The organism is Stenotrophomonas sp. IS26, from assembly GCF_054188265.1.
This window is the reverse complement of sequence record NZ_JBSZJV010000026.1, coordinates 1-47,187: the sequence shown is the minus strand read 5'-3', so window position 1 is coordinate 47,187 and position 47,187 is coordinate 1. Positions and strand designations below refer to the sequence as shown.

At 67.0% G+C, this 47,187-nt stretch carries 39 protein-coding genes and 1 pseudogene; 13 read left to right on the top strand and 27 right to left on the bottom strand.

The features are described from left to right. The 21 genes and pseudogenes from ACW6W5_RS16565 to ACW6W5_RS16465 all read right to left on the bottom strand — a co-directional run. Positions 1-537: ribonuclease HII (locus ACW6W5_RS16565; protein WP_458233664.1), on the bottom strand; the 537-nt coding region annotated here is incomplete at its 3' end. After that, positions 534-1,706, bottom strand: a pseudogene (gene lpxB / locus ACW6W5_RS16560) (lipid-A-disaccharide synthase); the annotation flags it as partial. The pseudogene lpxB and the gene ACW6W5_RS16565, both read right to left, overlap by 4 nt. Positions 1,707-1,810: 104 nt before the next feature. Beyond that, positions 1,811-2,602: an acyl-ACP--UDP-N-acetylglucosamine O-acyltransferase gene (gene lpxA / locus ACW6W5_RS16555; RefSeq protein ID WP_152151754.1), complete on the bottom strand. Its 792-nt coding sequence runs from the start codon at positions 2,600-2,602 to the stop codon at positions 1,811-1,813. A 19-nt stretch (positions 2,603-2,621) separates the two neighbouring features. Next, positions 2,622-3,077: a 3-hydroxyacyl-ACP dehydratase FabZ gene (fabZ, locus tag ACW6W5_RS16550; protein ID WP_019184406.1), complete on the bottom strand. Its 456-nt coding sequence runs from the start codon at positions 3,075-3,077 to the stop codon at positions 2,622-2,624. Beyond that, positions 3,074-4,096: a UDP-3-O-(3-hydroxymyristoyl)glucosamine N-acyltransferase gene (gene lpxD, locus ACW6W5_RS16545; protein ID WP_121041474.1), complete on the bottom strand. Its 1,023-nt coding sequence runs from the start codon at positions 4,094-4,096 to the stop codon at positions 3,074-3,076. The genes fabZ and lpxD overlap by 4 nt, the downstream gene beginning before the upstream one ends. Before the next feature lie 566 nt (positions 4,097-4,662). Next, complete coding sequence (gene bamA / locus ACW6W5_RS16540; protein WP_121041476.1) at positions 4,663-7,029, bottom strand: outer membrane protein assembly factor BamA; 2,367 nt, start codon at positions 7,027-7,029, stop codon at positions 4,663-4,665. Positions 7,030-7,102: 73 nt separating this feature from the next. After that, a complete protein-coding gene (gene rseP / locus ACW6W5_RS16535) occupies positions 7,103-8,461 on the bottom strand; it encodes an RIP metalloprotease RseP (RefSeq protein ID WP_102789229.1) in 1,359 nt (452 codons plus the stop codon). A gap of 34 nt (positions 8,462-8,495) precedes the next feature. Next, entirely contained in the window at positions 8,496-9,686 is a 1,191-nt protein-coding gene (locus ACW6W5_RS16530; protein ID WP_152151756.1) for a 1-deoxy-D-xylulose-5-phosphate reductoisomerase, read from the bottom strand. Between the two features lie 2 nt (positions 9,687-9,688). Beyond that, positions 9,689-10,513, bottom strand: a complete 825-nt coding sequence (locus ACW6W5_RS16525) for a phosphatidate cytidylyltransferase (protein ID WP_152151758.1) — start codon at positions 10,511-10,513, stop codon at positions 9,689-9,691. Then, positions 10,510-11,280, bottom strand: a complete 771-nt coding sequence (uppS, locus tag ACW6W5_RS16520) for a polyprenyl diphosphate synthase (protein ID WP_121041482.1) — start codon at positions 11,278-11,280, stop codon at positions 10,510-10,512. The genes ACW6W5_RS16525 and uppS overlap by 4 nt, the downstream gene beginning before the upstream one ends. 5 nt (positions 11,281-11,285) lie before the next feature. Then, on the bottom strand, positions 11,286-11,843 hold the full coding sequence (gene frr, locus ACW6W5_RS16515) for a ribosome recycling factor (protein WP_121041484.1): 558 nt from the start codon (positions 11,841-11,843) through the stop codon (positions 11,286-11,288). Between the two features lie 99 nt (positions 11,844-11,942). Beyond that, entirely contained in the window at positions 11,943-12,671 is a 729-nt protein-coding gene (gene pyrH / locus ACW6W5_RS16510) for a UMP kinase (RefSeq protein ID WP_121041486.1), read from the bottom strand. A 133-nt stretch (positions 12,672-12,804) separates the two neighbouring features. After that, on the bottom strand, positions 12,805-14,304 hold the full coding sequence (locus ACW6W5_RS16505) for a GGDEF domain-containing protein (protein WP_152151760.1): 1,500 nt from the start codon (positions 14,302-14,304) through the stop codon (positions 12,805-12,807). A 192-nt stretch (positions 14,305-14,496) separates the two neighbouring features. After that, positions 14,497-15,375 (bottom strand): translation elongation factor Ts, encoded by an 879-nt coding sequence (gene tsf, locus ACW6W5_RS16500; RefSeq protein WP_088433310.1) that lies wholly within the window; start codon positions 15,373-15,375, stop codon positions 14,497-14,499. 127 nt (positions 15,376-15,502) lie between these two features. After that, positions 15,503-16,357, bottom strand: coding sequence for a 30S ribosomal protein S2 (gene rpsB, locus ACW6W5_RS16495; protein WP_152151762.1), 855 nt, complete (start codon positions 16,355-16,357; stop codon positions 15,503-15,505). Between the two features lie 214 nt (positions 16,358-16,571). Then, complete coding sequence (locus ACW6W5_RS16490) at positions 16,572-17,288, bottom strand: fimbrial biogenesis chaperone (protein ID WP_152151764.1); 717 nt, start codon at positions 17,286-17,288, stop codon at positions 16,572-16,574. Next, positions 17,288-17,503 (bottom strand): hypothetical protein, encoded by a 216-nt coding sequence (locus ACW6W5_RS16485; RefSeq protein ID WP_226956597.1) that lies wholly within the window; start codon positions 17,501-17,503, stop codon positions 17,288-17,290. Before ACW6W5_RS16485 ends, ACW6W5_RS16490 begins: the two co-directional genes overlap by 1 nt. A 132-nt stretch (positions 17,504-17,635) precedes the next feature. Beyond that, positions 17,636-18,682, bottom strand: coding sequence for a Csu type fimbrial protein (locus tag ACW6W5_RS16480; RefSeq protein WP_428999459.1), 1,047 nt, complete (start codon positions 18,680-18,682; stop codon positions 17,636-17,638). Further along, entirely contained in the window at positions 18,682-21,027 is a 2,346-nt protein-coding gene (locus tag ACW6W5_RS16475; protein WP_152151767.1) for a fimbria/pilus outer membrane usher protein, read from the bottom strand. Before ACW6W5_RS16475 ends, ACW6W5_RS16480 begins: the two co-directional genes overlap by 1 nt. A 13-nt stretch (positions 21,028-21,040) precedes the next feature. After that, the gene (locus ACW6W5_RS16470) at positions 21,041-21,781 is read right to left on the bottom strand and encodes a fimbrial biogenesis chaperone (protein WP_121041500.1); all 741 of its coding nucleotides are present in this window, start codon (positions 21,779-21,781) and stop codon (positions 21,041-21,043) included. A gap of 9 nt (positions 21,782-21,790) precedes the next feature. Continuing rightward, positions 21,791-22,315, bottom strand: a complete 525-nt coding sequence (locus ACW6W5_RS16465) for a Csu type fimbrial protein (RefSeq protein WP_152151768.1) — start codon at positions 22,313-22,315, stop codon at positions 21,791-21,793. Between the two features lie 271 nt (positions 22,316-22,586). Here ACW6W5_RS16465 and map point away from each other — a divergent pair, with 271 nt between their 5' ends. From map to dapE, 6 genes are read left to right on the top strand one after another with little or no spacing between them, the layout of a single operon-like run. Continuing rightward, the gene (gene map / locus ACW6W5_RS16460) at positions 22,587-23,360 is read left to right on the top strand and encodes a type I methionyl aminopeptidase (RefSeq protein WP_121041504.1); all 774 of its coding nucleotides are present in this window, start codon (positions 22,587-22,589) and stop codon (positions 23,358-23,360) included. A 20-nt stretch (positions 23,361-23,380) separates the two neighbouring features. Next, positions 23,381-26,002 (top strand): [protein-PII] uridylyltransferase, encoded by a 2,622-nt coding sequence (locus ACW6W5_RS16455; RefSeq protein ID WP_428999818.1) that lies wholly within the window; start codon positions 23,381-23,383, stop codon positions 26,000-26,002. Next, positions 26,002-27,081: a 2,3,4,5-tetrahydropyridine-2,6-dicarboxylate N-succinyltransferase gene (dapD, locus tag ACW6W5_RS16450; protein ID WP_152151772.1), complete on the top strand. Its 1,080-nt coding sequence runs from the start codon at positions 26,002-26,004 to the stop codon at positions 27,079-27,081. Before ACW6W5_RS16455 ends, dapD begins: the two co-directional genes overlap by 1 nt. Continuing rightward, the gene (locus ACW6W5_RS16445) at positions 27,078-27,950 is read left to right on the top strand and encodes a hypothetical protein (protein ID WP_152151857.1); all 873 of its coding nucleotides are present in this window, start codon (positions 27,078-27,080) and stop codon (positions 27,948-27,950) included. The genes dapD and ACW6W5_RS16445 overlap by 4 nt, the downstream gene beginning before the upstream one ends. Before the next feature lie 43 nt (positions 27,951-27,993). Continuing rightward, positions 27,994-28,356 (top strand): arsenate reductase, encoded by a 363-nt coding sequence (locus ACW6W5_RS16440; protein WP_152151859.1) that lies wholly within the window; start codon positions 27,994-27,996, stop codon positions 28,354-28,356. Continuing rightward, a complete protein-coding gene (gene dapE, locus ACW6W5_RS16435) occupies positions 28,353-29,480 on the top strand; it encodes a succinyl-diaminopimelate desuccinylase (RefSeq protein WP_152151774.1) in 1,128 nt (375 codons plus the stop codon). Before ACW6W5_RS16440 ends, dapE begins: the two co-directional genes overlap by 4 nt. 63 nt (positions 29,481-29,543) lie before the next feature. On the opposite strand, the gene ACW6W5_RS16430 is transcribed toward dapE, so the two are convergent. Together ACW6W5_RS16430 and ACW6W5_RS16425 are read right to left on the bottom strand one after the other, a co-directional pair. Then, entirely contained in the window at positions 29,544-30,227 is a 684-nt protein-coding gene (locus ACW6W5_RS16430; RefSeq protein ID WP_121042189.1) for a pentapeptide repeat-containing protein, read from the bottom strand. A gap of 87 nt (positions 30,228-30,314) precedes the next feature. After that, the gene (locus ACW6W5_RS16425) at positions 30,315-31,193 is read right to left on the bottom strand and encodes a tetratricopeptide repeat protein (protein ID WP_152151776.1); all 879 of its coding nucleotides are present in this window, start codon (positions 31,191-31,193) and stop codon (positions 30,315-30,317) included. Positions 31,194-31,561: 368 nt separating this feature from the next. Here ACW6W5_RS16425 and asnB point away from each other — a divergent pair, with 368 nt between their 5' ends. Beyond that, the gene (asnB, locus tag ACW6W5_RS16420) at positions 31,562-33,253 is read left to right on the top strand and encodes an asparagine synthase B (protein ID WP_152151778.1); all 1,692 of its coding nucleotides are present in this window, start codon (positions 31,562-31,564) and stop codon (positions 33,251-33,253) included. Positions 33,254-33,342: 89 nt separating this feature from the next. Next, complete coding sequence (locus ACW6W5_RS16415) at positions 33,343-34,725, top strand: cation:proton antiporter (protein WP_152151780.1); 1,383 nt, start codon at positions 33,343-33,345, stop codon at positions 34,723-34,725. 25 nt (positions 34,726-34,750) lie between these two features. Here the strand turns inward: ACW6W5_RS16415 and ACW6W5_RS16410 are convergent, their stop codons facing one another. Continuing rightward, positions 34,751-37,093: a penicillin acylase family protein gene (locus ACW6W5_RS16410; RefSeq protein ID WP_152151782.1), complete on the bottom strand. Its 2,343-nt coding sequence runs from the start codon at positions 37,091-37,093 to the stop codon at positions 34,751-34,753. A gap of 153 nt (positions 37,094-37,246) precedes the next feature. Between ACW6W5_RS16410 and bfr the strand changes: the two genes are divergently transcribed. After that, positions 37,247-37,735: a bacterioferritin gene (bfr, locus tag ACW6W5_RS16405; RefSeq protein ID WP_121041522.1), complete on the top strand. Its 489-nt coding sequence runs from the start codon at positions 37,247-37,249 to the stop codon at positions 37,733-37,735. A gap of 617 nt (positions 37,736-38,352) precedes the next feature. On the opposite strand, the gene parC is transcribed toward bfr, so the two are convergent. Together parC and ACW6W5_RS16395 are read right to left on the bottom strand one after the other, a co-directional pair. Next, a complete protein-coding gene (gene parC / locus ACW6W5_RS16400) occupies positions 38,353-40,596 on the bottom strand; it encodes a DNA topoisomerase IV subunit A (RefSeq protein ID WP_121041523.1) in 2,244 nt (747 codons plus the stop codon). Between the two features lie 58 nt (positions 40,597-40,654). Then, positions 40,655-41,533 carry an AraC family transcriptional regulator gene (locus tag ACW6W5_RS16395; protein WP_152151784.1) on the bottom strand — a complete coding sequence of 293 codons (879 nt, stop codon included), beginning with the start codon at positions 41,531-41,533 and terminating at the stop codon, positions 40,655-40,657. A gap of 143 nt (positions 41,534-41,676) precedes the next feature. On the opposite strand from ACW6W5_RS16395, the gene ACW6W5_RS16390 reads away from it, so the two are divergent. Genes ACW6W5_RS16390 through ACW6W5_RS16375 form a run of 4 tightly spaced genes read left to right on the top strand, consistent with a single transcriptional unit; the run spans position 41,677 to position 46,382 of the window. Continuing rightward, a complete protein-coding gene (locus ACW6W5_RS16390; RefSeq protein ID WP_121041527.1) occupies positions 41,677-42,120 on the top strand; it encodes a MarR family winged helix-turn-helix transcriptional regulator in 444 nt (147 codons plus the stop codon). Positions 42,121-42,125: 5 nt separating this feature from the next. Then, a complete protein-coding gene (locus tag ACW6W5_RS16385) occupies positions 42,126-43,610 on the top strand; it encodes an efflux transporter outer membrane subunit (RefSeq protein ID WP_152151786.1) in 1,485 nt (494 codons plus the stop codon). 11 nt (positions 43,611-43,621) lie between these two features. After that, positions 43,622-44,803 (top strand): multidrug efflux MFS transporter periplasmic adaptor subunit EmrA, encoded by a 1,182-nt coding sequence (emrA, locus tag ACW6W5_RS16380; protein WP_121041531.1) that lies wholly within the window; start codon positions 43,622-43,624, stop codon positions 44,801-44,803. A gap of 7 nt (positions 44,804-44,810) precedes the next feature. Continuing rightward, positions 44,811-46,382, top strand: coding sequence for a DHA2 family efflux MFS transporter permease subunit (locus ACW6W5_RS16375; protein ID WP_152151788.1), 1,572 nt, complete (start codon positions 44,811-44,813; stop codon positions 46,380-46,382). 52 nt (positions 46,383-46,434) lie between these two features. On the opposite strand, the gene ACW6W5_RS16370 is transcribed toward ACW6W5_RS16375, so the two are convergent. Continuing rightward, a complete protein-coding gene (locus ACW6W5_RS16370) occupies positions 46,435-47,085 on the bottom strand; it encodes a hypothetical protein (RefSeq protein WP_121041535.1) in 651 nt (216 codons plus the stop codon). Positions 47,086-47,187: the final 102 nt, after the last annotated feature.

Here is a 47,187-nt window from a genome sequence, read left to right as displayed (position 1 = left end):
GTGCTGGTCGAAGCCGTATTCGGGGTGGGCGTCGTGCAGCGTCTGCATGAAGCGGTCGCGGCTGACTTTGGCGAGGATCGAGGCGGCCATGATGGCGCGGTCGAGGGCGTCACCACCGATCAGGGCCTGGGCCGGGCAGGGCAGGCCTTTGGGGACGACGTTGCCGTCGATGCGGGCGAACTGGGCGACGTGGGCGACGCCTTCGACGGCGCGGCGCATGCCGAGCATCGTGGCCTGGTAGATGTTGAGGGCGTCGATGTCGCCGACGTCCACCATCACCACGTGCCAGGCCAGGGCGCGGTCGAGGATCTTGTCGTAGAGCTGGTCACGGCGTGCCGCGGTGAGCTGCTTGGAGTCGTCCAGGCCGTTGAGGCGCGGTCGGTCGGGGCAGAACACCACGGCGGCCACCGCGACGGGCCCGGCCAGGGGGCCGCGGCCGGCTTCATCCACCCCGGCCACGTAGCGCGGGGCGACGGTGGCCAGGGCGGCGCCGTCGAACAGGGCCAGTGAAGCGGCGGCGGCGTGGCGACGGCTCATGCGGCGCGGCCGTGGTGGGGGCCGCGTTCGAGCAGCTCGGTGACGGCGTCGGCGGCCCGTGCGGAGGCGTCGCGCCGCAGCTGCAGGTGCAGGCGCTGGTAGGTGTCCTGCAGGTCGGTCACGCGCTGGGGGCGATCGAACCACTGCAGGATGGCGGCGGCCAGTTTGTCCGGGGTGCAGTCGTGCTGCATCAGCTCCGGCGCGAGGTCCTTGCCGGCCAGGATGTTGGGCAGGGCGAAGCGGTCGACCTTGAGCAGCCCCAGCGCCTTGACGATGCGGTAGGTGAGTTCGGCCACGCGGTAGCCGACCACCATCGGGCGTTTGACCAGCATCGTCTCCAGGGTGGCGGTGCCGGAGGCGAGCACGACCACGTCGGCGGCGATCATCGCGGTGCGCGCGTTGCCGTCGAGCAGGTGCGAATGGGCAACCGGCAACGCCGAGGCGGAAAGTTGCTCGCTGATCAGGGTGCGGCAGGCGGCGTTGGCGGCCGGAACCACCACGTGCAGGCCGGGGATGCGTTCGGAAACCTGCCAGGCGGCTTCGAAGAACGGTTCGCCGAGCTTGCTGATTTCCCCCAGGCGGCTGCCGGGCAGTACCGCCAGCACCTTCGCGTTGGAGGGCAGGCCGAGTGCGGCGCGCGCCTGTTCGCGATCATTGTGCAGCGGGATGTCATCGGCCATGGGATGGCCGACGAAGCGGGCGTCGATGCCGTGCTTGGCGTAGATCGGCGGTTCCATCGGGAACAGGCACAGGACCAGATCGGCGCTGGCCCCGATCTTCTCGGCACGCTTCTCACGCCAGGCCCAGACCGAGGGGCTGACGTAATGGACGGTGCGCACGCCGCGTTCCTTCAGCCAGCGCTCGACGCCGAGGTTGAAATCGGGCGCGTCGATGCCGATGAACACGTCCGGCTGCCACTCCAGCGCACGCGCGCGGAACGCGCGGCGCAGTTTGAGCAGGCGCGGCAGGTGGCGCAGGATTTCGGTCAGGCCCATCACCGCCAGTTCGCTGGCGTCGAACCAGGTCTGGCAGCCGGCGCTGCGCATGGCATCGCCGCCGATGCCGGCGAACTCGGCATTCGGGAAGCGCAGGCGCAATTCGCGGATCAGGCCGGCACCGAGCAGGTCGCCGGAGGCTTCACCGGCGACCAGGGCGATCCGCACCGGGCGCTCGGAGGTGCGCACGGCCAGCGTCTGTTCAACGCTGGTCGCCATCGCAGTGAGTGGAATGATCTCGGCGGTCGTCATGCCCGGGGTGTGCCCGCCTGGAGCCGTCATCGCAGCAGGGGCCTCTCGGCGCTTTCGATGAAGTCCAGCAGGTCCTTCACGTCGGCGCTATGGGTGGCCTGCTCGGCCAGCTGCACCTTGGCTTCGGCCAGCGGCAGGCCGGCCACGTACAGCGTGCGGTAGGCGCGCTTGATGCTGGCGATGCGCTCGGCGTCGAAGCCGCGGCGCTTGAGGCCTTCGCTGTTGATGCCGCGCGGGCGGCCCAGGGTATCGCTGCCGACCATGGTGAACGGCGGAACGTCGCCGTTGGTCAGCGCGCCCATGCCAAGGAAGGCGTGGGCACCGATGCGGCAGAACTGGTGGGCACCGGCGAAGCCGCTGATGATCACGTAGTCGCCCACGGTGACGTGGCCGGCCAGCGTGGTGTTGTTGGAGAACACGCAATGGTCGCCGACATGGCAGTCATGCGCCACGTGGGTGTAGGCGAGCATCCAGTTGTCGTTGCCGACCGTGGTGATGCCGCCGCCACCGGCGGTGCCGCGGTTGATGGTGACGAACTCGCGGATGACGTTGTCATCGCCGATCACCAGCTCGGTGCGCTCGCCGTTGTACTTCTTGTCCTGCGGCTCGCCACCGATCGCGGCATGGCCGATGAAACGGTTGTTGCGGCCGATCCGGGTCGGGCCGTGGATCGAGCAGTGCGGACCGATCTCGGTACCGGCACCGATTTCCACGTCCGCACCGATCAGGCAGAACGCACCCACGCGCACATCCGCAGCCAGCGTCGCCGACGGGTCGATGACCGCGGTGGGGTGGATGAGAGGGGCGTTGTCACTCATTGCAGATCTCCTGCCTGGATCATTCGCGGGTGCCGGCGCACAGCACTTCGGCGCAGGCGACGATTTCGCCATCGACCTTGGCCACGCAGTCGTACACCGCCATGTTGCGGATCACGCGTTTGATCTCCACGTGCATTTCCAGCACATCGCCGGGCACGACCTGCTTGCTGAAGCGGGCTTTGTCGACCTTCACCATGTAGAACAGCTTGGACTGCGCATCGCGGCCCAGGGTGAGCTGGGTCAGCACGCCGCCGGCCTGGGCCATGGCTTCGATGATCAGCACGCCGGGCATGATCGGCTGGCCCGGGAAGTGGCCCTGGAAGAACGGCTCGTTGATGCTGACGTTCTTGGTGGCGACGATCTTCCGGTTCTCGAAATCGAGCGAGATCACCTTGTCCACCAGCAGGAACGGGTAGCGGTGCGGGATCAACTGCTGGATCTGGTTGATGTCCGGCAGATTCTGGTTGTTGCTCATTCTTTCTCCTTGCTCACAGACAGGATGCGCCGGGCGAGCGCATCGAGCTGCTTGAAGCGCGCGGCATTTTTACGCCACGTGCGGTTGTCGGTCAGTGGGGTGCCGGAGGAATACTCGCCCGGCTCATGAATGGAGTTGCGCACCACCGATTTGCCGGTGATGACGACCTTGTCGCAGATTTCGAGGTGACCGACGACGCCGACGGCGCCGCCCAGCAGGCAGTAGCGGCCGATCTTGGCGCTGCCGGCGATGCCGGTGCAGCCGGCGATGGCCGAGTGGGCGCCGATCTGGACGTTGTGGGCGACCTGCACGAGGTTGTCCAGGCGCACGTCGTTCTCCAGCACGGTGTCTTCCAGCGCGCCGCGATCCACGCAGGTGTTGGCGCCGATTTCGCAGTCGTCGCCGATGCGCACGCCCCCGAGCTGGGGCACTTTGATCCAGTGGCCGGCATCCATGGCCAGGCCGAAGCCATCGGCACCCAGCACGGCGCCGGGATGGATGCGCACGCGCTTGCCGAGCTTGACGCGGGTGACCAGGGTCACGCGGGCGATCAGTTCGCAGCCGTTTTCCAGGGTGCAGTCTTCGCCGATGATGCTGCCGGGGCCGACGATGCAGTTCTCACCGACGACGCTGCGCGCGCCGATGGTGACGAACGGCCCGATGTGGGCACTGGCGGCGACCTGGGCGTCCGGATCGATGCAGGCGCTGGGGTGGATGCCCGGGGCGCGCGGCGGTGCGATATCGAACAGGGCGGCGATCTTGGCGAAGGTGGTGTACGGGTCCTTGGCGACCAGGGCGGCGCCGGGCGCGGCCTCGGCATCCTCGGCGCGCAGCACGACGATGGCCGCCTGGCTGTCGGCCAGCTGCGCGCGGTAGCGCGGATTGGCCAGGAAGGTGAGCTGGCCGGGGCCGGCATGGGCGAGCGTAGCCACGCCATGGATGGCGGTGCTGCCATCACCATGGACCTGCAGGCCAAACTGCTCGGCGAGTTGCTGGGCGGTATAGGTAGGAGTGTTCACCGGGGGAGTTTACCGTGTGATGCCGAAACGGTCATGCGGGGCGGGGGTTTTGGGGTGGGTGTGTCGGTTTGCTGTGGCTCCGGCGCTTTGGTTGCCATCGCGCGGGGTCGTGACGGGCAGCCCTGGCCAGGACGCGCCGTAAACCCATCCTTGGGGGCTCGTGGGCCGCATCCATGCGGCCCAACGGTCCTGGCCAGGGCTGCCCGCCACGCCCCCCGACGGTTCAGCGCGAGCGCGGCAGGGTAGTGCCGGCCGCTGGCCGGCTCTCGATGATCCTGGAGGTTCGTACCGACCAACGGTCGGCACCTACCCAAAGCGGCATCGAACGATAAGTCCCAACCCAAAGCGGCATCGACCAATGATTGGTTCGAACCCAAATCGGAACGGACGCATGATCGCTCCCGGTCCCAAAACGAAAACGCCGGGCAAAGCCCGGCGAATGCGTACCGCGTCTGGTGGAGAGGCCCCCTTCTGTTAAGGGGGCCGCGCCGACGGCGCGGGGGATAGGAGGAATCGTTGGGCCCCAAGGTTTGCTGCGCAAACCTTGGGCAATTCACGTTAGGCGGTCAGAACTGACCGCCGAACGTGAATTGCAGACGCTCGACTTCGTCGCCGTCTTCCTTCTTGAGCGGGAAGGCGTAGCTGATCGAGATCGGGCCGACCGGGGCGCGCCACAGCAGGGCCACACCGGTGGACACGCGCAGTTCGTTGGCCTTGAAGTTGTCCACGCCGGTGTACACGTTGCCGAAGTCCACGAAGGCCGAGATGCGGGCCGAGGGGCTGTCGAACAGGCGCGGGAAGTAGGCTTCCACCGAACCAACGGTCTTCAGCGAGCCGCCCAGCGGCTGGCCGCGGTTGTAGCTCAGGGTCGGTTCCGAACGCGGGCCGAGGGTGTTGTCCTCGAAACCACGCACCGAGTTGGTACCACCGGCGTAGAAGTTCTCGTAGAACGGCAGGCCAGCGGCGGTCACCACGCGGGTGCTGCCATCCGGGTTGGTGATCACGCGGGTGGTGTCATTGCCGTAGCTGTCGCCGTAGCCGACTTCGGCGCGGGTGTTGATGACCAGCTGCGGGATGATCGGCCAGTACTTGGAGAACTGATAGTTCAGCTTGTAGTACTCCACGGTCGAACCCGGCAGCGTGGTTTCCAGGCCGACGCGCTGGTAGGTACCGCGGGTCGGCATGAAGTAGTCGTTGCGGGTATCGCGCGCCCAGCCCAGCTCGGTGCGCCAGGAATGGAACGTGCGCTGGCCGATGGCATCGATGTAATCGATGATCGCCTGCGGGGTCGACCCCTGGTACGTGGTGATCTGGTTGCTGTCGATGCCCACCATCAGCGAGACGGTGTCGTTCTCGGTGATCGGCACGCCGAACACCACCTGCGCGGCACCATTGGTGCTGTTGTACTGCGCGGTGTTGAAGTCGGAGTAATCCAGTTCGCGCCAGGAAAGGTTGTAGCCCAGCGAGACGCCGTCATCGGTGAAGTACGGGTTGGTATAGCTGAAGCCGTAACGCTGCAGGTAGCTGCTGCGCGACGCTTCGACCGACACACGGTTGCCGCCGCCGAGGAAGTTGTTCTGCGACAGCTGCACCGAGGTGGTCATGCCGTAGGACTGCGAATAGCCCAGGCCGAACACGAAGCTGCCCGAGGTGGTTTCCTTGACGTTGTAGACCACGTCGACCTGGTCGTTGCTGCCGGTGACCGGCGGCGTTTCCACGTCGACCGATTCGAAGTAGCCCAGGCGCTGCAGACGGATCTTGGAGCGGTCGATCGCGGCCTGCGAGTACCAGCTGTTCTCGAACTGGCGCATTTCACGACGCAGCACTTCGTCGGAGGTGCGGGTGTTGCCCTTGAAGGTGATGCGGCGCACCGACACGCGCGGGCCGGGAACGACCTGCATGTTGATGGCCACCGTGCGGTCGGCACGGTTGCTGGTCGGGATCGGGTTCACCTTGGCGAAGGCGTAGCCGATGTTGGACAGCGAATTGGTGATCTGGTCCGAGCTGAACTCCAGCAGCGCACGCGAGAACGTGTCGCCGGATTTCTGGATCACCATGCGCTCGACATCTTCCTGCGGCAGGATGGTGTCGCCGGTGACCTTGATCTCGGAAATCTTGTACTGCTCACCCTCGGTCACGCCGGCGGTGATGAACATGTCGCGCTTGTCGGGACTGATCGAGACCTGGGTGGAATCGATGCTGAAATCCACGTAGCCGCGGTCCAGGTACCAGCCGTTGAGCTTTTCCAGATCGCCGGACAGCTTTTCCTTGGAGTACTGGTCGTCGCGGCGGTACCACGAGGCCCAGTTGTGCTCCTTGGATTCCCAGGTTTCCAGGATGTCCTTGGCCGGGAACTTCTCGGTGCCGACCAGGTTGACGTGCTGGATCTTGGCGGCCTTGCCTTCCTTGATCGCGATGGCGATGTCCACGCGGTTGCGGTCCAGCGGGCTCACCGTCGGGGTGATGTCCACGTTGTACTTGCCACGGTCGTTGTACTGGCGGCGCAGTTCCTGGGTCACCCGGTCCAGGCTCAGGCGGTCGAAGGTGCCGCCCTCGGTCAGGCCGATGTCGCTCAGGCCCTTGAGCAGCTGGTCGCTCTTGATGTCCTTGTTGCCGGTGACGGTCAACTTGTTGATCGCCGGGCGTTCCTTGACCGTGACCACGAGGATGTCGCCCTGGCGGTTGAGCTGGACGTCTTCGAAGAAGCCGGTCTTGTACAGCGCACGGATGGTCTCACCGACCTTGTTGTCGGTGATGGTGTCGCCACGTTCCACCGGCAGGTAGGTGAACACGGTACCGGAGGTGATGCGCTGGAGACCATCCACGCGGATGTCGCTGACGGTGAAGGGCTCGGCTGCCTGCGCCAGGGCGGGCGCGCCGAAACCGGCAACGAGTGCGAGGGCCAGCAGGCGGCGATTGGGGAGTCGCGTCATGTCACGTCCGGTTGGAGTCGATTTCAACATTGCGGGATGCCGGCGCATAAGACGACGACAAAAGGAAAAAAGTTCATCGCGGGACCAGGCCGAGGATGTCGTTGTAGAACGCCAATCCCATCAGCCCGGCCAGCAGCGCCAGGCCCACATACTGCCCGGCAGCCATGGCGCGCTCGCTCAGCGGGCTGCCCTTGACCAACTCGATAAGGTAATACAGCAGGTGCCCGCCGTCCAAGATGGGGATGGGCAACAGGTTGATGATGCACAGGCTCAGCGACAGCAGGGCCAGGAAATACAGGAACCAATCCAGGCCGCGTTTGGCCGAGACATTGGCGACCCGGGCAATGGTGACCGGGCCGGAGATGTTCTGCAGCGAGGCGTTGCCGGTGACGATGCGGCGCATCATCCCCAGGGAATCGCCCGCCATCCGGGCGGTTTCGCGCAGGGCTACCGGCACTGCCGCAAACGGCCCGAACTTGAGTTCGGCGTCGTAGGCCGGGGCGTGGGTCTCCGGGAAACCGATGCCGATCTGCCAGGTCGGCTGGCCACGGCCGTCCACGCCCTGGCGGGGGGTGATCTCCAGCGCCAGCCGCTCGCCGCCGCGCAGGACGTCGATCATGCCGGGGCCGCCACGCTGGCCGAGCGCGGCGATCTGCGCCGGCACCTGGTCGGCGCCTTCGATGCGCTGGCCGTCCACGGCCACGATCAGGTCGCCCGGCACCAGCACGCCCTGGGCAGCCGCGTCGGGCAGGACCTTGTCCACCAGCGCCGGCTGCAGCCAGAACTGCCAGCTCAACCCGGTCAGCTGGGGCACGCGGCGTTCATCGAAGCCGGCCGGCAGCTGCGACAGCGGCAGGGTGCGGGTGCGCACCTGGTCCAGGCCGTCGAGGACCTCGACCTTGGCATCGTGACGATCCATCGCCGCAGTGGTCAGCGCCATGCTGGCCTCGCCGGCGGTGGCCACGCTGCGGCCATCGACCTTGACCACGCGGTCGCCGGCCTGCAGCCCGGCGGTCTGGGCCATCCCGGTGGTGCGGCCGATGGTGGCCGAATAATCCTGTTTCCCGATCACGAACATCGCCCACAGCAGGGCGATGCACAGGATCAGGTTGGCGGCCGGACCGGCGGCGACCACCGCGATCCGCTGCCACACGGTCTTGTGGTTGAAGGCCTGGCCGCGCTCGGCCGGGTGCACTTCCACCTCGCGCTCGTCCAGCATCTTCACGTAGCCGCCCAGCGGAATGGCGGCGATCGCGAATTCGGTGCCGGCGCGGTTGCGGCGCGACCACAGCGGCTTGCCAAATCCGACAGAGAAGCGCAGCACCTTGATCCCGCAACGGCGGGCTACCCAGTAATGGCCGAACTCGTGGAATGTCACCAGCAGGCCAAGGCTGACGATCATCCACCAGACGGATCCGATGAAATCACCCATGGTGATCAGCACTGTAAGGGGGCGTATGGGGCATTCAGGCGTGGTCGATGGCGGCTTGGGTGATCTGGCGGGCGCGCTGATCGGCGGTCAGCAGGCCCTCCAGTGTATCGGCGGACTCGCTCGACAGTGTTGACAGAGCGTTAGCGACCAGCGCTGGAATGGCAAGGAAAGCTGCCCGCCCCTGAAGAAACGCTGAAACCGCGACTTCATTGGCTGCATTGAGGATCGCCGGGGCGGTGCCACCGGCGGCCATCGCCTGCCAGGCGAGCTTCAGGCACGGGAAGGCCTCGGTGTCCGGGGCTTCGAAATCCAGCCGCCCCTGGGTCAGCAGATCCAGCCCGCCGACCCCGGATTCGATCCGTTGCGGCCAGCCCAGGCCGACGGCCAGGGTGGTGCGCATGTCCGGCAGGCCCATCTGGGCCAGGGTGGAGCCATCGACGAATTCGACCAGCGAATGCACCAGGCTCTGCGGGTGGACCAGCACGTCGATGCGCTCGCCGGGCACGCCGAACAGATGATGGGCTTCGATGACTTCGAGCCCTTTGTTCATCAATGTCGCCGAATCGACCGAGATCTTCGGGCCCATGGACCACTTCGGGTGGGCCACGGCCTGGGCCGGGGTCACCTGGGCCAACTGCTCACGGCTGCGGCCACGGAACGGGCCACCGGAGGCGGTCAGGATGATCCGGCGCACGCCGGCCCCATCGAGACTCGCATCGCGGGAGCGCAGGCACTGGAAGATCGCGCTGTGCTCACTGTCGATCGGAATGATCTCGGCCCCGGCGGCCGCGGCCTGGCGCATCAGCAGTTCGCCGGCCAGCACCAGTGATTCCTTGTTGGCCAGCAGGATGCGCTTGCCGGCGGTGGCCGCGGCGAGGGTCGAGGACAGCCCGGCGGCCCCCACGATGGCGGCGACCAGGGTGTCGCAGGCATCACTGGCGGCCAGCTGATCCAGCGCCGCAGCGCCCGCATGGGCCCGGGTGGCCAGGCCGGCGTCACGCAGGCCGTCGCGCAGGGCGGCATACCGCGATTCATCGGCAATCACGGCATGCGCCGGGCGGTGCACGGCGCACAGCGCGACCAGCGCATCGACCTGGCGGCCGGCGGCCAGCACAGTGACCTGGTAGCGGTCCGGATGGCGCGCGATCACGTCCAGCGCGGATGCGCCGATCGAACCGGTGGCGCCGAAGACGGCGACCTGGCGGGGGGCGGAAGCGCTGGCCATGGTTAGAACCCGAAGATTTCCTTGCCGAGTGCGAACACCGGCAGGGCGGCGAGAACGCCGTCGATACGATCGAGCACGCCGCCATGGCCCGGGATGATATGGCCCGAATCCTTGGCACCGGCGTGGCGCTTGATCAGGCTCTCATAGAGATCGCCCAGCACCGAGGCAAACACGGTGACCACGGCGGTGATCACCAGGCCGACCAGATGGCCGCTGTCGATCCCGGCCAGCCAGCCGAAGCCCAGCGCCACGATCAGGCCGGCGACCATGCCGCCCCCCAGGCCTTCCCAGGTCTTGTTGGGGCTGATCCGCGGGGCCAGCTTGGTGCGCCCGAAGGTGCGGCCGGCGAAGTAGGCGCCCGAATCGGCGGCCCAGACCACGGCCAGCGCGGTCAGCAGCCACAGGTGACCGTTGTCACCGCTGGCATGGATGAGCACCAGCGAGGCCCAGGCCGGAACGATCGCCAGGGTGCCGGCCAGCAGCTTGAGCGCACGTGCCGGGCTGCTCGGGCTGGCGCCGAAGTTGAAGAAGCGCAGCCACAGCAGTGCCATCAACCACCAGCCGATGCCGATCAGTGCGGCGATCTGGTACAGCACCAGCGAGCCGGCATCGGCCCACACGATCAGCACCATCAGCACCAGATTCAGCACCAGCAGCACGGTGCGGGCGAGGGTGTCTTCCACGTCGGCCAGCTTCAGCCATTCCCACAGGCCAATCAGGAACACGGCGGCCGCCGCGGCGGCCAGCCACTGGGTGGGCAGCATCAGGATGGCGAGAATGGCGACCGGCGCCATGATCAGCGCGGCGATGACTCGGGTCTTGGTCATGGGGAAGAGGTCTCGGTGGCCAAGGCGGCGATCTGGGCGCTGGTCAGGCCGAAACGGCGTTCACGCGCGGCGTAGGCGTCGAATGCCTGCTGCAGGACGGCGGCGTCGAACTCGGGCCACAGTACGTCGGTGAACCACAGTTCGGTATAGGCCAGCTGCCAGAGCAGGAAATTGCTGATGCGGGTATCGCCACCGGTGCGGATGAACAGGTCCGGCGGTGGCAGGTCGGCCAGGGCCACGCGGCTGCTGAGCATCGCTTCGTCGATCTGCTCGGGCAGCAGGCGACCGGCCGCGACCTCGGCAGCGAGCTCGCGCGCGGCGCGGGCGATGTCCTGGCGGCCGCCGTAGCTGGCGGCGATGCTCAGGGTCATCGCACGGTTGCCGGCGGTGCGCTGTTCGGCCAGCTGCATGCGGCTGACCAGCCCGGCGCCGAAGCGCTCACGCTCGCCGATGAAACGTACGCGCACGCCACGGCGATGCAGCTCGTCCACTTCGCGGTCGAGCGCATTGAGGAACAGCTTCATCAGCGCGTCGACCTCATCACTCGGCCGGCCCCAGTTTTCGCTGGAGAAGGCGAACAGGGTCAGCGCGGCGATGCCGTGGTCGAGGCAGAAATCGATGGTGCGGTTGACCGCGCGCGCACCGGCACGATGGCCGATCACGCGCGGGCGACGACGCTTCTGCGCCCAACGCCCGTTGCCATCCATGATGATGGCAACGTGGCGCGGCACGGGCGCGTCGGAACTGCTGGTCGGGGCCTGGGACATAGGGCTCAGACCGCCATCAGTTCCTTTTCTTTCTCGGCGACAACACTATCGACGTCCTTGATGGACTTGTCGGTCAGCTTCTGGATGTCGTCTTCGCCGCGCTTCTTGTCGTCTTCGCTGATCGCCTTGTCCTTGATCAGGGTGGCGATCGCCTTGTTGGCGTCCTGGCGGATGTTGCGGATGGCGATCTTGGCGCCTTCGCCTTCCTTCTGCACCTGCTTGCCCAGCTCCTTGCGGCGCTCTTCGGTCGGCGGCGGCAGGTTCAGGCGGATGACGGTGCCGGCCACGTTCGGGGTCAGGCCGAGGTCGGAGGCATAGATCGCCTTTTCCACGTCCTTGATCATGCCCTTGTCGAACAGCGTGATGACCAGCGAATGGCCCTCGGAGACGCTGATCGAGGCGACCTGGTTCAAGGGGGTGTCGGTGCCGTAGGCCTTGACGGTGATGCGATCCAGCAGGGCCGGGGAAGCACGGCCGGTGCGGATGGAGGTGAGGGTGTGCTTCAGAGCATCGATGCTCTTTGCCATGCGCGTCTGCGCGTCCTGCTTGATTTCGTTGAGCATCGCCCGAATCCTGGATGTAACTGGGAATCGGGCGATTATAGGCGAAGAAGGGGCTTCGCCGGGCCGTTCAGGGCGCCCGGTGTGGGGCGCCGCTCAGGCTCAGGTGTTGTCGCGGCCCTGCACCAGGGTGCCGATGTTGTCGCCGTGCAGGATCTTGAGCAGCTCGCCCGGCTGGCCCATGTCGAACACGCGCAGCGGCAGATCGCTGTCACGGGCCAGCGCGAAGGCGGCGGTATCCATCACTTCCAGCCCGCGACGGATCACTTCGTCGTAGGTCAAGCTGTCGAAACGGACCGCATCGCTGTACTTGTTCGGATCCTTGTCGTACACGCCGTCCACCTTGGTGGCCTTCAGCAGCAGGTCCGCGCCGATCTCGATCGCACGCAGGGCCGCGCCGGAATCGGTGGTGAAGAACGGGCTGCCGACGCCGGCGGCAAAGATCACCAGGCGGCCCTTTTCCAGATGGCGGATGGCGCGGCGACGGATGTAATCCTCGCAGACGTCGTTGATCTTGATCGCGCTCATCACGCGGGCCTTGGCGCCCAGCTTCTCCAGGGCGTCCTGCATGGCCAGCGCGTTGATCACGGTGGCGAGCATGCCCATCTGGTCGCCGGTCACCCGGTCCATGCCGCCTGCCGCCAGGCCGGCACCGCGGAAGATGTTGCCGCCGCCGATCACCAGGGCCACTTCGGCACCGGCGGCCTGCGCTTCCATCACCTCACGGGCGAGGCGGTGGATCACCTTGGGGTCGATGCCGTAGTCCTCGTCTCCCATCAGCGCCTCCCCGGAAACTTTCAACAGGATGCGGCGATAGGCGAGCTTTGACATGGCGATCTCTGGATGCGTGGAAAACGCCCGGATTCTACTGGAAGCCGGGCCATCGGGCAGCATAAATTTGCTGCACTGCGGCGTAGGCAGGCGCTGCGACGGCCGCGATCACGGCGCCGCGCGCCGGTCGGGCTCAGGCCGGCGCGGTACTGGGCGAGCGCGCGATGACGCGGTTGCGGCCCAGGTTCTTGGAGCGGTACAGCACGTCGTCGGCGGCTTTCAGCAGGTCCTGAACATCGGCGAAACGCTCGTAGCCCCCCTGGGTGGCCACGCCGGCGGAGAAGGTCACGAACAGTGGGCCACCGGCCGCTTCGGCCATCGGTGTGTTGACGATCGTGGCCAGTACCCGCCGGACCACTTCCAGTGCGACCGGCTCGGTGGTATTGGGCAGCAGCGCGATGAATTCCTCGCCGCCGAAACGGGCCACCGTATCGCTGTTGCGCAACTGCTCCTGCAGCTTGGTGGCGAACATGCGCAGCACCTGGTCACCCATGAGGTGGCCGTGGGCATCGTTGATCTTCTTGAAATCGTCCAGGTCGATGAAGGCGACCGAGAGTGGCCAGCCATGACGGGTGGCGCGCAGGAATTCCTGTTCGAGCACGGCTTCGAGCTGGCGGCGGTTGAGCACCCCGGTCAGTGCATCGCGGTGGGCCTGCTCGGCCAGCCGATTGGCGCGCGCCTCGAATTCATCCGCACGCTGGCGGGCCAGGGCGGCGTCCTGCATCTCGCGCAGGTTGCGCAGCGTGGCCAGCTCCTGGGCATGGTCGATCAGCTGCTGCACGCGCGAGGGCGAGAACAGCGGGGTCTCGAACAGGGTGCTGATATCCGGCAGCGATTCGCCGATGCGGGCCAGCACCTGGTCGAACTGAGCGCTGTCCAGGCCGAGGGTGTCGTGCACGCGCTGCAGGGCGTGTTCGCGGGCGGCATCGGCATCGGTGCCGAGCCAGATATCGGCCACGGCGCCGGACAGGGCGACGCAGTTCTGGAAATTGTCGTCGCCGGTGGCGGGCGATTCGCTGTGCGCGATGCTGTCCACCAGGTAGCGGGGCAGGCCCCATTCCTCGGCCACCCACGCCCCGACATCGGCATGGCTGCACTGCAGGTGTTCGCGCTCCAGTGCGACCAGGGCGTCGTTGTCGGCCGCCTGGCGCAGCAGCGGGAGATAGGTTTCCGGCTGCGCCTGGGCGAGGGCGAGCACGCCGATGTCCTGCAGCAGGCCGGCCAGCATCAGTTCCTCGGCTTTGCGCAGGCCGCGGGCCTGGCCGAGCAGGCTGGCTGCCAGCGCGCTGAGGATGCTGCGGCGCCACGCGCGCTCGCGCAGGTCCTGGCCGTCGCCGGCCGCGGTCAGGTTCTGGGTGACGGTGAAGCCCAGTGCCAGGCTGACGGTGGCATTCAGGCCGAGCATGGTCAGTGCCTGGCCGAGGTTCTCGATGCGCCGGCGGCTGGCATACAGCGGTGAATTGGCGATGCGCAGCATGCGGGCACTCAGCGCCATGTCGATGGCGATGATGTCGGCGGCGGTGGTGATGTCCGCTTCCGGATCCTGCGCCAGTTCGATGATGCGCAGGGCAATACCGGGCGGGGAGGGCAGGTTGCGGCAGAGCGCCAGGGCGGCTGTCAGCTCGGGAGGCATGGCGGGCTTTTCAGTGTGTTGGGGCAAGAATACCTGAGGTACATCACAGTTTCGTCCTTGATTTCTTGCGTTGACGCGGCAGATCGGTTTGGGAGTATTGCCCTGATCCGGCACACAAAGCAAAGCCAATGGACAAAAAAAAGAAGCCGCGGAGTCCGCGGCTTCTTTCGTAACACATTCAAGCGGTGAAGATCAGGCCAGACCGGCCTGCTTCATCACTTCGGCGGCGTAATCTTCCACCACCTTCTCGATGCCTTCGCCGACCGCCAGGCGCTGGAAGCCGACCACATCGGCACCGGCGGCCTTGAGGACCTGCTCGACCGACTGGTTGGTGTCCAGCACGTACGGCTGGCCGTACAGGGTCACTTCGTTGACGATCTTGGCGATCTTGCCGCTGATGATCTTTTCCAGGATATCGGCCGGCTTGGACTTGTCCTTGTCGGACATCTTGGCCAGTTCGATTTCCTTTTCCTTGGCAACGAACTCGGCCGGCACATCGGCGGCCTTGTTGTGCGGCGGGTTCATGGCAGCCACGTGCATGGCCAGGCCACGGGCCAGCTCTTCGTTGCCGCCGGCCAGTTCAACCAGCACGCCGATGCGGCCGCCGTGCACGTAGGCAGCGACGTTGTTGGTCGATTCCAGGCGCACGATGCGACGCACGTCGACCTTCTCGCCGACCTTGGCGATGACGGCAGCGCGGGCTTCTTCGATCGTCTCGCCGGACGGCAGCTTGGCGGCCTTCAGGGTGTCGATGTCGGCAGCGCCCGAGCTCAGCGCGGTGGCAGCAACCGCCTTGGTGAAGTCCAGGAAGTTGCTGTCCTTGGCGACGAAGTCGGTTTCCGAGTTGACTTCGACCAGCACGGCCTTGCCGCCGTCCTGGGCCGCCACGATGATGCCTTCGGCAGCCACGCGGTCAGCCTTCTTGTCGGCCTTGGCCAGGCCGGACTTGCGCAGCCATTCGGCCGAGGCGTCGATGTTGCCGCCGTTTTCGACGAGTGCCTTCTTGCACTCCATCATGCCGGCGCCAGTGCGCTCGCGCAGTTCCTTGACCAGGGAAGCAGTGATTTCCACGGGATTTCCTCACGAAAGAAAGGGGTTGGGCCGGCATGGTGGCCGGCCCGTGTGACAGGTGTCCTGTCGTCGCGCCAACGGCAGCGGACAGGAGCGGTGGGCGCGCTGCGCCCACCGCGGGCCTGGATCAGGCCTGGGCTTCGCCAGCGGCCGGAGCGTCGGCCGCCGGGGCTTCAGCGGCCGGAGCGGCAGCAGCCGGAGCAGCAGCCTTCTTGGCCGGTGCGCGGCGGGCCGGCTTGGCTTCTTCGCCAGCAGCGGCTTCGCTGAACTCTTCTTCGCGGACGGTGGCGGCGTGCGGCGCAGCAGCCTTGCCTTCCAGCACGGCGTCGGCAGCGGCGCGGGCGTACAGCTGCACAGCGCGGATGGCGTCGTCGTTGCCCGGGATCGCATAATCGACCAGTTCCGGGTTGTAGTTGGTATCGACAACAGCGATCACCGGGATGCCGAGCTTCTTGGCTTCCTTGATGGCGATGTCTTCGTGGCCGATATCGATGACGAAGATCGCGTCGGGCAGACGGTTCATGTCCTTGATGCCGCCCAGCGAGGCTTCCAGCTTGTCGCGCTCGCGACGCAGGCCCAGCACTTCGTGCTTGACCAGCTTGTCGAAGCTGCCGTCGGTCTCACCGGCTTCCAGTTCCTTCAGGCGGGCAACCGACTGCTTCACGGTACGGAAGTTGGTCAGGGTGCCGCCCAGCCAACGCTGGTTCATGAAGGGCATGCCGCAACGCTCGGCTTCTTCACGGATCGACTCGCGGGCGCTGCGCTTGGTGCCCAGGAAGAGGATGGTGCCGCGCTTCTGCGCAACGCTGGAAATGAAGTTCATCGCGTCATTGAAGAGCGGAACGGTCTTTTCCAGGTTGATGATGTGGATCTTGCCGCGGGCGCCGAAGATGTACTGGCCCATCTTGGGGTTCCAGTAACGGGTCTGGTGGCCGAAATGGACGCCGGCTTCCAGCATCTGACGCATGGTGACCTGGGGCATTGCAGTAACTCCTGATAGGGAACCGGCCGCCACGGGTAATAGTTGGGCGGTCCGCCGTGAGGCGGGAGGTTCCGGGGTTTGGCTTCCCTGTCGCTTCCGTGACCGAACTCCTTGCGGAGCACCCCGGCACGGATATGGGCGGCAGGTGTGGATTCACCGGTGACGTCCGGTGTTGACGTGTTCCCTGCTTCGATGAGGCAGGAGATCCGGTCGATTATAGCCCGGCCTGGGCCGGGGCTGCAATCTCGGGCGCGGCGGCGGGCAGGGCAGCCTCTGCTGCGTGGTCCAGGCGGGCCTGGAAGTGGCCGCCAACATACTGATCGGGGCGGAAGGGAAGCGCCCAGGTCCGCGTCTGGCGGGGCAGCACATAGCCGGCAAGGCCCGCTATCACCACCTGGCGGGCCCCAGTGCGGTCGACGAACACCAGGTCGGCCACGTGGGCGTGGCGCGCGCCACCATTGTAAAGCTGCACGTGCGCGGCCAGGCCCGGCTGGAGCCGTGCCTGCAGTGCCGGTGCCACTGCGGGTGCTTGAAGCGGGTCCAGGAACACCGGCAACGAGTAGCGCGGGGCCGTCGCCGCAGGCAGCGCCGGATCCGGGCTGATGACCAGCCGATACGCCTGTTGGACCTGTTCGGGGGCGGCGCCGAGCCGGACCACGCGCAGGCGCTGCCGCTGGCCGGGCGCGATGTCCAGTACGGACGGGCTCAGCGCCACGTCCTCGGCCGGCTGCAGGCGCTCGTCGTTTTCTTCCTGTTCCCAGCGATACAGCCGGGCCTGGCCGGACCATCGCACCGGATCGGGGTTGTCCAGCCACAGATCGACGTCGGCCTGCCCGGCAGGCAGCAGCACGCGGGTGGTGGAAAGCTGCACGGCCCTCGCATCGGCTGCAGGCAGGGCCAGGGCCAGGGCAAGTGCGGCAAGCCCGCGCATCAGTAGGTCACCGTAGCCCGGTCAGGCCGGTCGCCGCGGAGCAGTTCCACCGGGGTCAACGCCTGCACCTGCATGGGCACCGGCGTGGGAGCATCGCTGCGCTGGTGCGGCATCGCGCAGTCCGGCCGCGCCCCGCGCAGGGCCGTGGTCGTGCAGTCGGCCACGATGCGGAGCTGGATGCGCAGGCCGCCCTGCGACTGCGCGGTGGCGGGCAATGCCGTGAATCCGGCGAGCAGGAGCAGGCAGGCCGGGGCGGGGGGGAGCCGTCTCAGGATCATCGAACATCGCAGGAAAGGGGCCTGCCCATTATCGGCCAGGCTGCCGCCGGTCTTGAGGGCGACGCGGGATCAGTAGGTAATGTTCACCGTGATCACATCGTTGTAGCTGCCCTGGGCCGGCAGGCTGCCGGAGGTGGGCGGCGCCCGCCCGTACACCGTCAGCGTCTGGGTGCCGCCGGTGCCGGTGCCGGGGACGGTGTCCACCCCGATGGTGTTGCCCCAGCGCTGGCTGCGGCCACTGTCGCGGTACAGCTCGTAGGCAATGAAGTAGCTCGGATTGGTGGCGTGCTGCATGCGCCGGGTGGTCGTTCCGAGCACGTGCTGGCCGTTGTCCAGGCCGATGGTGTACGCGGTGCGGTTGATGCAGGTCAGGCCGATGGTCGAGGTGCGGTCGATGTTGCCGGTAATGGCGCCGGCATTGCTGCCGAAGTCCATATCGGTGGTGACATACGTACTGCATTGCGGCAGGACGTTGGCAGTGACCGTGAACGGGAAGCCGGAGGCAACGGTCTTGTTGCCGGTCGCGCCGCCGCCGGCCGGGGTCGTGCAGGCGGGCGGTGGGGAGGCGGTACCGAGCAGTACTTCGTTGTAGGCGAAGCGAACCGTGGTGTCGGCGGCGGCGAAGCTGCTGCTGAAGCTTCCTGCGGAGAGCGTCTGCCCGGCCGGAACCTGGCCATAGATGGTGACGGTGACCGTGCCGCTGCCGCCGGTCAGCAACGGCACGTTGTAGTTGAGGTCGATCACCTGCGCGCCCGGGTTGCTGCCCGGGGTCAGCCCCCAGATCGTGCTGCGGGTGGCATTGGTATACAGCTGGAACGCCATGGTGTCGGTCGTGGCGTTGCGCAGGCTGCGCGTGGGCTGGGTGGCGCTGCCGCCGCTGCCGTTGCCGATGCCCAGGCAGGCGCGCACCGACGCGGTCGCCAGCAGGCTCAGGGCGGCCGTGCTGCAGGTGATGGTGAAAGTAGTGGTGGTGTTGGTGACGCTGGCAGACCCGTTGGTGATGGTTCCGAACGCGAGGGTGACCGGGGTGGTGACCACGCAGTTGGTGTCGGCATGCGCGGAGCGGCTGCCGAACAGGGCCAGCGCGGCCACCAGCAGCAGGGCGAGCGCGCGGATCACGGCGATGGCCCGGCGATGCAGCGCAGCGGCCCCAGTCGGCGCGGATGCGGCTCGCTGGGGCTGGGGGGCTCCAGGGCCACCGTGCATGGGCCGCGCGCGGTGTCGATCCGCAGGGTGAGCGGTAGGGTCACGTCCTCCAGGTAGGTCTGGCCGTCGTAACCGACGATCGCCGTGCGCGCCCCGGCCAGATGGACCACGCTGCCGGGTGCCAGCGGGTGGCCGCTGTCATCGTGCAGTACAAGGGTGAGGGGGTGGGTGCGGCGCAGGCCGAAATCCACGCCGATTCCGGCGCTCTGGCGCGGCGTGACCCAGCGGTCGACCTCGGCGGCGCGGATGTCTGCCGGCAGGTCCAGGGTGTCGATCGAGAGCCGGTTGCGCTGCCAGGACAGCAACGGCGTCACCAGCAGCAGGCCGTTGTGGTCGGTGCTGCCGATCAGGCGGTTTTCCAGCCGTACCGGTACCCCGGCGAACCTGCCGGTGGAGACCACGGCGAACGCATCGGGCACTTCGCGTGCGGCGAACACGTGCCCCCCCATCCAGACCAGGCTGCCGCTGGCGCTGGCATAGCCGTAATCGGTGTCGCCCTGGCGCGAGTACCCCAGTGCGTAGCGTCCGACCCGGTTGAGCCAGCCCACTTCACCCAGGCCGCCGCCGCCATCGTCGCCGCCGCGCGCCTGCAGGCGCCAACCGACCCCGCCCTGGCTGCCGTCGCCGGGCACCGGCTGGGACACGTCGGCCACGTAGGTGGTGTTCTCGCCGTTGCGCTGGGTGGACAGGCTGGCCTGGCGGTTGCGCCCAAGCGCGGCCGACAGCGACAGGTAGATGCTGCGATCGTTGCTCTCGTCCAGGTTCTGGTTGACCGACAGGTACGTGGACCAGCGGCGTCCGAGGTTGGCCGACCAGAACAGGCTGGCGTAGCGGTTGTCCTCACCATCGCGGTAGCGCAGGCGCAGGTAGCTGGCACTGATCGCCCCGGCCGCGTCCAGGTTCACGCCCAGCGTGGCCTGTTCGCTGATCTGCGCAGGCAGGCTGTCCTGCAGTGCACCGAGGTCACGATAGTCGCCGTGGGTGCGTCGGCTGGACAGGTTGACGTTGAATCGGCGGTTGTTCCAGCTGTACCCCAGCCCGTACTGGCCGCCGTCGCGGCCGTCCTGGCGGCTGTGAACGTAGGCGGCATTGAACACCCCGGCGGCGCCCAGCAGCCACCAGCCGCCAGCGCCGGCATTGCGCACGCCGCCACCGCCCTCGGCATGCAGTTCGGCGGTGAACCGGTCGCTGACGCCGTAACGCCAAGTGCCGCTTCCCACGGTCTGCGCCTCGTAGGCGAACGAGCGGATGCCATAGTCCCGGCGCATGCGTCCCACGCCCAGCGACCAGTCCGACAGGCCCTGCGCCAGCAACTGCTGGGTGCCGTAGAAGGCGAAGTCCAGTGTCTGCATGCGGCCGAATGCATCGGTGATCACCACCTGGGCATTGCCGGTGCCGTTGATGCCCGGCTGTGCGGCCAGCTGGAACGGTCCGACCGGCACCTGGCCGTTGTACTGGCGCAATCCGTCGACATACAGCTCGACGTTGGAAGGCACCACCGCTTCGCCGAGGAAGGTCGGGGTGGGGGTCAGCAGGCGATACGGCTGCAGGCCATAGTTGCGTCCAATCTGGATGCCGCCCATCCGCACCGGCCGGCTCCAGTCGACGAAGCCACTGTAGAAATCGCCGACGGTCAGGGTCAGCGCTGCGTCGGGGAAGTCCAGTTGCCAATGGGTGTCCAGGCGCACGCTGTCGGTCCGCCAGCCTTGCCGGGGAACCTCGTAGATGCGCTGCACGGTGCTGTTCTCCAGCACGCCACTGCCGAGCCCGAACAGCCGCAGTTCGCTTGTGAGTGCCAGGTTGCCGCCGGCCTCACTGTGGCTGCCATAAACGTCGTAGTTGAGGAGTGCTCCGGGTGAGGCGGAGGCATGCGGGGTAGTTTCCTGTGCCCGCTCGAGCCGGGTGGTCGGCAGTGCGAGCTGGTCCAGTGGCACGTCCAGCGCGAGGGTCTGCAGGGAGGCGTCGTAGCGCAGCACCACGCCGGCCAGACGGTCCAGTGGCACCGCCGCGTCGCCCTGCGCGGGGAAGCCGAGCTGGCGCAGCGTGGCCGGCGCGGCGAACAGCCGCCCCAGTTCCTGGGTGAAGGGAAGCAGGCCACGCGGCGCGCGATTGAGGGTCACGTCCAGGTACAGGGTCTGCGGCGCGGTCAACGGGGTCGGTGCCGGCAGCACGGCGTCGCCCGACGCGCCCGAGGCCTCCAGGCCGATCTCCGCGGCGTGCATCGTCCAAGGCAGCAGGCTGGCGCTGAGCAGCATCCGCGCGCAGGCCTCAGCGAGCCGGTGGCGCGACGGGCAGTGGTGTCTGGGCCGACTCACCATTGATCCTGGCCATGAAGGTGGCTCCCGCCAGGCGGGTTGCCGAAAGCTCCAGCGGCCAGCGCATGGTCTGGCCGCCAAGGACGTAGCCCAGCAGGCCCGGATGTACGGTCTGCGGGCGCTCCGGAGTGCCGATGGCGAGGTCGGCCAACTGCGCGTACGCGCCGCCGTCGTTGCTTACTTCCAGTGCCGGGCGGCCATCATCCAGGGTGATCTGCCGTGCCCGCAGCTTGGCAGGGGCGGCCTGGACGGGTTGGACGAAGACCGGCAGCGAGTAGCGCAGCACGAACTGCATGCCGGTCCGGTTCGGATCCAGCGTCGGCAGTTCGTCGACAATCACCCGGTAGGCCAGCTGTCCTGCCGGGGCCTGCGAGTCGCTGCGCACCACCCGCACCAGCTGCTGTTGGCCAGCGGCAAGGGACTGCATCGGCGGGCTGACCTGCAGGTCGTCGGTCGGGGTCAGCTGGTCCTGGCCTCCTTGCTGGCTCCATCGGTAGACCCGCACCTGCACCTGCACCGGTGCGGTGCCGCTGTTGCTGATCCACAGCGCGTCGGCGTTCTGTCGGGGCCCCAGCTGCAGCCCGGTCGGTGCCACCTGAAGGCTGGCGGCCGGGACGGTGCCGATGGAGAGGGCAGACAGGACGCAGGCCAGTCCCAGGCGCCGCCGGAGGCGGGCCCGTGCGGTCATTGGCATGGGCTGCCCTCAGTAGGAAATGGTAGCGGTGACCGTATCCTGGTAATTACCCGTCGCGGCATTGTTGACGCTCGGGTTGGCGATCTGGCCGTACACCGTGTAGGGCACGGCCAAGCCAGTGCCGATCCCGGCCACCGTGTTGGTGCCGGTCGTGGCGCCCCAGACGTTGGCGTGGCCGGCATCCTGGTAGAGCTGGTAGCCCACGAAGTTGTTGGCGGTGACCGCGGCGTTGGTGTTCTTCATGCGCCGGGTGGTCACGTCGTTGGCGGTGCCAGCGTTGGAGCCGGCGTTCAAGGCGATCGTGTAGGGGGTCAGCGCCGAGCATTGCGCGGTGATGGTGCCCTGCGCGTTGGACGGGGTAGTGGCCGTGGACAGGGCCGAACCGAAGTCGACGTCCGTGGCGGCTGCAGCGGTGATCGTGCAGGCCTTGGTGATGATGATCTTGACGTTGAAGGTGGTGGTATCGGCCGCCAGGGCGGGCGCAGCGAGGCTGACAAGGGCCAGGCTCAACAGGGCAGGACGGAGAAATCGCATGGGCATGCTCCTTGGACGCGGGTCCTTGCTGAACAACACGATGCTGCCGAACGGTGACGCGATGGAACGGTGTTGATCCGGTTATAGGTTTGGTCTTGTAGGGAGCCCGTGAGATTTGGGCGATTCGATGGCCGTTTTCGGCATGAACATGCGATTTGAGACGTTCATCGCATTCATTCATCGACCTGACTGAACTTGCGCCCAAACCGCGGCTGTCGGTGTTCCACCCGATCCCGTTCAGATTGGCCCCGGATCGGCGATAATGGGCCCCATGAGCGTGAATCTGAAAACCCCCGAGGAAATCGAACTGATGCGCATCGCCGGCCGTCTGGCCAGCGAAGTGCTCGACATCGTCACCCCCCACGTCAAGCCGGGCGTGACGACCGAAGAGCTGGACCGCATCTGCCATGACCACATCATCAATGTGCAGAAGGCGACGCCGGCCAATGTCGGCTACCGCGGCTTCCCCAAGACGGTCTGCACGTCGGTCAACAACGTGATCTGCCACGGCATCCCCAGCGAAGCCAAGGTCCTCAAGGACGGCGACATCGTCAACATCGATGTGACCGTGATCAAGGACGGCTGGCACGGCGATACCAGCCGCATGTACTACGTCGGCACGCCGTCGGTGATGGCCAAGCGCCTGGTCGATGCGACCTACGAAGCGATGTGGCGCGGCATCCGCGCGGTCAAGCCGGGCGCGACGCTGGGTGACATCGGCCATGCGATCCAGAGCTATGCCGAAGCCGAGCGCTTCAGCGTGGTGCGCGAGTACTGCGGCCATGGCATCGGCAAGGTCTACCACGACGAACCGCAGGTGGTGCATTACGGCCGCCCCGGCCAGGGCCTGGTGCTGCAGCCCGGCATGACCTTCACCATCGAGCCGATGATCAACGAGGGCACCCGCTACAACAAGGTGCTGCCCGATGGCTGGACCGTGGTCACCAAGGACCGCAAGTTGTCGGCGCAGTGGGAGCACATGGTCGCGGTCACCGAGACCGGCGTCGACGTGCTGACCCTTTCGCCCGGCGAATCGCAGGTCTGAGCATGCTGCCGGCGAGCCCGATGCTGGACGCGCCGGCCGATTCCGTCGCCGACCCGGACTGGGCGGCGTTGGCGCGCCAGTCGCTGCAACAGACCGACGCGCGGCTGTACCGCCGCTTCGACCAGGGCGACAACATCGAACGCCTGCTCGCCCTGCGCGCACGCGCGGCCGATCACCTGATCCGGCTGGCCTGGCATCGCTGCCTGCCCGCCGGTTCGGGAATGGCGCTGTTCGCGGTGGGCGGCTACGGGCGCGGCGAGTTGTTCCCGCGCTCGGATATCGACGTGCTGGTGCTCGGTGCGCCCGAGCAGCAGCGTCGGCACGAGTCCGGGCTGGCACGCTTCTTCGCCCTGCTCTGGGATTGCGGCCTGCCGGTCAGCCACGCGGTGCGATCGGCGGCCGAATGCACCCAGGCCAGCGCCGATCAGACGGTGCTGACCGCGCTGATCGAGTCGCGCCCGGTCGTTGCCGATGACACGGCCCGCCAGGCATTGAAGGCAGCCGTGAACGTGGAGGGCCTGTGGCCGCCACGCGAATTCTTCCTCGCCAAGCGCGAAGAGCTGCTGGCCCGCCATCAGCGCTTTGGCGACACGGCGGACAATCTCGAGCCGGACATCAAGGACGGCCCCGGCGGGCTGCGCGATCTCAATACGCTGGGCTGGATGGCACTGCGTGCGTTCGGCGTGCGCGATCTGGAAGCGCTGGTCGGCCTCGGCCATCTCGGCCCGGATGAAGCGGCCGCGCTCAAGCGCGAACGCTGCGCGCTGGCACGGCTGCGTTTCGGCCTGCACCTGGTCGCCAACCGGCCCGAAGAGCGCCTGCGCTTTGATTACCAGAAAACACTCGCTGCGCGCCTGGGTTTTGAAGACGACATCGAAAGCCTGGCCGTGGAAAAAATGATGCAGGGGTTCTACCGCAGCGCCACCGTGGTGCGCCGGATCAGTGACCGCCTGCTGCAGCGCTTCGAGGAACAGTTCGATGGCGAAGCGGTGCCCGAGCCGGTGAGTGTCGGTTTCTCGCTGCGCCGCGGTTACCTGGCCGCCAATGACCCCGCGTGGCCGCAGGGCGACATCGAGCAGGTATTCGCGCTGTTCTCCAGCTGGGCCTACAACCCGGATGTGCGCGGTCTGCATTCGCTGACCGCCCGCGCGCTGGCCGAGGCGTTGCCGGAGCTGGCGGCGTATACCGAGGCCAGTGCCGCGGCACGCGAACAGTTCCTGGCGCTGCTGCGCAGCCCGCGCGCGGTCGATACCCTGGCGCGGATGGCACGCCTGGGCGTGCTCGGCCAGTGGATCCCCGCGTTCGCGCAGGTCTCCGGGCGCATGCAGTTCGATCTGTTCCATGTCTACACCGTGGACCAGCACACGCTGATGGTGCTGCGGAACATCGGCCTGTTCGCCAGCAGCCGCGCCGATGAGCGCTTCTCGATCGCGCATGAAGTGTGGCCGCGCCTGCGCAAGCCGGAGCTGCTGCTGCTGGCGGGCCTGTTCCATGACATCGCCAAGGGCCGCGGCGGCGATCACTCCGAACTCGGGGCGGTGGACGCCCGCGAATTCTGCCAGGCGCTGGCGCTGAGCAGTTCCGATACGGAGCTGGTGGCCTGGCTGGTCGAGCAGCATCTGCGCATGTCGGTTACCGCGCAGAAGCAGGACATTTCCGATCCGGACGTGATCCATCGCTTCGCCACCCTGGTGGGCAGCCGCGACCGGCTCGATTACCTGTATCTGCTGACCTGTGCGGATATCGCCGGGACCAGCCCCAAGCTGTGGAATGCGTGGAAGGACCGTTTGCTGGCCGACCTGTATTTCGCCGCGCGCCGCGCGCTGCGCGACGGGCTGGAGAACCAGATGCCGGCCGCCGAGCGGGTCGCCGAAGCGCGCGAATCGGTGCGCCAGCTGGTGCGTGAGCGCGGCTACGACGATGCCACCATCGAGCGCCAGTTCACCGTGATGCCCGATGAGAGCTTCATCCGGCTGCGGCCCGAACAGCTCGCCTGGCAGGCGGCCGCGCTGGTGCCGATCAAGCAGGGCCAGACCCTGGTCAAGGTGCGCCGGATCACCCCGGACGACCACGCGCTGGAGGTGTTCGTGCACTCGCCGGATCGCGACGGCCTGTTCGCGGCGATCGTGATGACGCTGGACCGCAAGGGCTACGGGATCCATCGCGCGCGTGTGCTGGACGGCCCGGTCGACACCATTTTCGATACCTTCGAAGTGACCCCGGCCGACAGCTTTGCCGATGGCGATGCGCTGCGCCTGGAGGCTGGCCTGCGTGAGGCGCTGGCCGGCGATCTGACCCGGCTGCGCCCGTCGCGCCGTGTCATTCCGCGCCAGCTGCGGCACTTCCGTTTCGCCCCACGCATCGAGTTCCGCGATGTCACCGATGGCCAGACCACCAGTACCCGTTTCAGCCTCGTCGCACCCGACCGCCCCGGCCTGCTGGCCGACGTGGCGTTCGTGCTGCGCAACCAGCGGCTGCGCGTGCATGATGCGCGCATCGCCACGTTCGGCGAGCGCGCCGAAGATATGTTCGTGATCAGCGATGAGCATGATCACGCCCTGACCGAATCCGCCAGGCAGCAGCTGCAAGACGCGATGCTCGCCTGCTTGGACCCTGATCGAAACGCCGGAGACCCCCACTGATGGCCACCAAGCCTGCCAAGAAGACTGCCGCGAAGACCGCGGCGGCCAAGACCCCTGCTGCCGCGCCTGCGGTAAAGAAGACTGCTGCCGCAGCGAAAAAGGCGGCACCCGCAGTGAAGAAGGCTGCCGTGAAGAAGGCGCCGGCCCGCAAGGTTGCCGCCACGCCGGCCGAGAGCGCCGCCAAGCGCAGTGCCAGCCGTGATGCCACCATCGCGCGCAAGTCGCTGCGCAAGCCGGCCACGCCGGGCGTGGAAGAGCTCAAGTTCGGCATCGAGAGCGCGTTCGAGCGCCGTGCCACGCTGACCCTGCACGAGATCGAAGGCTCGACCAAGCCGCTGGTCGGCCGCGTCATCGATGGCCTGGAAACCGGTGAATTCCGCGTTGCCGAGCCCGACGGCCACGGTGGCTGGAAGGTCAACGAATGGCTGAAGAAGGCCGTGCTGTTGTACTTCCGCGTCAACGACATGGCCGTGGTCGATGCGCGCCCGGCGCCGTTCTGGGACAAAGTCGAATCGCGTTTTGCCGGCTTCGATGAAGCCAAGTTCCGTCGCGCCGGCGTGCGCGTGGTGCCCGGTGCGATCGCGCGTCGTGGCAGCTACTTCGGCAAGGACGTGGTGCTGATGCCGAGCTTCACCAACATCGGCGCCTACGTGGGCGAGGGCACCATGGTCGACACCTGGGCCACGGTGGGTTCGTGCGCGCAGATCGGCAAGCACTGCCACCTGTCCGGCGGCGCCGGTATCGGTGGCGTGCTGGAGCCGCTGCAGGCCAGCCCGACCATCATTGAAGACCATTGCTTCATCGGTGCGCGTTCGGAAGTGGTGGAAGGCTTCGTGGTCGGCCATCACAGCGTGATCGGCATGGGCGTGTTCCTTGGCCAGAGCACGCGCGTGTACAACCGCGCCACCGGCGAGATCAGCTACGGTTCGGTACCGCCGTACAGCGTGGTGGTGTCCGGCCAGCTGCCGTCCAAGGACGGCTCGCACTCGCTGTACTGCGCCGTGATCGTCAAGCAGGTCGATGCCAAGACCCGCAGCAAGACCAGCGTCAACGAGCTGCTGCGCGGCCTGGCCGACTGAGCACGCCGCAGCCCGCGCTGGCGCAGGCAGCGCGCTACCGGCACCCGTTCGCGGGGTGGCCGGGACGCGCGCTGCAGCGTCTGCTCGGCTGCGCGCACCTGACCGCCGCCCGGCGCGCGCTGACCCGCGTGCTGCCGGTGCCGGCGTTGATCAGTGATGTGCGTGAGGTGGTGTACCTGAGCTGGTGGGTAGACGTGCGTCATGCGCCGCCGCCGCCGCCCGGGCATCGACTGTTCGAGCATGACGGGCGCACGCCCTACACGATCCTGACCTACCGCCACGGCCATTTCGGGCCGGCGCTGGCGGGGCCGTTGCGTGGCCTGTTTCCGTCGCCGCTGCAGAGCAACTGGCGCTGGTATGTGGTGCCGGACGATGCAGCGGCCGGGGCCGCCACGCCGCGGGTCCTGTTTGATCGCAACGTAATCGACAGCGTGGCGCACGCGGTGGGTGCACGGCTGTGGAGCGATGCCATGCAACCGCATCTGGCCGCGCGTTTCGAGCATGCCGTGGATGCCAATGGTGGGCACACCGTGATCGAGCCAGGGCAGGGCAGCGCGCCCGCACTGCAGGTGCAGGTGCGTCCGGCAACGGCCTTGGTGGCGGCGTGGGCGGTCGGGGCGTTCACCGATGCAGCGCAGGCCATGACCTTTCTGGCCTGTCAGGAGGCCGCGTTCGCGGTCGCCCCGGATGGTCGGCTGGCCTTGACCCATATCGATCTGCCGATTGCCCTGGCGGAGCTGCAGCCACTGCAACTGGAAGGCCTGGTGTCCTGCCCGCACCTGGCCGCGATGGGCGTCGATCTGGCCGATGCGTTCTGTTTCCGGGTGCCGCAGGTACCATTCCGGGTCGTGTCCGAACGCCTGTTGTGACATCCTCATGGCGTCCTTCCTGATCGATGCTGCACGCCGCGCCATGACCACCACTCTGTACGGATTGAAGAACTGCGACACCTGCAGGAAAGCCACCAAGTGGCTGGACCGTTTCCAGGTGCCGTACACCTTCGTCGACTACCGCGACCACACGCCAACGCCGGAGACCCTGATCGACTGGGCCGGCCAGGCCGGTGGCTTTCCTGCGTTGATCAACCGGTCCTCCACCACGTGGCGGCAACTGCCGGAGAACCGCAAAGCGGCTGACTCCGAGGCCGAGTGGAAGCTGCTGCTGCGCGAGTACCCGCAGCTGATCAAGCGCCCGGTGGTGGTGAGCGCCGATGGCGTGATGACCCAGGGCTTCTCGGACAACGGCTTCAAGCAGCGGTTCGGAGTGGGCGCGTGAACGACGTCGTTGCCCTGACCTGCGACCTGATCGCGCGCGCCTCGGTCACGCCCGAGGATGCCGGTTGCCAGGCGCTGCTGGCCGGCCGACTTGAGCGCGCCGGCTTCCACTGCGAACACCTGCGCCTGGGCGAGGTCGACAACCTGTGGGCCACGCACGGGCAGGGCGCACCGGTGCTGGTGCTGCTCGGGCATACCGATGTGGTGCCGACCGGCCCGGTCGCGGCCTGGGCCAGTGATCCGTTCGATCCGCAGATCCGTGATGGCGTGCTGTACGGACGTGGCGCGGCCGACATGAAAGGCAGTGTGGCCGCGTTCGTGGTCGCCGCCGAGCAGTTCGTGGCCGCCCATCCGGACCATCCCGGCACCTTGGCCGTGCTGCTGACCAGCGACGAGGAGGGCGACGCCATCGATGGTGTGCGTCGTGTGGCCGATATCTTCCGCGAACGCGGCCAGGCCATCGACTGGTGCATCACCGGTGAACCGTCCTCCACCGCGGTGCTCGGCGATCTGCTGCGCGTGGGCCGCCGCGGCAGTCTCTCGGCTACGCTGACGGTGAAGGGCGTGCAGGGCCATGTCGCGTATCCGGACAAGGCGCGCAATCCGATCCATCTGGCCGCCGCGGCACTGGCCGAACTGACCGCACGGCACTGGGATGATGGCTTCGAGAGCTTCCCGCCGACCAGCCTGCAGGTCTCCAACATCCATGCCGGCACCGGGGCGAACAATGTGATTCCGGGTGAGCTGCAGGTGCTGTTCAACCTGCGCTACAACCCGCACTGGAATGCGCCGGCGCTGGAGCAGGAGATCGCCGCGCTGCTGCAGCGTCATGCGCTCGAGTACACGCTCAAGTGGCATCGCAGTGGCGAGCCGTTCTATACCCCGGAAGGCACGCTGCGCCGGGTTGCCCGCGAAGTGCTCGGTGAGTTCGCCGGTGCGCCGCCGGAGGAGAGCACCGGCGGTGGCACCTCCGATGCGCGCTTCATCGCGCCGCTGGGCGCGCAGTGCATCGAAGTGGGGCCGGTCAACGCGAGCATCCATCAGGTTGACGAAAATGTCCGCGTGGCGGATCTGGAAGCGCTGCCGGCGTTGTACCAGCGCCTGATCGAGCGTTTGCTCGCCTGACGCCATCGGGTTGAATCAACCGCCGCTCGATTACGGTAGTGCCGGCCGCTGGCCGGTTCGCCCTTACGCCACGATCAACCCGAACGAGGCCAACGCGGCCGCTGCCTGGCGCTGTGAAATCACTGCCTTCTTGAACAGCTTGGCGTCCATCACGTTGAGCCCGCTGATGTCGGTGCCGCGCAGGTCGGCGCCTTCAAAGCGCGTCAGCCGCGTCTGTGCGTTGCGCAGGCTGCCGCCGTTGAAGACCGCATCGCGGAAATCGCAGCCGGACAGCTCGGCCTCGGAGAAATCCATACCCTCCAGCTGCGCCTTGCGGAACGACATCCCGCGCAGGTCCGCGCTGACCAGCAGGCAATCGCGGAATTCCAGCGCCCAGCCGGTCACTTCCTGCAGGTGCGCGCCAGTCAGCTTGCAGTCCTGGAACTGCACCGAGGAGAGCGTTGCGCGACGCCAGTGACTGTTGTTGAGATCGCAGTGCGAGAAGCGCGCATCGCTGAGCAGGGCCGAACTGAAATCGCACTGGCTGCCGCGGCACTTCGTCCACTGGCTTTCTTCCAGCGAGGCCGCCAACCAGCTCGCGCCGGTGACCGAGCACTGGTTGAACTGGAACCCATCCATGTCCAGCCGCGAGAAGTCGCCGTGATCGAACGTGCAGTTCTCGAACACGGCTCCCCGCGAATGCGCGGCGATGATGGCCTGCATGCGGTCGCGGGTGAGGGTTTCATCGCGGAACGTGGCGGTGTTCATGCGGTCATTCTGGGCGATGTTCCGGACCATGGGCAGACTTGAAGCGTGTTGCGGAATGTGTACAAAACGGCGCCCCGATGCCCGGCACTACTCGAACGTCCAGAACGGCGGCTCGATGGTCTTGCGCCAGTAGGTTTCCCCGGCCAGGTAGAACTTCTGCGCATAGGCCTTGGCGAACCAACCGGCGGCCGCGTCCAGATCACGCGTCACGCCGGCGCGGCCGCGGCCCAGCAGGAGGCCGCTGAAATACTGGCCATACACATTTCCCTGGTCCGCCGCCAGCCGATACCAGCGCAGCGCCTCGATACCATCGCGCGGCAGGCCCATGCCCAGTTCGTACATCGCCCCCAGATCCACCTGGGCATCGGCATCGCCCCGTTGCGCACGCCGCTGGATGTCGACGACCAGCGGATGCAGGGTGCCATCCGCCTGCGCCGCGATCTCCTGCGGCAGCCGCGAGGATTCGGACGGCATGTGGAAGTAGATCGTCGCGCGCAGGTCCCAGCGCAGCGCGCTGGCCGTGTCACCGCGTTCGCGATGGAACTTGGCCAGCATGAGCATCGCCATCGGGTTGCCGTGGTCGGCGGCAGCGCGGTACCAGCGCTCTGCTTTGCGCGGTGACGCGCGCAGCGCAGGGCCCTGGAGGATGTTCGGGCCGGTGCCATGCAGCAGCTCACCGTGGGTCCAGATCCGGCCCAGCGCCTCTTCGGCCTGGGGGTTGTGGAACGTCCACGGAGTGACGGCGGCGGCACGCTCGTACCAGGTCACCGCGCGCGGGTCGTTGAAGGTTTCGTAGGTTCTCGCGGCGTCCCAGGCACTGTCGAAGCTGCCATCGGCCGCCTTGGTCTCGAGCGACTGCACGATGCTCGCCGGCGTCCGCGAGGGGGCGCTGCTGCAGGCGATGAGGAAGAGGAGCAGGGCGATGCCGCCCAGGCGTGAAGCGATGCGTCCGATGCGAGGGGTCATGCCAGCCAGGGGGTACACAAGGGCGGTGATTATCGCCCGGCCCAGCAGCCCCGGGTTGTCCGCGGCGGTCGGTTTGGTTGCCATCGCAACAGTTGCACCGCCGCCAAAACCCGGTTACGGTCGGTCCATGTCCTCGTTCCCGGCCACCGCTGTCAGCAATACCAACCGCACTAATCTGCGCGCGAATAATCGTGCGCGGCCGATGCGGGACTGCGACCAGGGCTAGTACAAGCAACACGCCCGGACCCCAGAAAACCCGCATCGACCGATGCGGGTTTTTTTGTGGCCCGGGTTTACCCCTTCCGGGCCCGGGTGGCCGGTCGAATGCCTGCAATACGTGTATTCCCCCATCATCAGGAGCTGTTCCCATGTGTTCGATTTTCGGTATTTTCGGCCTCCAGGCCGGCGACGACCTCGCCGCATTGCGCCGCCATGCGCTGGACCTCTCGCAGCGCCAGCGCCATCGCGGCCCGGACTGGAGCGGGGTGTACGTCGATGACGGCGCCATCCTGGTCCACGAGCGCCTGGCCATCGTCGACCCCGCCGGTGGTTCACAGCCGCTGCTCTCCGAAGACGGCGGCCTGGCGCTGGCGGTCAACGGCGAAATCTACAACCACCGCGAACTGAAGGCCGAACTGGCCCAGCCGTACGCCTTCCAGACCGGCTCGGACTGCGAGGTGATCAACGCCCTCTACCGCGAAGACAGCCCGGCCTCGTTCCTGAACCGCCTCAACGGCATCTTCGCCTTCGCGCTGTGGGACCGCGCCGAGCAGCGCGTGCTGATCGCCCGTGATCCGATCGGCGTGGTGCCGCTGTACTGGGGCCACGACCAGGACGGCCGCCTGGTGGTGGCCTCCGAACTGAAGTCGCTGGTGGACATCTGCGCCGACGCCGCGCAGTTCCCGCCGGGGCATTGGTACGACAGCGCCACCGGCACGCTCACCCGTTACTACGAGCGCCCGTGGCGCGACTACGATGCGGTCGAAGGCGTGGAGGCAGATCGCGTCGAACTGCGTGAGGCGTTCGAGCGCGCGGTGCACCGCCAGTTGATGACCGATGTGCCCTACGGCGTGCTGCTCTCCGGGGGGCTGGATTCGTCGCTGGTCGCGGCCGTCGCCGCGCGCTATGCCCGCCACCGTGTCGAAGATGGCGATCAGAGTGAAGCCTGGTGGCCGCGCCTGCACTCCTTCGCGATCGGCCTGAAGGGCTCGCCCGATCTGGCGGCCGCCGCCATCGCGGCCGAAGCCCTGGGCACCGTGCACCACGGTTTCGAGTACACCTTCGAAGAGGGGCTGGATGCGCTGCCGGAAGTGATCCGCCACGTGGAAACCTACGACGTCACCACCATCCGCGCCTCCACGCCGATGTTCCTGCTGGCGCGCCGGATCAAGGCGATGGGCGTGAAAATGGTGCTGTCCGGTGAGGGCAGCGATGAGATCTTCGGTGGCTACCTGTACTTCCACAAGGCGCCGAACGCGCGCGAGTTCCATGAGGAGCTGGTGCGCAAGCTCGACGCGCTCAACAACTACGATTGCCTGCGCGCCAACAAATCGATGATGGCCTGGGGCGTGGAGCCGCGCGTGCCGTTCCTGGATCGCGAGTTCCTCGATGTGGCCATGCGCATCGATGCCAAGCACAAGATGGTCGGGCAGGGCCCCGCCGGTGCACGCCGGATCGAGAAGGCGGTGCTGCGCGAGGCCTTCGAAGGCTACCTGCCGGACTCGATCCTGTGGCGCCAGAAGGAGCAGTTCAGTGACGGTGTCGGCTATGGCTGGATCGACGGGCTCAAGGCCCATGCCGAAGCCCAGGTCAGTGACCGGGTGATGGCCGCGGCGGACAAGCGCTTCGTGCACAACCCGCCGCAGACCAAGGAAGCCTACTTCTACCGCCACGTGTTCGAGCAGTACTTCCCCACCCAGGCCGCGGCGGAGACCGTACCGGGTGGCAAATCCATCGCATGCTCCTCGCCAGCGGCGATCGCGTGGGACGCCAGCTTTGCCGCGATGGCCGATCCCTCCGGGCGCGCCATCGCCGGCGTACACGAACAGGCACTGGCCTGATCGGATGTGCCACACCGCCGCGTCGTCCGCGGTGGTGTGGCGACGCGTGCAGCCCGTAGAATCGCCCCTTCAATCGATGGGGATCGGTCATGGACTCTGACACCACCGGCATGCGCCGCAGCGGGCTGGCCTGGCGCTACCTGGGCTGGGTGGCGCTGCCGCTGTTGATCGGCCTGGGCCTGGCGCGGTTTGCCGGCCCGGCCGTGACCGCGCGGGTGGCACGTGCAGAGTCCTCGCTGGGGGCCGACTGGGCTGCGCATCTGCATGCGCCGCTCGGTCTGTTCCTGCTGCAGTTGCTGGTGTTGCTGATGGTCGCCAAGGGCGCGGGCTGGGTGTTCCGCCGCCTGGGCCAGCCGGGGGTGATCGGTGAGATGGCGGCCGGCCTGATGATGGGGCCGCTGGTGCTGGGCGCCGTGTTGCCGCAGGTACATGGCGTGCTGTTCCCGCCGGCATCGCTCGGTCCGCTCGGTCTGCTCAGCCAGCTCGGCGTGCTGATGTTCCTGCTGGTGGCCGGGGCGGAGCTGGATCTGGGCGGACTGCGGGGGCGACGTCGTTTTGCCTTCGTGGTCAGCCATGCCGGCATCGCGGTGCCCTTCGTGCTGGGCGTGCTGCTCGCGATCTGGCTGTACGGTGCACACGCGCCGTCGGGCGTGGGCTTCACCGGCTTCGCGTTGTTCGTGGGTATTTCATTGAGCATCACCGCTTTCCCGGTGCTGCTGCGCATTCTGGCCGACCGGGGCATGACCGGCACGCCGCTGGGCCAGACCGCCATCGCCTGCGCCGCGCTCGGTGATGCCACTGCATGGTGCCTGCTGGCCCTGATCGTGGCGGCTGCGCAATCGCAGGGCTGGGTGCCCGCGACGATCAATCTGGTCTGCGTGGTTGCCTTCGTCGCGTTGATGCTGGGCGTGGTGCGCCCGTGGTTCTCGCGCCTGGTGATCGCACCGGGCCAGGAAGGACGCTGGCTGCTGATCATGCTGTTGATGGCGCTGGCCTGCGCGCTGGTTACCGAGATGCTGGGCATCCACGCGCTGTTCGGCGCCTTCGCGGCAGGGGTGGCGGTGTCCGGCAACGCCACCCTGCGGCATACCGTGGCCGAGCGCGTCGAGCCGTTCGCGGTCACCTTGCTGCTGCCGCTGTTCTTCGCCATGACCGGCCTGCGCATGCGCGCCGATGCCCTGCAGGCCAGCGACCTGGCGCTGTGCCTGATCGTGATCGTGGTGGCCACGCTGGGCAAGCTGATCGGCACCTGGAGCGCAGCGCGCAGTGCCGGCATGGGCAGCCATGAGGCGTGGAAGCTCGGTGCCCTGATGAACACCCGCGGCCTGATGGAGCTGATCGTGCTCAACCTGGGCTACGAGCTGGGCTTCCTCGGCGACCGCCTGTTTGCCGTGCTGGTGATCATGGCCCTGGTGACCACGGCCATGACCGGGCCGCTGCTCAACGCAATGGAGCGGTGGAAGAGGCGGTAGCCGTAGGGTCGGCCACCGCCCGTGATCATTCCACGGGGACCAGCGTCAGCGTGTACGCGGTCTTGCCCGGCAGGAACGGGGTGGGTGTTCCCTTCACCCAGGCGTCGTGTCCGGCGCCCCAGAACGGTGACAACGGGTGACCGCTCTGCCCACCGGGCATGTGGATCCATCCCTCGGCTTCGTGGCCGGGCGAGACCACCATCCGCTGCGACGCCCCGAACGCGGGCCCCTGCACGCGGGGCATGTCGCGGTCGCCGGGCAACGGATCGGCGGGCATGCACAGCCATCGTCGGGCGACGTTGGGCAGGGCGCGACTGACCGGGTGACAGATCGCGGCGGTGTTGCGCTCGCCCCACGTACGCGCCTCCAGCGGTCCCTGACTGCTCAGGTCTGTCTCCAGCGCCTTGGCGGTATCGGTCAACAGCGCATTCCAGCTGGCATACGGGGGCGGCAGCAGATGCGCCGGCCGTTCGCTCACCAATGGCCACAACACGCCCTCGAACTGCCCCAGTCGCGGCTCCAGATAGGCCTCGCCGAGCTGTGCTTTCGCTGGCGCGAGCAGGCCTTCGCCAACGCGGTCGATCAACATGCCGCGGAAACCGCGGGTGATCCGGTAGCTGACCGAATCGACGCCCGCACGGCCCTCCCATCGCCGGGTTGCGACCTCAAGCCGCTGCAGGGCAGGGTCATCGCTGGTCGTGACGACCTCGCGCAGCAGGTGCCACCAACGCGTGAGCAACAGGGCGCGATCGTCGAGCTGGATCGCCAGCAGGTCGGCCTCGGTGAAGCGCTCCTTCGCCATCAGGCCGTCGCGGATCTGCCGCCCGCGTGCACCCAGGTCGTAGCCCCCGTTCCCGGCGATGGCCAGCGCGTCCCCATCGAGTACACGGCCGTTGGCGGTCCACAGCCGATGGGAGGGGGGATCGATCAATGCGGGCGCGCCATCGCTGCGGATCGCCCACGGCGTGCAGCTCGCGGGCGCCGTGATCGTGTTGCCGTCTGGCGGGCAGCCCGCAGCGCGATCCGGGCGTGTGCCGATCAACCGCCAGGCGATGCGTCCGTTACGGTCGGCGATCACCAGATTCTGCGCGGGAATACCGCTGCGGTCGGCGACCTGGAACGCCTGGTCAAGATCCCTTGCGCGCGCCATCTCGGCAAAGTCCAGACGGACCGCACCGGGAAGCTGCGCCGTCCAGCGCAGTGCCTCGCCACTGCCGTCCGGCCGTTCGTGGAGTACCGGACCCCAGGCGGTCTCGCGCACGCGCAGCGTCACCGGCGCTTGACGGGCGACGCGGATACGCTCTTCATGCGTGGTGATGCCCTGGGCATGGGCGGGTACGCTGCGGAAATCGGCGGTGTCGATGTAACTGTTGGTGAAGCCCCAGGCAACGTGTCCGTTGCTGCCGACGACGATGGCCGGCAGGCCGGGCAGCGAGAAGCCGCTGACATCGACACGCCCGTCGGGCGCCTGCGGATCGGGATAGCGCAGCCGTACCCGGAACCAGAGATTCGGCGCGCGCAGTCCCAGGTGCATGTCGTCGGCGACGATGGCGCGGCCGTCCGTGGTCAGTGCACCGGACACGGCGAAGTTGTTGCTGCCCAGCACGTCCGGGTCCAGATGACCGGCGGCGGCACCGGTTGCCTGCGCCGCATCGAGCCGTCGGAGATCGAGCGCCGTGGCGTCCGGTAGCGGGGCGTTGCCGCGCGCCCCGCCAAACAGGGGGGCATCCCACTCGCTGCCCTCGTGGCTGAGCAGTGCATACAGCGCCGGTGGCACCACCGCGCGGATCCGCGCCATCGCCAGTTCGTTCTGATTGGTGGGGTCCTGCAGGTCGGCATACATCGCCAGCCCGGTCAGCACGCTGTCTTCGGTCCGCCACGGTGCGGGCGTCTGGCGCAGCAGCAGATAGGGCCAAGGCCGTACCCGAAGATCCGCGACGCCTTGGTTGATGCCGTCCACATAGGCCTGCAGGGCAGCGGCACTGCTGCCCGTGGCAACCTCCAGGTGGGCCTCGGTGCGCGCCCGCAGCCGGTGCACGCGCATGCGCTTGTCCATCTCGATCGCCGCCGGGCCGAACAGCTCGGCGAGCTCGCCAGCGGCAGTACGACGCATCAGGTCCATCTCGAAGTAGCGCTCCTGCGCATGCACCAGACCCAGCGCCCGCATCGCATCGGCCTGGGTCCCGGCCTCGATGGTGACCACGCCCAAGGCATCCCGGGTGATGCTCACCGGCGCCGCCAAGCCGGTCATGGCCTGTTCGCCTTCCAGGCGGGGCAGGCTGCCACGCAGCAGCCACCACACCATCAAAACCGCCGCCAGCGTCAGTATCAACACTCCCCAGACCAACCGCTTCAGCCAATGCCGCATCCCGCGCGTCCCCCTGTAGGTGTGGTTCGATTGTAGGGAGGCGTGAACGCCCTGTGCACGCCGACCGAAGCGCAACTGCAACTGATTCCGATTAGATCACCGGAATTCCAGATAGGGCACCATGCGCGCATTGATTCATCAGGAGCACCCCCCATGAAAGGCAACCCGGACGTCATCGCCTGCTTGAAGGAACTGCTGCGCGGCGAGTTGGCCGCGCGCGACCAGTACTTCATCCATTCGCGCCGCTACGAAGACCAGGGCCTGTTCGCGCTCTATGAGCGCCTCAACCACGAGATGGAAGAAGAGACCCAGCACGCCGACGCGCTGCTGCGCCGCATCCTCTTCCTCGGCGGCGACCCGGACATGCGCCCGCATGTGTTCGAGCCCGGCGTGACCGTGGAAGAGATGCTGCAGAAGGACCTGGAGACCGAGTACAGCGTCCGCGACAACCTGGCCGCCGGCATGAAGCTGTGCGAACAGCACCAGGATTATGTCAGCCGCGACATGCTGCTGGTGCAGTTGAAGGACACCGAGGAAGACCATGCCTGGTGGCTGGAACAGCAGTTGGGCCTGATCAAGCGCATCGGCCTGGCGCTGTACCAGACCAGCAAGATGGATGCGAAAGGCACCGCTGCGCACTGAGTGCGGCATCGGGTTCCGCACGCCAGCCAGCCTTCGCCAGCCAGCTGCTGAACCCCCGTCCGCCCGCCAGCCTCTGCCAGCCAGCTGACGTTGATTCGAACAGAGAGGCCGGGGAAACCCGGCCTTTTCTGTGGGCAAAAAGGTTCTCCCTCCGTCCGCGTGGCAAGCCTGAAGCGCTCTGAACCTTTCAGTCGCGGCCGCAGGTGGGTCGAGCGCTGGGCCGCGATGCCCTTGCCGGCGAATGTCCCCCGGCGTCGGCCTGCGGCCGCCACCTCCTCCTTTATTTCGCCCACAAGGGCATCGCGACCCACGTATAGAGACCACTGGCGCTTCACAGCAATGCCCGGTGTTACGCCTGCGCGCCGCGAGCCGAGCCCCGTAGCGGCCGGCAGGCTCTTGGGCAAAATCAAGGAGGAGGACGTCGCCGTCAGGCGGCGGCCGGGGGACATTTGCCGAGGGGCCTGCCGGTCGCTACGGGGCCCCTCACGCTCTCGGTAGACCCGAGCGGAGACACCGCCAGATCCAACATGCACCGCAGGCGCTCCCTTCGTTGGGAGAAGAACAAAAAAACGGCCGGGTTTCCCCGGCCGTTCCGATTCACGTCAACACCGCGACGCTTACTCCACCGCCAGCCCTTCCACCTTCTGCCAGCCACGCGGCAGCAGATGGCCACGGGTGGCGCGGGTGCCCAAGTAGGTGTCCAGATCCTTGAACGACAGGTTCATCGTGCGCTGGCCGCTGCGGACCAGCAGCGTGTTGCCCGGCGCAACGGACACCACCGCGACCACGCGCTCGGTGGCGAGCTTGGCTTTGGGGATGTCGATGATCTTGTTGCCCTTGCCCTTGTCCAGTTCCGGCAGGTCGCTGGCCGCGATCGCCAGCAGGTTGCCCGAGCTGGTCACGGCCACGATGCGGTCCGTCTCCGGATTGGCGACCACGGCCGGGGTCAGCACCTTGGAGCCGGAGGTCAGGTTGAGCATCGCCTTGCCGGCCTTGTTGCGGCCGGTGAGGTTCTCGAAGCGGGTCACGAAGCCGTAGCCGTGCGTGGAGGCCAGCACAAAGCGCGTGTTGTTCTCGCCGCTGGCCAGGGTCATGAAGGCGCTGCCCGGCGCTGGTGAGAAGCGACCGGTCAGCGGTTCGCCATTGCCACGGGCCGAGGGCAGGGTATGGATCAGGGTCGAATACGCCCGGCCCTCGCTGTCCAGGAACGCCACCTGCTGCGTGCTGCGTGCGCGCACCGAACCGAGCAGCGCATCGCCATCACGGTAGGACAGGGTGGACGGGTCCATGTCGTGGCCCTTGGCCGCACGGATCCAGCCCTTCTCCGAGAGCACCACCGTCATCGGCTCGCTCGGCACCAGCTCGGTTTCATCGATGGCCTGCGCCGCGCCACGCTGCACCAGCGGCGAGCGACGGTCATCGCCGAACTTCTTGGCATCGGCCACCAGCTCATCGCGGATCAGCTTCTTCAGCTTGGCCTTGCTCTCCAGGATGCCGACGATCTTGTCGCGTTCCTTGGCCAGCTCGTCCTGCTCACCGCGGATCTTCATCTCTTCCAGGCGGGCCAGCTGCTTCAGCTTGGTTTCCAGGATGTACTCGGCCTGTTCCTCGCTCAGCGCGAAGCGCGCGATCAGCGCCGGCTTGGCTTCGTCCTCGGTGCGGATGATGTGGATCACTTCATCCAGGTTGAGGAAGGCGATCAGCAGGCCATCCAACATGTGCAGGCGGCGCTCGACCTTCTGCAGGCGATGGTTGAGGCGGCGGGTCACGGTGGTGCTGCGGAACTGCAGCCACTCGCTGAGCAGGGTCTTGAGGTTCTTCACCTGCGGGCGGCCGTCCAGGCCGATCACATTGAGGTTGACCCGGTAGCTGCGCTCCAGATCGGTGGTGGCGAACAGGTGGCCCATCAGCTGCTCGGCGTCCACGCGGTTGGAGCGCGGTACCAGCACCACGCGCACCGGGTTGGCGTGGTCGGACTCATCGCGGATGTCCTCCAGCCACGGCAGCTTCTTGGCGCGCATCTGCGCGGCGATCTGCTCGATCACCTTCGACGGCGACACCTGGAACGGCAGCGCATTGACCACGATGTTGCCGTTCTCCTTCAGGAAGGTGGAACGCGCCCGCACGCTGCCGTAGCCGGTTTCGTACATGGTGCGCAGATCGGCGATCGGCGTGATGATCTCGGCGAAGCTCGGGTAGTCCGGGCCTTTCACGTGCTCGCACAGGTCGGTGACCGTCGCATCGGGGTCGTCGAGCAGGTGCAGCAGTGCGCTGACGATCTCGTTGAGGTTGTGCGGCGGCACATCGGTGGCCATGCCCACGGCGATGCCGGTGGTGCCGTTGAGCAACAGGTGCGGCAGGCGCGCCGGCATCCAGGTCGGCTCTTCCAGCGTGCCGTCGAAGTTGGGGGTCCAGTCGGTGGTGCCCTGGTTGATCTCGCCCAGCAGCACTTCGGCGATCGGGGTCAGCTTGGACTCGGTGTAACGCATGGCCGCGAACGACTTGGGATCATCGGTCGAACCGAAGTTGCCCTGGCCTTCGATCAGCGGGTAGCGGTACGAGAACGGCTGGGCCATCAGCACCAGCGCTTCGTAGCAGGCGCTGTCGCCATGCGGGTGGTACTTGCCGATCACGTCACCGACGGTACGCGCGGACTTCTTCGGCTTGGAGGACGCGTTCAGACCCAGCTCGCTCATCGCGTAGATGATGCGGCGCTGCACCGGCTTCAGGCCGTCGCCGAGGAACGGCAGTGCGCGGTCGAGCACCACGTACATGGAATAGTCCAGGTACGCCCGTTCGGCGTACTCGCGCAGGGGCAGCTGTTCAAAGCCGTGGAACGCGGGGCGGGCAAGATCGGTCATGCGGGATTGTTACCTGTGGCAAGGGACGGCGACGGCTGTCGCCCTCGCAGGCGGATGATTATCCGGATGCGGCCGGGGATGCCAAGCCGCGTGATGGGTTCAGGGGGAGTCCGCTGCGCGCCAGATAGCGCCCGGGCGGGCTGCCGAAGTGGCGGCGGAAGACAGTAACGAAGGCGCTGGGGCTGCTGAACCCCAGTTCGTGCGCGATATCGGACACGCTCTGGCCATCGGAGAGCCGGCGCAGCCCCTCGGCCAGCCGGGCCTGCTGGCGCCATTGCGCGAAGCTGAGCGTGGTTTCATCGCGGAAGTGCCGGGTCAGTGTACGCGGCGACAGCCCGGCCCACTGGGCCCATTGCTCCAGGCTGCGGCCGTCGGCCGGGTCGGCGATCAGCTGCGAGGCGATCCTCAGCAGGCGCCGGTCCTGCGGCATCGGCAGGTGCATGCGCTGGCGCGGCGCATTGCGGATCTCGTCCAGCAGGACCTCGATCATGTGCTGCTGGCGCAGGCTCGGCTCGGCCGCGGGCACCCACGCGGTGACGCGCAGCGAGAGCGCCTGCAGGAGATCGGAAATGGCCAGCACGCAAGGTTCGTCGGGCAGATCACAGGCCATCGGCGCGCTCACGATCACGCCCCAGCCACGCAGCGGCCCGCAGATATCCACCGTATGCGGCTCGCCCGGTGGCATCCAGCCGGCACAGCCCGGTGGCAGCGACCAGGTGCCGTGGCGGGTGCGGGTGGTGAGCAGCCCGGCCTCCACGCAGATCAGCTGGGCGCGCCGGTGCTGGTGCCAGTCGATCTCGCGTTCCAGCCCCTTGGGGCTCTCGATGCGGAAGCCGAGCACGCCCAGTCCGTCATCCCGCTCGAACCAGTCCAGGACCTGGTTGCGGATCATCTGGGTGGCCTCGGTCTCCAGCGCTGGCCTGAAAGTGTTATCCATTGTCCAAATTGTAATACCCGGCCAGTGGCGGGCGCCATTAAGGTAGCGACCTCCCCATTGTTCTGATTGCTGCAACACAGCATTTGGTTCCAAATTAAATATTTCTATTGAGAAATATATTTTTTGGAAGAGAATGCTCACCCATGATCTGCCCTGATGCCCATCCCCCCAGCTTCGGACTCCTGCTGCGCCAAGTGCGCGATGGCCTGGTCCGTCAGCTAGACACGTCGATGGCCGAGGAAAACCTCGGTATTGGCTTCACCCACTATCTCGGCCTGAAGGTGCTCGCGGCACGTGCCCCGTGCACCGCCAACGAGTTGGCCCAGGCCCTGGACCAGGTGCCCAGCGCGGTCACCCGCCTGCTGGACAAGCTGGAAGCCCTGGACTGCGTGCGGCGCGAGCCACATGCCCAGGACCGGCGGGCGCTGCAGATCGTGCTGACCGAACCGGGCCGCCAGTTGTGGGCCCGCCTCAAACAGCGGGGCGACCAGACCATCGACGACGCCATGCGTGATCTGTCTGCGGACGAACGCGCGCAGCTGCTTTCCCTCATGACCCGTGTACGCGACTCACTGGTAACGCCATGACTTCCATGTTTGAACGTTCTTATTCACTGCGCCCACTGCGGCCGGTGCTGGTCTCCGCGCTGGCGCTTGCGCTGGCCGCGTGTGCCAGCAGCCGCGGCCTGGAGCCGCAGGGCCGTCTGCTCGATGCCGACAGCCTGCAGACCCAGCGCACCCTGGCCGGCACCGGCCTGAGCCAGCCCGGCTGGCCAGCCACGGACTGGTGGCGCGCGCTGGGCGATCCGCAGCTGGACGCGCTGATCGCCGAGGGCCTGCAGCGCAATCCGGGGCTGGACGCGGCCGATGCACGCCTGCGCCAGGCGCGTGCCCAGATCGGCACCGCCCGCGCCGACCGCCTGCCCAGCGTGTCCGCCTCCGGTGGCTACACCGGCGTACGCCTGCCCGAATCGATGGTCGGCGACGAACTCGGCGGCAGCTATGCCGGCAGCGGCCAGGCCTATCTGAGCTTCAGCTACGGCATCGACCTGTGGGGTGGCAAGCGCGCCGCGTGGGAAGCGGCCGTGGACAGCGGTCATGCCGCCGAAGTGGACGCCCAGGCCGCACGCCTGAATCTCTCCGCCGCCATCGCCGAGGCGTATGCGCAGCTCGGTTACGCGTGGACGCTGCATGACGTGGCCAGCGAAGAACTGGCCCGATCGCAGAAGACGCTGGAGCTGACCCGTCAGCGACGTGCCGCTGGCATCGACAGTGACCTGCAGACCCGCCAGGCCGAAGCCCGTATTCCGGCCGCGCAGCAGCAACAGCAGGCCGCGCAGCAGCAGATCGACGAAGCCCGCACCGCGCTCGCCGCGCTGGTCGGGCAGGGCCCCGACCGGGGCCTGCAGATCGTGCGCCCGCAGGTGTTGAACCCGCTGGCCCTGCAGCTGCCCGGCGTGCTGCCGAGCGAACTGCTCGGCCGTCGCCCGGACATCGTCGCCGCGCGCTGGCGCGTGGAAGCAGCCAACCGCGAGATCCACGCGGCCAAGGCCGCGTTCTATCCCAGTCTCAACCTGACCGCCCTGGGCGGCGTGGTCTCCAGTGAAGTAGACCAGCTGCTCAAGAGTGGCTCGACGTTCGCTTTCCTCGGCCCGGCACTGAGCCTGCCGATCTTCGACGGTGGCCGCCTGCGCGCCAATCTGGGCAAGACCGACGCGCAGTACGACCTGGCCGTGGCCGACTACAACCAGTCCGTGCTCAACGCGCTGCGCGATGTCGCCGACCAGGTCAACGCGGTGCGCTCGCTGGCCGACCAGGCCAATGCCCAGGCCCAGGCCGTCAGCACGGCGCGTGCCGCCCATGATCTGGCCGAACAGCGCTACCGCGCCGGCATCGGCAGCTACCTGGATGTGCTCAGCGTCGAAGAGCAGTTGCTGGTCTCCCAGCAGCGGCTGGCCGAACTGCAGTCGCGTCAGATCCTTGTTTCGGTCCGCCTGAGCCAGGCGTTGGGCGGTGGTTTCACCCCGACCAGCGATGCCGCCACGGTCGCCGCCACCCCCGAATCCTCGCATTCCTGAGAGTCATCCCCATGAGTCAGACCTCCGCCCCCGCTGCCGAGAAGGCAGCTCCCTCCCGTCGCGGCAAGCTGCTGCGCGGCCTGCTGGTCATCGTAGTGCTGCTGCTGGCCGCGCTGGCCCTGTGGTACTTCATGTTCGGCCGCTGGTTCGAAGAAACCGACGATGCGTACGTGCAGGGCAACCAGGTCCAGATCACCCCGCTGATCAGCGGCACCGTGGTCGGGATCAACGCCGATGACGGCATGCGCGTCGAGCGCGGCCAGTTGCTGGTCCAGCTGGACCCGGCCGACACCGAAGTGGCCCTGCAGCAGGCCGAAGCCAACCTCGCCAAGACGGTCCGCCAGGTGCGCGGTCTGTACCGCAGCGTGGAAGGTGCCCAGGCCGAATTGAACGCGCGCCAGGTCACCCTCAAGCGCGTGCGCGAGGACTTCAACCGTCGTAAGGATCTGGCCAGCAGCGGCGCGATCTCCAATGAAGAACTGGCGCACGCCCGCACCGAACTGGCGGCTGCCGAAGCCGCCGTGGCCGGTTCGCGCGAGACCTTCGAGCAGAGCAACGCGCTGGTCGATGACACCGTGATCGCCACCCAGCCGGACGTGCAGGCCGCTGCCGCGCAGCTGCGCCAGGCCTACCTCAACAATGCCCGCGCCGGCATCGTCGCGCCGGTCACCGGTTACGTGGCGCGTCGTTCGGTGCAGGTCGGCCAGCGCGTGCAGCCAGGCAATGCCCTGATGGCCGTGGTGCCGACCGAGCAGATGTGGGTGGAAGCCAACTTCAAGGAAACCCAGCTGCGCCACATGCGCCTGGGCCAGGAAGTGGAGCTGCGTTCGGACCTGTACGGCGGTGATGTGACCTACAAGGGCCGCATCGACAGCCTCGGCCTGGGCACCGGTTCGGCGTTCTCGCTGCTGCCGGCGCAGAACGCCAGCGGCAACTGGATCAAGATCGTGCAGCGCGTGCCGGTGCGTATCGCCATCGATGCCAAGCAGCTGGCCGAGCATCCGCTGCGCATTGGTCTGTCGATCAAGGCCGAAGTCAGCCTGCGTGACCAGAAGGGCACCGTGCTGCCGACCGAGATCGCCAAGGGCCAGGTGTTTGATACCGACGTCTATGCCAAGCAGCTGCACAGCGCCGACGATGTGATCCACCAGATCATCCAGCGCAACCTGCCGCAGCAGGGCAAGGCGAGCTGAGGCGACCATGTCCGCACAAGCTCCCGCCGCACCGGGCGCCCCCGCGGCCCCGGGCACGGCCTTCCGGCCGGCCAACGTCGCCCTGTGCACCGCAGGCCTGGCGATGGCCTCGTTCATGCAGGTCCTGGACACCACCATCGCCAACGTCTCCTTGCCGACCATCGCCGGTAATCTCGGCGCCAGTTCGCAGCAGGCCACTTGGGTCATCACCTCGTTCGCGGTCAGCACCGCGATCGCGCTGCCACTGACCGGCTACCTCAGCCGGCGCTTCGGCGAGACCAAGCTGTTCGTGTGGGCCACGTTGGCCTTTACATTGGCCTCGCTGCTGTGCGGCCTGGCTCAGAGCATGGGCATGCTGGTCGTCTCACGTGCGATCCAGGGTTTCGTCGCCGGCCCCATGTACCCGATCACGCAGAGCCTGCTGGTCTCGCTCTATCCACGTGAGAAACGCGGGCAGGCGCTGGCGTTGCTGGCCATGATCACCGTGGTCGCGCCGATCGCCGGCCCGATCCTCGGTGGCTGGATCACCGACAACTACAGCTGGGAATGGATCTTCCTGATCAACGTGCCGCTCGGCATCTTCGCCGCGCTGGTGGTGGGCAACCAGCTCAAGGGGCGCCCCGAACACGTCGAAAAGCCGAAGATGGATTACGTCGGCCTGATCACCCTGGTGATCGGCGTGGGCGCGCTGCAGCTGGTGCTCGATCTGGGCAACGACGAAGACTGGTTCAGTTCGACCAAGATCGTCGTGCTGGCCTGTGTGTCGGTGGTGGCGCTGGCGGTGTTCCTGATCTGGGAACTGACCGACAAGGACCCCATCGTCGACCTGCGCCTGTTCCGGCACCGCAACTTCCGCGCCGGGACGCTGGCGATGGTGGTGGCCTACGCGGCGTTCTTCAGCGTGGCGCTGCTGATTCCGCAATGGCTGCAGCGTGACATGGGCTACACCGCGATCTGGGCCGGTCTGGCGACCGCACCGATCGGCGTGCTGCCGGTGATCATGACGCCGTTCGTGGGCAAGTACGCTTCGCGGTTCGACATGCGCATGCTGGCCACGATCGCCTTCATCTTCCTGTCCTTCACCAGCTTCCTGCGTTCGGGTTTCAACCTGCAGGTGAACTTCGGCCATGTGGCCGGCATCCAGCTGATCATGGGTATCGGTGTCGCCTTGTTCTTCATGCCGGTGCTGCAGATCCTGCTGTCGGATCTGGACGGTCGCGAGATCGCAGCCGGTTCCGGTCTTGCCACCTTCCTGCGCACGCTGGGCGGCAGCTTCGCCGCCTCGCTGACCACGTGGTTGTGGGCACGCCGCACCCAGGAGCACCACGCGCATCTGACCGAGCACATCTCCGGCTACACCCCGGGCATGCAGGACCAGGTGACCGCGATGGGGCAGGGCGACCTGCAGCATGGCGCGGCGGCGCTCAACAACATGATCAACCACCAGGCCTCGCAGATGGGCTTCAACGACATCTTCTTCCTGCTGGGCTGGATCTTCCTGGCCATCATCGCCTTCCTGTGGCTGGCCAAGCCGCCGTTTGGCGCGGGGGCGGGCGCTGCCTCGGCCGGTGGGCATTGAAGTGCTTGCGGTGAGCTGAAACGAAAAACCCCGCCCAGTGCGGGGTTTTTTGTCAGACTTGTGCATGCTCCGCTGCCCAACTGACGACAGATGCCCCTCTAGTGAGGCGCAAGATTAGTCCTAGCGATCTCACTCCCCCAAGCAGTATGCAGATCGCGACAATGCCTAAGATGATGCTGTAAGGCGGGCCGCGATCAAGGAGCTCGAGCTGAGTGGCTTCCTGAGAAATCGCAGCAAGCGCTGCCAGGACGCCGGTGAGAATGGCCACGATATTGAAGCGGGTGGCCGCGTACTTGGCTTCAAGCTCTAGATGACGGGCCTTGTTCTGCAGCGCTGTTCGCCCAAGGTGGGACAAGCCCTTCGCAACTTGCTCATCTGCTTCATGCCTTTTGTCCATATGCGCATATAGGAACGATCGCGTGGGCATGGTGATGAAGATGGCGAGAGCAGCAAGCCATAAGGCGGCCATGAGGTACATCAGCGAGAGTATGCCCAAGCCCATGGGAAACCATAAGGATGTGTCCTCGTTTCCACTTACGAGTTTGATGATTGTCACGACGATAAGAATTGCGAACCAGCCTACGATGCTCGCAATCGAGATCCTCTCAAACGAGTCATACCAGGACTTAGGGTGAGGCACGGGCCGCAGGTGCTTAAGAACATCCGATGTAGAAAGCAGGTGCGTCTTTTCAGTGCTAACCATCTCAAGTTTCCATCCAGATCTGCAGTCCAATGACGGCATGGAAGGTTGCAACTTGAGGAGAGTGGTTCCTTAGCAACCTACGGCGGTCATTTGACTGGCCCG

Bases quoted from the DNA above. Each gene is read 5' to 3' on its own strand.
- ACW6W5_RS16430 (WP_121042189.1), bottom strand. From the start codon at position 30,227: ATGAACACCGCCACGTTCCGCGATGAAACCCTCACCCGCGACCGCATG.
- asnB (WP_152151778.1), top strand. From the start codon at position 31,562: ATGTGTTCGATTTTCGGTATTTTCGGCCTCCAGGCCGGCGACGACCTC.
- ACW6W5_RS16410 (WP_152151782.1), bottom strand. From the start codon at position 37,093: ATGCGGCATTGGCTGAAGCGGTTGGTCTGGGGAGTGTTGATACTGACG.
- ACW6W5_RS16440 (WP_152151859.1), top strand. From the start codon at position 27,994: ATGACCACCACTCTGTACGGATTGAAGAACTGCGACACCTGCAGGAAA.
- lpxA (WP_152151754.1), bottom strand. From the start codon at position 2,602: ATGAGTGACAACGCCCCTCTCATCCACCCCACCGCGGTCATCGACCCG.
- ACW6W5_RS16530 (WP_152151756.1), bottom strand. From the start codon at position 9,686: ATGGCCAGCGCTTCCGCCCCCCGCCAGGTCGCCGTCTTCGGCGCCACC.
- ACW6W5_RS16390 (WP_121041527.1), top strand. From the start codon at position 41,677: ATGATCTGCCCTGATGCCCATCCCCCCAGCTTCGGACTCCTGCTGCGC.
- ACW6W5_RS16490 (WP_152151764.1), bottom strand. From the start codon at position 17,288: ATGCGCGGGCTTGCCGCACTTGCCCTGGCCCTGGCCCTGCCTGCAGCC.
- ACW6W5_RS16370 (WP_121041535.1), bottom strand. From the start codon at position 47,085: ATGGTTAGCACTGAAAAGACGCACCTGCTTTCTACATCGGATGTTCTT.
- ACW6W5_RS16525 (WP_152151758.1), bottom strand. From the start codon at position 10,513: ATGACCAAGACCCGAGTCATCGCCGCGCTGATCATGGCGCCGGTCGCC.
- fabZ (WP_019184406.1), bottom strand. From the start codon at position 3,077: ATGAGCAACAACCAGAATCTGCCGGACATCAACCAGATCCAGCAGTTG.
- parC (WP_121041523.1), bottom strand. From the start codon at position 40,596: ATGACCGATCTTGCCCGCCCCGCGTTCCACGGCTTTGAACAGCTGCCC.
- rpsB (WP_152151762.1), bottom strand. From the start codon at position 16,357: ATGCCCCAGGTCACCATGCGTCAGATGCTGGAAGCCGGCGTCCATTTC.
- dapD (WP_152151772.1), top strand. From the start codon at position 26,002: ATGGCCACCAAGCCTGCCAAGAAGACTGCCGCGAAGACCGCGGCGGCC.
- ACW6W5_RS16395 (WP_152151784.1), bottom strand. From the start codon at position 41,533: ATGGATAACACTTTCAGGCCAGCGCTGGAGACCGAGGCCACCCAGATG.
- ACW6W5_RS16470 (WP_121041500.1), bottom strand. From the start codon at position 21,781: ATGCCAATGACCGCACGGGCCCGCCTCCGGCGGCGCCTGGGACTGGCC.
- ACW6W5_RS16415 (WP_152151780.1), top strand. From the start codon at position 33,343: ATGGACTCTGACACCACCGGCATGCGCCGCAGCGGGCTGGCCTGGCGC.
- ACW6W5_RS16475 (WP_152151767.1), bottom strand. From the start codon at position 21,027: ATGCTGCTCAGCGCCAGCCTGCTGCCTTGGACGATGCACGCCGCGGAG.
- rseP (WP_102789229.1), bottom strand. From the start codon at position 8,461: ATGGGTGATTTCATCGGATCCGTCTGGTGGATGATCGTCAGCCTTGGC.
- map (WP_121041504.1), top strand. From the start codon at position 22,587: ATGAGCGTGAATCTGAAAACCCCCGAGGAAATCGAACTGATGCGCATC.
- ACW6W5_RS16375 (WP_152151788.1), top strand. From the start codon at position 44,811: ATGTCCGCACAAGCTCCCGCCGCACCGGGCGCCCCCGCGGCCCCGGGC.
- bamA (WP_121041476.1), bottom strand. From the start codon at position 7,029: ATGACGCGACTCCCCAATCGCCGCCTGCTGGCCCTCGCACTCGTTGCC.
- uppS (WP_121041482.1), bottom strand. From the start codon at position 11,280: ATGTCCCAGGCCCCGACCAGCAGTTCCGACGCGCCCGTGCCGCGCCAC.
- emrA (WP_121041531.1), top strand. From the start codon at position 43,622: ATGAGTCAGACCTCCGCCCCCGCTGCCGAGAAGGCAGCTCCCTCCCGT.
- ACW6W5_RS16385 (WP_152151786.1), top strand. From the start codon at position 42,126: ATGTTTGAACGTTCTTATTCACTGCGCCCACTGCGGCCGGTGCTGGTC.
- bfr (WP_121041522.1), top strand. From the start codon at position 37,247: ATGAAAGGCAACCCGGACGTCATCGCCTGCTTGAAGGAACTGCTGCGC.
- frr (WP_121041484.1), bottom strand. From the start codon at position 11,843: ATGCTCAACGAAATCAAGCAGGACGCGCAGACGCGCATGGCAAAGAGC.
- ACW6W5_RS16465 (WP_152151768.1), bottom strand. From the start codon at position 22,315: ATGCGATTTCTCCGTCCTGCCCTGTTGAGCCTGGCCCTTGTCAGCCTC.
- ACW6W5_RS16455 (WP_428999818.1), top strand. From the start codon at position 23,381: ATGCTGGACGCGCCGGCCGATTCCGTCGCCGACCCGGACTGGGCGGCG.
- ACW6W5_RS16425 (WP_152151776.1), bottom strand. From the start codon at position 31,193: ATGACCCCTCGCATCGGACGCATCGCTTCACGCCTGGGCGGCATCGCC.
- pyrH (WP_121041486.1), bottom strand. From the start codon at position 12,671: ATGTCAAAGCTCGCCTATCGCCGCATCCTGTTGAAAGTTTCCGGGGAG.
- ACW6W5_RS16505 (WP_152151760.1), bottom strand. From the start codon at position 14,304: ATGCCTCCCGAGCTGACAGCCGCCCTGGCGCTCTGCCGCAACCTGCCC.